The organism is Promicromonospora thailandica (genome assembly GCF_024171955.1).
In the GTDB taxonomy this organism is placed as follows: Bacteria; Actinomycetota; Actinomycetes; order Actinomycetales; family Cellulomonadaceae; genus Promicromonospora; species Promicromonospora thailandica.
This window is the reverse complement of sequence record NZ_JAMTCS010000013.1, coordinates 111,259-168,306: the sequence shown is the minus strand read 5'-3', so window position 1 is coordinate 168,306 and position 57,048 is coordinate 111,259. Positions and strand designations below refer to the sequence as shown.

At 74.6% G+C, this 57,048-nt stretch carries 51 protein-coding genes (2 of these 51 cut by a window edge); 22 read left to right on the top strand and 29 right to left on the bottom strand.

Translation table 11 applies throughout. The annotated features are described in order from the left end of the window. The 3 genes from APR03_RS20365 to APR03_RS20355 form a co-directional block, all read left to right on the top strand. Positions 1-1,957: the 3' portion of a serine/threonine protein kinase gene (locus APR03_RS20365; RefSeq protein WP_253838781.1), read on the top strand. It extends 350 nt beyond the left edge of the window; only the last 1,957 of its 2,307 coding nucleotides appear in the window; its start codon lies off the left edge, out of view; the stop codon is at positions 1,955-1,957. Between the two features lie 191 nt (positions 1,958-2,148). Continuing rightward, positions 2,149-3,120 carry a hypothetical protein gene (locus tag APR03_RS20360; protein WP_253838779.1) on the top strand — a complete coding sequence of 324 codons (972 nt, stop codon included), beginning with the start codon at positions 2,149-2,151 and terminating at the stop codon, positions 3,118-3,120. A 367-nt stretch (positions 3,121-3,487) separates the two neighbouring features. Continuing rightward, positions 3,488-4,495 carry a serine protein kinase RIO gene (locus tag APR03_RS20355; protein WP_253838777.1) on the top strand — a complete coding sequence of 336 codons (1,008 nt, stop codon included), beginning with the start codon at positions 3,488-3,490 and terminating at the stop codon, positions 4,493-4,495. A gap of 8 nt (positions 4,496-4,503) precedes the next feature. Here APR03_RS20355 and APR03_RS20350 read toward each other — a convergent pair whose 3' ends face one another. Next, positions 4,504-4,974, bottom strand: coding sequence for an Lrp/AsnC family transcriptional regulator (locus tag APR03_RS20350; RefSeq protein ID WP_253838773.1), 471 nt, complete (start codon positions 4,972-4,974; stop codon positions 4,504-4,506). 59 nt (positions 4,975-5,033) lie between these two features. On the opposite strand from APR03_RS20350, the gene APR03_RS20345 reads away from it, so the two are divergent. Both APR03_RS20345 and APR03_RS20340 read left to right on the top strand, forming a co-directional pair. After that, positions 5,034-6,161, top strand: coding sequence for a trans-sulfuration enzyme family protein (locus APR03_RS20345; protein ID WP_253838771.1), 1,128 nt, complete (start codon positions 5,034-5,036; stop codon positions 6,159-6,161). A gap of 9 nt (positions 6,162-6,170) precedes the next feature. After that, positions 6,171-6,572, top strand: a complete 402-nt coding sequence (locus tag APR03_RS20340; protein ID WP_253838769.1) for a DUF6841 family protein — start codon at positions 6,171-6,173, stop codon at positions 6,570-6,572. 6 nt (positions 6,573-6,578) lie between these two features. Here the strand turns inward: APR03_RS20340 and APR03_RS20335 are convergent, their stop codons facing one another. Next, entirely contained in the window at positions 6,579-7,178 is a 600-nt protein-coding gene (locus APR03_RS20335) for a GNAT family N-acetyltransferase (protein WP_253838767.1), read from the bottom strand. 142 nt (positions 7,179-7,320) lie between these two features. Between APR03_RS20335 and APR03_RS20330 the strand changes: the two genes are divergently transcribed. Both APR03_RS20330 and APR03_RS20325 read left to right on the top strand, forming a co-directional pair. Then, positions 7,321-7,977, top strand: coding sequence for an SRPBCC family protein (locus APR03_RS20330; RefSeq protein WP_253838766.1), 657 nt, complete (start codon positions 7,321-7,323; stop codon positions 7,975-7,977). Further along, the gene (locus APR03_RS20325; RefSeq protein ID WP_253838765.1) at positions 7,978-8,403 is read left to right on the top strand and encodes an ArsR/SmtB family transcription factor; all 426 of its coding nucleotides are present in this window, start codon (positions 7,978-7,980) and stop codon (positions 8,401-8,403) included. A gap of 46 nt (positions 8,404-8,449) precedes the next feature. Here the strand turns inward: APR03_RS20325 and APR03_RS20320 are convergent, their stop codons facing one another. Further along, positions 8,450-9,595 carry a glycerophosphodiester phosphodiesterase family protein gene (locus tag APR03_RS20320; protein WP_253838763.1) on the bottom strand — a complete coding sequence of 382 codons (1,146 nt, stop codon included), beginning with the start codon at positions 9,593-9,595 and terminating at the stop codon, positions 8,450-8,452. Between the two features lie 102 nt (positions 9,596-9,697). Between APR03_RS20320 and APR03_RS20315 the strand changes: the two genes are divergently transcribed. Together APR03_RS20315 and APR03_RS20310 are read left to right on the top strand one after the other, a co-directional pair. Further along, entirely contained in the window at positions 9,698-10,156 is a 459-nt protein-coding gene (locus APR03_RS20315; RefSeq protein WP_253838754.1) for an HtaA domain-containing protein, read from the top strand. Between the two features lie 105 nt (positions 10,157-10,261). Beyond that, complete coding sequence (locus APR03_RS20310) at positions 10,262-12,796, top strand: serine/threonine-protein kinase (RefSeq protein ID WP_253838752.1); 2,535 nt, start codon at positions 10,262-10,264, stop codon at positions 12,794-12,796. Between the two features lie 18 nt (positions 12,797-12,814). Here APR03_RS20310 and APR03_RS20305 read toward each other — a convergent pair whose 3' ends face one another. From APR03_RS20305 to APR03_RS20285, 5 genes are all read right to left on the bottom strand, one after another. After that, entirely contained in the window at positions 12,815-16,204 is a 3,390-nt protein-coding gene (locus APR03_RS20305) for an error-prone DNA polymerase (protein ID WP_253838749.1), read from the bottom strand. A gap of 7 nt (positions 16,205-16,211) precedes the next feature. Continuing rightward, a complete protein-coding gene (locus tag APR03_RS20300) occupies positions 16,212-17,873 on the bottom strand; it encodes a Y-family DNA polymerase (RefSeq protein WP_253838747.1) in 1,662 nt (553 codons plus the stop codon). Next, positions 17,870-18,841 (bottom strand): DnaE2-dependent mutagenesis accessory factor ImuA', encoded by a 972-nt coding sequence (imuA', locus tag APR03_RS20295; RefSeq protein ID WP_253838745.1) that lies wholly within the window; start codon positions 18,839-18,841, stop codon positions 17,870-17,872. The genes APR03_RS20300 and imuA' overlap by 4 nt, the downstream gene beginning before the upstream one ends. Positions 18,842-19,079: 238 nt before the next feature. Further along, positions 19,080-19,829, bottom strand: coding sequence for a 3-oxoacyl-ACP reductase FabG (fabG, locus tag APR03_RS20290; protein WP_253838743.1), 750 nt, complete (start codon positions 19,827-19,829; stop codon positions 19,080-19,082). Between the two features lie 54 nt (positions 19,830-19,883). Beyond that, entirely contained in the window at positions 19,884-20,771 is an 888-nt protein-coding gene (locus APR03_RS20285) for an alpha/beta fold hydrolase (RefSeq protein ID WP_253838741.1), read from the bottom strand. A gap of 132 nt (positions 20,772-20,903) precedes the next feature. On the opposite strand from APR03_RS20285, the gene APR03_RS20280 reads away from it, so the two are divergent. The 3 genes from APR03_RS20280 to APR03_RS20270 are packed head-to-tail and all read left to right on the top strand — an operon-like array spanning position 20,904 to position 22,684. Next, positions 20,904-21,530 carry a TetR/AcrR family transcriptional regulator gene (locus tag APR03_RS20280; RefSeq protein ID WP_253838739.1) on the top strand — a complete coding sequence of 209 codons (627 nt, stop codon included), beginning with the start codon at positions 20,904-20,906 and terminating at the stop codon, positions 21,528-21,530. 42 nt (positions 21,531-21,572) lie between these two features. Continuing rightward, complete coding sequence (locus APR03_RS20275) at positions 21,573-22,109, top strand: YbhB/YbcL family Raf kinase inhibitor-like protein (RefSeq protein WP_253838737.1); 537 nt, start codon at positions 21,573-21,575, stop codon at positions 22,107-22,109. After that, entirely contained in the window at positions 22,106-22,684 is a 579-nt protein-coding gene (locus tag APR03_RS20270) for a YbaK/EbsC family protein (protein ID WP_253838730.1), read from the top strand. The genes APR03_RS20275 and APR03_RS20270 overlap by 4 nt, the downstream gene beginning before the upstream one ends. Positions 22,685-22,693: 9 nt before the next feature. On the opposite strand, the gene APR03_RS20265 is transcribed toward APR03_RS20270, so the two are convergent. The 3 genes from APR03_RS20265 to APR03_RS20255 all read right to left on the bottom strand — a co-directional run bounded on the left by APR03_RS20265 (position 22,694) and on the right by APR03_RS20255 (position 27,133). Next, positions 22,694-24,193, bottom strand: a complete 1,500-nt coding sequence (locus APR03_RS20265) for an extracellular solute-binding protein (RefSeq protein ID WP_253838728.1) — start codon at positions 24,191-24,193, stop codon at positions 22,694-22,696. A gap of 1 nt (position 24,194) precedes the next feature. Then, on the bottom strand, positions 24,195-26,177 hold the full coding sequence (locus APR03_RS20260) for a vWA domain-containing protein (RefSeq protein ID WP_253838726.1): 1,983 nt from the start codon (positions 26,175-26,177) through the stop codon (positions 24,195-24,197). 134 nt (positions 26,178-26,311) lie between these two features. Continuing rightward, positions 26,312-27,133 (bottom strand): MHYT domain-containing protein, encoded by an 822-nt coding sequence (locus APR03_RS20255; protein ID WP_253838725.1) that lies wholly within the window; start codon positions 27,131-27,133, stop codon positions 26,312-26,314. Positions 27,134-27,411: 278 nt separating this feature from the next. Here APR03_RS20255 and APR03_RS20250 point away from each other — a divergent pair, with 278 nt between their 5' ends. Beyond that, positions 27,412-28,392, top strand: coding sequence for a siderophore-interacting protein (locus tag APR03_RS20250; RefSeq protein ID WP_253838724.1), 981 nt, complete (start codon positions 27,412-27,414; stop codon positions 28,390-28,392). A 4-nt stretch (positions 28,393-28,396) separates the two neighbouring features. On the opposite strand, the gene APR03_RS20245 is transcribed toward APR03_RS20250, so the two are convergent. Beyond that, the gene (locus APR03_RS20245) at positions 28,397-29,218 is read right to left on the bottom strand and encodes a TrmH family RNA methyltransferase (RefSeq protein ID WP_253838723.1); all 822 of its coding nucleotides are present in this window, start codon (positions 29,216-29,218) and stop codon (positions 28,397-28,399) included. Between the two features lie 270 nt (positions 29,219-29,488). Between APR03_RS20245 and APR03_RS20240 the strand changes: the two genes are divergently transcribed. Further along, the gene (locus APR03_RS20240) at positions 29,489-30,115 is read left to right on the top strand and encodes a sigma-70 family RNA polymerase sigma factor (RefSeq protein WP_253838722.1); all 627 of its coding nucleotides are present in this window, start codon (positions 29,489-29,491) and stop codon (positions 30,113-30,115) included. Here the strand turns inward: APR03_RS20240 and APR03_RS20235 are convergent. The 3 genes from APR03_RS20235 to APR03_RS20225 all read right to left on the bottom strand — a co-directional run bounded on the left by APR03_RS20235 (position 30,090) and on the right by APR03_RS20225 (position 34,592). Beyond that, positions 30,090-33,059, bottom strand: coding sequence for a hypothetical protein (locus tag APR03_RS20235; RefSeq protein WP_253838721.1), 2,970 nt, complete (start codon positions 33,057-33,059; stop codon positions 30,090-30,092). The genes APR03_RS20240 and APR03_RS20235 overlap by 26 nt on opposite strands. A 263-nt stretch (positions 33,060-33,322) precedes the next feature. Then, positions 33,323-33,718 carry a YchJ family protein gene (locus tag APR03_RS20230; RefSeq protein WP_253838719.1) on the bottom strand — a complete coding sequence of 132 codons (396 nt, stop codon included), beginning with the start codon at positions 33,716-33,718 and terminating at the stop codon, positions 33,323-33,325. 40 nt (positions 33,719-33,758) lie between these two features. Then, positions 33,759-34,592: a helix-turn-helix transcriptional regulator gene (locus APR03_RS20225; RefSeq protein WP_253838717.1), complete on the bottom strand. Its 834-nt coding sequence runs from the start codon at positions 34,590-34,592 to the stop codon at positions 33,759-33,761. 101 nt (positions 34,593-34,693) lie between these two features. On the opposite strand from APR03_RS20225, the gene APR03_RS20220 reads away from it, so the two are divergent. Further along, complete coding sequence (locus APR03_RS20220; protein ID WP_253838715.1) at positions 34,694-35,455, top strand: SDR family oxidoreductase; 762 nt, start codon at positions 34,694-34,696, stop codon at positions 35,453-35,455. 23 nt (positions 35,456-35,478) lie between these two features. Here the strand turns inward: APR03_RS20220 and APR03_RS20215 are convergent, their stop codons facing one another. From APR03_RS20215 to APR03_RS20175, 9 genes are all read right to left on the bottom strand, one after another. Beyond that, positions 35,479-36,762 carry an endo-1,4-beta-xylanase gene (locus APR03_RS20215; RefSeq protein ID WP_253838713.1) on the bottom strand — a complete coding sequence of 428 codons (1,284 nt, stop codon included), beginning with the start codon at positions 36,760-36,762 and terminating at the stop codon, positions 35,479-35,481. A gap of 22 nt (positions 36,763-36,784) precedes the next feature. After that, complete coding sequence (locus APR03_RS20210; protein ID WP_253838711.1) at positions 36,785-37,012, bottom strand: helix-turn-helix domain-containing protein; 228 nt, start codon at positions 37,010-37,012, stop codon at positions 36,785-36,787. A 49-nt stretch (positions 37,013-37,061) separates the two neighbouring features. Continuing rightward, complete coding sequence (locus APR03_RS20205; RefSeq protein ID WP_253838709.1) at positions 37,062-37,655, bottom strand: hypothetical protein; 594 nt, start codon at positions 37,653-37,655, stop codon at positions 37,062-37,064. A gap of 138 nt (positions 37,656-37,793) precedes the next feature. After that, positions 37,794-39,725, bottom strand: a complete 1,932-nt coding sequence (locus APR03_RS20200; RefSeq protein WP_372494966.1) for an ABC transporter ATP-binding protein — start codon at positions 39,723-39,725, stop codon at positions 37,794-37,796. Between the two features lie 154 nt (positions 39,726-39,879). Continuing rightward, complete coding sequence (locus tag APR03_RS20195; protein ID WP_253838706.1) at positions 39,880-41,640, bottom strand: ABC transporter ATP-binding protein; 1,761 nt, start codon at positions 41,638-41,640, stop codon at positions 39,880-39,882. Then, positions 41,640-42,389, bottom strand: coding sequence for a TetR/AcrR family transcriptional regulator (locus tag APR03_RS20190; RefSeq protein ID WP_253838704.1), 750 nt, complete (start codon positions 42,387-42,389; stop codon positions 41,640-41,642). The genes APR03_RS20195 and APR03_RS20190 overlap by 1 nt, the downstream gene beginning before the upstream one ends. Positions 42,390-42,515: 126 nt before the next feature. Next, positions 42,516-43,682, bottom strand: coding sequence for an SPFH domain-containing protein (locus APR03_RS20185; protein ID WP_253838702.1), 1,167 nt, complete (start codon positions 43,680-43,682; stop codon positions 42,516-42,518). Positions 43,683-43,811: 129 nt separating this feature from the next. After that, positions 43,812-44,243, bottom strand: coding sequence for an NfeD family protein (locus tag APR03_RS20180; protein WP_253838700.1), 432 nt, complete (start codon positions 44,241-44,243; stop codon positions 43,812-43,814). 190 nt (positions 44,244-44,433) lie between these two features. Next, complete coding sequence (locus tag APR03_RS20175; protein WP_253838698.1) at positions 44,434-45,219, bottom strand: ABC transporter ATP-binding protein; 786 nt, start codon at positions 45,217-45,219, stop codon at positions 44,434-44,436. 43 nt (positions 45,220-45,262) lie between these two features. Here APR03_RS20175 and APR03_RS20170 point away from each other — a divergent pair, with 43 nt between their 5' ends. Next, entirely contained in the window at positions 45,263-46,024 is a 762-nt protein-coding gene (locus APR03_RS20170) for an Rv1486c family protein (RefSeq protein WP_253838696.1), read from the top strand. Positions 46,025-46,031: 7 nt separating this feature from the next. On the opposite strand, the gene glgA is transcribed toward APR03_RS20170, so the two are convergent. Next, positions 46,032-47,297 carry a glycogen synthase gene (gene glgA, locus APR03_RS20165; RefSeq protein WP_253838695.1) on the bottom strand — a complete coding sequence of 422 codons (1,266 nt, stop codon included), beginning with the start codon at positions 47,295-47,297 and terminating at the stop codon, positions 46,032-46,034. 75 nt (positions 47,298-47,372) lie between these two features. Between glgA and glgC the strand changes: the two genes are divergently transcribed. Beyond that, positions 47,373-48,614, top strand: a complete 1,242-nt coding sequence (gene glgC, locus APR03_RS20160) for a glucose-1-phosphate adenylyltransferase (protein WP_253838693.1) — start codon at positions 47,373-47,375, stop codon at positions 48,612-48,614. 55 nt (positions 48,615-48,669) lie between these two features. Further along, positions 48,670-49,290 (top strand): phosphoserine phosphatase SerB, encoded by a 621-nt coding sequence (gene serB, locus APR03_RS20155; protein ID WP_253838691.1) that lies wholly within the window; start codon positions 48,670-48,672, stop codon positions 49,288-49,290. A gap of 73 nt (positions 49,291-49,363) precedes the next feature. Here serB and APR03_RS20150 read toward each other — a convergent pair whose 3' ends face one another. From APR03_RS20150 to fabG (APR03_RS20140), 3 genes are all read right to left on the bottom strand, one after another. Then, positions 49,364-49,906 carry a SixA phosphatase family protein gene (locus APR03_RS20150; RefSeq protein ID WP_253838689.1) on the bottom strand — a complete coding sequence of 181 codons (543 nt, stop codon included), beginning with the start codon at positions 49,904-49,906 and terminating at the stop codon, positions 49,364-49,366. A 22-nt stretch (positions 49,907-49,928) separates the two neighbouring features. Continuing rightward, a complete protein-coding gene (gene fabI, locus APR03_RS20145) occupies positions 49,929-50,699 on the bottom strand; it encodes an enoyl-ACP reductase FabI (RefSeq protein ID WP_253838687.1) in 771 nt (256 codons plus the stop codon). 127 nt (positions 50,700-50,826) lie between these two features. Next, complete coding sequence (gene fabG, locus APR03_RS20140) at positions 50,827-51,573, bottom strand: 3-oxoacyl-ACP reductase FabG (protein ID WP_253838685.1); 747 nt, start codon at positions 51,571-51,573, stop codon at positions 50,827-50,829. Positions 51,574-51,844: 271 nt separating this feature from the next. On the opposite strand from fabG (APR03_RS20140), the gene APR03_RS20135 reads away from it, so the two are divergent. From APR03_RS20135 to APR03_RS20125, 3 genes are read left to right on the top strand one after another with little or no spacing between them, the layout of a single operon-like run. After that, positions 51,845-52,174, top strand: coding sequence for a DUF3099 domain-containing protein (locus APR03_RS20135; protein WP_253838683.1), 330 nt, complete (start codon positions 51,845-51,847; stop codon positions 52,172-52,174). Positions 52,175-52,185: 11 nt separating this feature from the next. Then, the gene (locus APR03_RS20130; protein ID WP_253838681.1) at positions 52,186-52,428 is read left to right on the top strand and encodes a hypothetical protein; all 243 of its coding nucleotides are present in this window, start codon (positions 52,186-52,188) and stop codon (positions 52,426-52,428) included. Further along, positions 52,425-53,360 (top strand): SURF1 family cytochrome oxidase biogenesis protein, encoded by a 936-nt coding sequence (locus tag APR03_RS20125; protein ID WP_253838679.1) that lies wholly within the window; start codon positions 52,425-52,427, stop codon positions 53,358-53,360. The genes APR03_RS20130 and APR03_RS20125 overlap by 4 nt, the downstream gene beginning before the upstream one ends. Before the next feature lie 10 nt (positions 53,361-53,370). On the opposite strand, the gene APR03_RS20120 is transcribed toward APR03_RS20125, so the two are convergent. Further along, on the bottom strand, positions 53,371-54,969 hold the full coding sequence (locus APR03_RS20120) for an ABC-F family ATP-binding cassette domain-containing protein (protein ID WP_253838678.1): 1,599 nt from the start codon (positions 54,967-54,969) through the stop codon (positions 53,371-53,373). A 229-nt stretch (positions 54,970-55,198) separates the two neighbouring features. Between APR03_RS20120 and APR03_RS20115 the strand changes: the two genes are divergently transcribed. Then, positions 55,199-57,048, top strand: partial view of a family 43 glycosylhydrolase gene (locus APR03_RS20115; protein WP_253838676.1) — the 5' portion only. It continues 484 nt past the right edge of the window; only the first 1,850 of its 2,334 coding nucleotides appear in the window; its start codon is at positions 55,199-55,201; its stop codon lies off the right edge, out of view.

Sequence of the window (57,048 nt, the reverse complement as noted above, 5' to 3'; positions counted from 1 at the left end):
GTTCGCGCACGTGTACCGCGCCCTCGGACAGGGCGGCGAGGTGGCGCTCAAGGTGCTGACGAACGCCGAGCACGGCTCGCTGGACCGGTTCGTGGGTGAGGCCGCGCTGCTGGACCGGCTGGCCGGGCGGGGCTTCCCGCGGCTGGTGTCCGCCGACCTGCGCTCGGCGACGCCCTGGTTCGCCATGGAGCTGGTGCCCGGGCCGACGCTCGCCCAGCGGGTGTCCGCCGAGGGTCCCCTGCCGCCGCACGAGGTGCTGCGCGTCGCCGACGACGTGCTCGACGCCCTCGCCGTGCTCCAGGAGGAGCACTTCCTGCACCGCGACGTGAAGCCGGCGAACATCATCGCGGCGCCCGACCGGTACGTGCTGATCGACCTCGGCATCGCCAAGGGGCACGGCACCAGCACGTCGACGCACGCGGCCGGCACCATCTCCTACATGGCGCCCGAGCTGTTCGTGCGCAAGCCCCACGCCCGCTCGGACGTGTTCAGCCTGGGTCTGCTGCTGATCTTCCTCGCCACGGGACAGCTGCCGAACGACCTCAACTTCGCGGGGCGCGACCTCACGCCGGCCGACGTCGGACCGCTCGACCAGCGGCTGCTGCCGCTCGTGCTGGCCATGACGCGGCACCGGCCCGAGGACCGGCCACCGCTGCACAACCTGTCGCGGACGGTCGCGGAGCTCTCCGCCGGCGGAGCGGGCCTCGACCCGTCGCTGCTGGCCGCCGCCGACGCCACGACCGTCGAGCGCGGGCTGGTCACCGAGGTGCTGACCGGCAGCGGTGCGCCCACGGGCGCCGTCGCGCCCACCAGCCCCCTCGCGAGCAACCCGGTGCAGCAGGGCGAGCCCATGACCAACCTGGTCTACGACCAGCAGCTCATGGGCCGGCTGCACCAGGTGCACGGCGACGGGTTCGACGGCGCCGCGACGGAGGTCATCTCGGTGTACCTGTCCGCCGTCGGGCCGCAGCGGGCCGGCGGGCGCGCCCCCGCCGAGATCAAGGACTACCTCTGGGCCGCGATGCGCTGGGCCCCGGCGTTCACGCCCGAGGGCTACGCCGACACCTACGACGGCTGGGTCGCCTACCGGCAGCGCCACGGCCTGCCGCTGCCCGGCGTGCCGACGACGCCCGCTCCCCCGCGCCCGGCGGCCGACCCGACCCGGCGCACGGCCCCGGTCACCCACCAGCAGGCCACGCAGGTGGCGCCGGCGTTCCGGCCGGGGCCGCCGCCGGGTCGGATGATGCAGGGCCAGACGTCCGGGACCCGGCCGGTCCCGGCGTCCGCCACGGCGCCCGGCCCGATGCCCGGCCCCGCGACCGCACCGCAGCCCGCCGCACGACCCCAGCCACCCGCCCCGGCACCCACCCGTCGCGACGACGACCTGCGCGAGGACTCCCGCGGCGCGCGCGACCCCGCGCGCTCCCGCGACGACCAGCGCCGCGACACCGGCGGCGGGTTCGGTGTGGTGGCGACACTGGCCGGCTGGATCCCGCGCATCCTGCTCGCGCTGGCCGTCTACCAGCTCGTGCGCCTGCTGCCGGGGTTCGACGTGATGCCGAACGCCGCCGCGCTGCCGCTGTTCGCCGCGCTCGGCGACCTCGGAGTGGTGCTGCTGAACCTCGACCCGGTGTGGGCGCCGCGCCTGGCGGAGCTGTCGATCCCGCTGCTGGGCATCGTGACCTCGGCGATCGTCAACCTGTTCCGTGCGGTGCGGACCCGGCGCGGCGGCCGGACCTGGCCGTTCTGGCTGGTCGTGGTGGTCTGGGTGATCGTGATCGCCGTGCAGGGCGTGGTGGGCTACGCCCAGCAGGTCACGCAGGACGCGCGCGACTCCCTGCAGGAGCAGCGCGAGCAGCTCCAGGAGGACTTCGAGCAGGGCGTCCAGGACACCACCGACGACGTGCGCGACTCCCTGTGGAAGTCCCTGGAGGACGCCCTCCCCTGGAACAACTGAGCCTCTGGGCTGGTTGCTGCGCCGAGGTCGGCTCGTTGTGGCGAGGTCGGCACAGGCCTGGACCGATCTCGCCACAACGAGCCGACCTCGACGGCGCCACGGCTGGGCCGGAGAGGAACCACAGGGTGATGCCTGTCCACAGGGTTCGCCTGACGACCCCCGCGCGGGGCCGGTGCTGATGCACTCAGGGGATGAGCCCAGAGCTTCCGCCCGTCGTCATCCCCTCCGTCGTGCTCTCCGCCGAGCGTGACCGGAACCAGCTCGTCAGGGACCGCCGCAGCGGCGACATCGTCCGGGTGCGCCGGGGTGCCTACTGCGCGGTCGGGAGCATCCGGACCGACGGTCCCGCCGCAGGTCCACGCGAGCGACGGAACCGGGCGCTGGCGTGCGCCCGCGCCCTGCACGCGCAGCTGCGTGCCGACCATGTGTTCAGCCATGCGACCGCAGCCCTGCTCCTGGGCTGCCGCGTCTGGACGGTGCCGGACCGCACACACCTCTACCAGGGCTACCGGGCCTCCGCCCGCGCGGCGGACGACGTCGTCCGGCACCGCGGTGATCTGCCCCCCACGGATCGCACCACCGCCGCCGGGCTGCCGGTGACGTCGCTGCTCCGCACGGTCGTCGACTGCGCGCTCACCCTGCACCCGCTCGAGGCGCTCGTCGTCGTCGACTCGGCGCTGCGGCTCGGTGCCGACCGTGACGACCTGCTCGCGATGCTCCAGGCCCGCACCGGCCGGCGGGGCGTCCGGCGAGCGGTGCGGGTCGTCACGCTGGGCGACGCCGGCGCCCAGTCCGCCTGGGAGACGTGGGTCCGGTACGAGATGCTGCGGGCCGGTCTGCCCCGGCCCGTGACACAGATGGCGGTCCGGACCGACCACGGCATCTTCCACACCGACCTCGGATACCCCCGGTGGGCGCTCGGGATCGAGTTCGACGGCCAGGTGAAGTACCGGCCCGACGGCGTGCGGCCGGGTCACGACCCCGCCCAGGAGTACATGCGCGAGAAGGCGCGCGACGCCGCGATCCGCCGGGCGGGCGTGACGCTCGAGCACGTCAGCGCGAAGGACCGACGCGACGCCCAGGCCCTCGTGGCCCGCCTCGGACGCCACCTCCCCCCGGAGGCCCGCACGAGCCCTGACCCCCTCCTCCCACCCCTGGTCTGACCCCTCCCCCTTGCCCGCCGTCGAGGTCGGCCTGTTGTGGCGAGGTCGGCACAGGCCTGGACCGATCTCGCCACAACGAGCCGACCTCGACGGCGTCACGACAGACCAGGCGGAAAAACATGTGCGGGCCGCCGGGCGGGCATGTCATGCTCGGCGCACGGTCATCGAGACAGCCCTGCAGGCGGCGCTCGCTGACCGGCCAGCTCTCGGGGCCTCGCCCCGCACGGTGCGCTCGGTGAGCGCGGACAGGAAGGAGGCAGTCATGGACGACGTCGTTCGCGCGGCTGCCCTCTCGGCAGCAGACGCCACTGTCACCAGGAGCACCCGGCGCTGATCCGGTCGTGCTCCGGCATCAAGGAGCACCGTCTTGCCCCGTTTTCCCGAAGCACCGAAGTCCCTCCTGATCCAGTCCGCGAGCAGGAAGGGCCGCGCCGGCACCACCGTCAGTCGTGCGGACCTGGAGGGTCCGCACCCGAGCACGTTCGCCCCGGACGCGCACGACGAGCCCGACGCGCGCGGCACCTCCGCGGACGACGCACCCACCGAGCCCGGACCCGGCCAGCGGTGGTCCACCTGGCGTTCCGTCGCCAAGGGTCAGCGCGGTCCCGAGCCGGTCCCGGACTGGCTCGTGACGCGGGACGCCGCGTTCGACACCGAGCTCGGCATCCTCAAGACCGGCAAGGAGGCGGACGCGTTCCTCGTGGAGCGTGCCCTCTCCCCGGACGCCGCCCCGGGTCCGGCCGGGGAGCCCGCGCGCTGCCTGCTGGTGGCCAAGCGGTACCGCAGCCTGGACCACGGTCAGTTCCACCGCGGCACCGAGTACACCGAGGGCCGGCGCGTGCGTCGCACACGCGACCAGCGCGCCATGGAGGACCGGAAGTCGGCGTGGGGCCGCGCCGTGTCCGCCACGCAGTGGGCCGACGCCGAGTTCGTCGCCCTGCGCGACGCGTGGTCGGCGGGTGCCCCGGTGCCGTACCCGGTCCAGATCGACGGCACCGAGGTGCTCATGGAGTTCGTGGGCACCGAGGAGGTGGACGACGACGGCCGCACGCAGGTCGTCGCAGCGCCCCGCCTGACCCGCGAGCGCCCGTCGGACGACCTGCTGGAGTCGTACTGGGAGCAGCTCACGCACGGCATGTCCGTGCTGGCGCGGCTCGGCTTCGCGCACGGCGACCTGTCGCCGTACAACATCCTGGCGCACGGCGAGCGGCTGGTCGTCATCGACCTGCCGCAGGTCGTGGACCTGGTGGCGAACCCGTTCGCGAGCGAGGTGCTGCTGCGCGACTGCCGCACGGTCTGCGCCTGGTTCACCGCGCGGGGCCTGGACGTCGACCCGGACGCCCTGTTCGCCGACCTCCTGGCGCAGGCCCTCTGACCCCCGTGTCAGTCCGCGGGGGTCACCGGGCCGCAGGTCCAGGAGGAGAACACCAGGTCGGTCTGCACCCGGCCCACCTCGCCGCGCGCGGTCAGGTCCAGCACCAGGCGCTGCAGCTCGTCGGTACCCGTGCAGGCCACGTGCACCAGGAAGTCGTCCGGCCCGGACACGTGGTGCACGGCCCGGGTCTGCGGCAGTGCGCGCACCCAGTCCACGAACGGCCCGAGCAGCGGCCGGGAGTGCGTGGCGAGCCGCACCATGAGCATGGCCTGCAGCCCGCGCCCGACGGCGCCCGGGTCGATCTCGGCCCGGTACCCCCGGATGACCCCCGCGGTCTGCAGCCGCTGGACGCGGGCCAGGCAGGTCGACGGCGCGACGCCGACCCGCTGCGCCAGCGTCTTGTTGGACAGCCGCCCGTCGTTCTGCAGCTCGGCCAGCAGCGCCCGGTCCACCGAATCGAGGATCACGTTCTGGGTCATGGCCCGAATTTCTAGCACGTCCCGGCACCGCCGGGCGTCCAGGCTTCGATAGTCCGGGCATGAGCATGCACACCTGGACCACGCGCGCCGTCCACGCCGGCAAGGACGACCTGGCCGCCCTGGGCCTGCACGCCCCGCCGATCGACCTGTCCACCACCTACCCGTCGCACGACGTGGTCGCCGAGGCGGAGCGCCTCGACGCGTTCGCCGAGGGGCACGACGACGGCGGTCCGCCGGTGTACGGCCGCGTCGCCAACCCGACGGTGCGCCGGTTCGAGACCGCGCTGGCCGAGCTGGAGGGGGCCGACGCCGCCGTCGCCTTCGCCAGCGGCATGGCGGCGCTCTCGGCCTGCCTGCTGGCGCAGGTCGCGGCGGGGCGGCCGCACGTCGTCGGCGTGCGGCCGCTGTACGGCACCACCGACCACCTGCTGTCCTCGGGCCTGCTCGGCACGAGCGTCACGTGGGCGGAGCCCGACGAGGTCGCCTCCGCGATCACGGACCGGACCGGGCTGGTCGTCGTCGAGAGCCCGGCGAACCCCACGCTCGGTGAGGTGGACCTGCGGGCCCTGGCCGAGGCCTGCGGGCCCGTGCCCCTCCTGGCGGACAACACGTTCGCCACCCCGGTGCTGCAGCGCCCGATCACCCTCGGGGCGGGCATGGTGCTGCACAGCGCCACCAAGTACCTGGGCGGGCACGGCGACGTCATGGGCGGCGTGGTCGCGTGCGACGAGCCGACCGCGCGGGCGCTGCGCCAGGTGCGGTTCATGACGGGCGGCATGCTGCACCCGATCGCGGGCTACGAGCTGCTGCGCGGCCTGGCGACGCTTCCGGTGCGGGTCCGTGCGGCGTCGGCGACGGCGGCGGAGCTGGCCCGGCGGCTGGCCGACCACCCCCGGGTGACCCGCGTGCACTACCCCCGCGTCGGTGGCGCCATGGTGTCGTTCGAGACGTCGGCCGACCCGGTGGCGCTGGTCGCCGCCGTGCGGCTGATCACCCCGGCGGTGAGCCTGGGCAGCGTGGACAGCCTGATCCAGCACCCGGCCTCGCTGACCCACCGGATCATGGACGAGGTCTCCCGCAAGGACGCGGGCATCTCCCCCGACCTGGTGCGCCTGTCGGTGGGCCTGGAGGACGTCGACGACCTCTGGGCCGACCTCACCCGAGCGCTCGACGGGGCGGGCCGCTAGCGTGGACGGATGACCAGCCGACACCCCGGGTACGACTCCGACGACCTGCTCGACTTCCTCGTCGGCTACGGCGTCGCGCTCGGGTCGGGCGACCTCGAGGTCGTGACCGACAGCCTCGCCTACCCGTCGGTGGTGGTCGAGGCCGACCGTTCGCTCGTGGTGCCCGACGCCGGGTCCGCGCGCGAGAGCCTGGCCGGCATGCTCACCGCCTACCGGGAGCAGGGGCTGGTCGCGGCGGTGCCCGAGGTGCGCGCCGTGGAACAGGTCGGCGACGCGCTGCTGTGGGTCGACGTGCGCTGGAGCTACAGGGACGAGAACGCGTCGGAGGCCGCGGCGGACCGGGTGCGCTACCTGCTCCGCCGCGGCCGGGACACGTTCGAGCTGTGCGTGGTCGTGCCGGTCCCCGACTGACGCCCCTCAGGACGGCGTGAGCTCGCGGCGCATGTGCCACCGTGGCAGCCGCCCGCTCGTGGCGTCCGTGGGCGCCAGGCGGTCGAACCCGGCCCGCTCGAACATGCCGACCGTGCCGACGAACGCCGCGCTCACCGGGACGCGCCGCCCTGGCTCGGGCTCGACCGGGAACGCCTCGAGCGTCGCCGCCCCGTGCGCCGCGGCGTAGCCGACCCCGGCGTCGAGCAGCGCCTGGGCGATCCCCTGCCTGCGGAAGCCCGCGCGCACGGTGACGCACATGAAGACCCACGTGGTCGGCCAGGAGGCGGGCTCCCCCACGGGCAGCACCCGGGACCGCTGCAGCGACGCGGCGTCCGACCGGCGGGAGAAGCCGAGCCAGCCGGCGACCTCGCCGTCCTCCTCCGTACCGAGGTAGGCGAGCATGCCGGGCGCGGGCTCGCGCGCCGTGAGCTCACGCAGGCGGGCCTCGCGCGTCGTGACGTCCTCCTTGGCCGGCGCACGCCAGTGCAGGCACCAGCACGCCTGCTCGCGCCCGGTCGGGTTCAGGACCCGTGCGATGTCGCCGAACCGGTCGGTTGTCGCCGGGACCACGGTGGTCGGGGCCATGTCCGGAACCTACTCCGCCTCACCGACACCGGCTGGGCGCGGCGCGCTTGGCACACTTTTTTAGGGGATGACAGCGCCTGCCACTTGCCCCGCGGGCGCGACTGTGGCATAACATAAGTGTCTACTTATAGAAGGAGTCGCCATGACCACCACCATCGACCCCGTCACCACGGCCGGCCTCGTGACCCGTGAGGTCCGCGACGGGAACCGGGACGGCGCCCCGACCAAGATCGCCGTCGCCCGCCGCACCTACGCGACCGACCGGGACGACCTGTGGGACGCCCTCACCTCCGCCGAACGGCTCCCCCGCTGGTTCCTGCCGATCGACGGCGACCTCTCCGTCGGCGGCCGCTACCAGCTCGTGGGCAACGCGGGCGGCACCGTGGAACGCTGCGCGGCCCCTGAGGAGTTCGCCGTCACGTGGGAGTTCGGCGGCCAGGTCTCCTGGGTGCGGGTGGGGCTCAGCCCGGCCGACGACGGCACCACGCTCGAGCTGGTCCACGAGGCGCCGGTGGACCCCGACTTCTGGACGCAGTACGGCCCGGGCGCCGTCGGCGTCGGGTGGGACCTGGCGCTGCTCGGCCTGGGGCTGCACCTCGCCACGGGCTCCGACAACGACGCGCGCGAGTTCGAGCAGTGGACCCTGTCCCCCACGGGCGTCGAGTTCGTGCGGCTGGCGAGCACCGGCTGGGCCGACGCCGCGACCGCCTCGGGCGACGACGCCGAGCAGGCTCGCGCGGCCGGCGAACGCACCCTGGCCTTCTACACCGTGCCGCCCACGGCCGAGCCGGAGTCCTGAGTGCCCGACCCCGGCCTCGGTAGCGGCCTGGGCGCCGGCCCCGACACCGCGCCCCACGGCGTCTTCGAGGCCCTCGGCGACCCGGTGCGCCGCCGCCTGCTGGAGCTGCTGGTGCCCGGCGAGCAGCCCGCCGGCGCCCTGGTGACGGCCCTGCAGGCCCGGGTGCGCATCTCGCAGCCCGCCGTCTCGCAGCACCTGCGGGTGCTGCGCGAGGCGGGCCTGGTACGGGTCCGCGCCGAGGGCACCCGCCGGCTGTACGCCGTGGACGACACCGGCACCGCCGCCGCCCGCGCGTGGCTCGCCCGGTTCGAGGACACGTTCGCCCAGCCACTCGACGCCCTGGCGACGGAGCTGGCCCGCGGACGCCGCGAGCGCCGTCGGGCCGCGGGACCGGGACGCCCCGGCACGGGCGAGGCCGCGGGCTGAGGCGCGGCCCCGGCCGGCGCCCCGGACGCGCCGGCCGGGCGCTGTCTCAGTACCGCTTCGGCAGGCGCAGGTGCCGCTCGGCCATGACGGTGCGCAGCAGGTCGGGGCGGTCGGTGATGAGGCCGTCCACGCCGAGGTCCATGAGGGTCTCCATGGTGGCGCGGTCGTCGACGGTCCACGGGATCACCTCCAGGCCGCGGCGGTGCGCGGCGCGGACGAGCTCCGGCGTCGTGAAGGGCACGTAGCCCGGGTCGCCGACGGTGCCGCCCTGCGGGTCGCCGTGCACCGGCGAGACGGCGTCGGCGCCGAAGGAGGCGACGGCCGCGACGAGCTTGTGCTGGGTCGAGCCCGGGAAGTCGTCGATGTCGAGGCCGCCGAGCCACGGCGAGGCGCCCTCGACGCCGACCTGGAGGAACTGCTGCCCGTTGGTGAGGGCCACGAGCGGCAGCCGGGGCTCGACCTCGCGCATGCGCATCAGCGCGCCCCAGTCGAAGCTCTGGATCGTGACCTGGTCCACGAGCCGGGCGCGGCGCACCTCGCGGGCGACGACCTGCACGAACTGCTCGCGGGGCGCGGTCTGCTCGGGGGCGCCCGCCTCGACCTTGGTCTCGATGTTGAGCGTCACCTGGCGGGCCCGGTGGCGGTTGACCAGGTCGAGCACCTCGGTCAGGAGCGGCATGCGCTCGCCCGGGTGCAGCTCCTGGCCGGGGAACTGCGGCTGGCGCAGGGAGCCGCAGTCGATGGTGCGCACCTGCGCGAGCGTCAGGTCCTTGATGTAGGTGGTGCCGGGCACGTAGGGGAACTGCGGGTCGCCGGGGTACGCGGGGGTGGTGTCGACGCACTTGGCGGGGTTCGGGTCGCGGTCGTGGGTGACCACGGCGTAGCCGTCGCGCGTGATCTGCACGTCGAGCTCGAGCGTGCTGACGCCGAGGGCGAGGGCCTTGTCGAACGCGGGGAGCGTGTTCTCCACGGTGAGCGCGACGCCGCCGCGGTGGGCCTGCAGGTCGAAGGTGCGGTGCTGTCCAGGGTGCGCAGGCCCAGGGTGCGCAGGCCCAGGGTGCACGGGCCCGGTGTGCGCGGGCCCGGGCGGCAGCGCGGACGCGGGGGCGGCACCCAGGGCCAGGCCGCTCGCGAGGGTCACGGCAGTGCTCAGCGCGAGGGCTGTGCTGGTACGACGTCGGTAGGTCCTCATGCGCCCGAGCCTGGCGGGGCCGGGTTGCCGGGGCAAGGCGTGCCGCCGTCGTCCCGGCGAACGGAAGCCGTACGAACCAGCAGGTGGGAGTACGGTTCTCGGGTGGCTCATCTGGACTGGGAGATCAAGGCAAGCCTGCTGATGTACGTGATGGGGGCGCCGGGCGGCCGCATCGTGCAGGACGACGCCGTGGGCGGCAGCGGCGCCTCGTTCCACTTCCCGCTCGACCCGGAGCGCACCCCGGACGCGTCGGCGGCCTCGTCGTCGTTCGCGTTCACGGGGTCGGTCGTCTTCATCGGGCACTTCGGCTCGTTCGTCGGCGAGGTGGCCGACATCGAGGTGGTCGCGCCGGCCGACGGCGGTGCCGACTGGGCCATGTCGATCCGGGACCGCGAGTCGGACGTGCGCACGGCCGCGTTCCGCCTGGCGGGTGCGCCCGAGCGGGACGGCGACCGGCTCACGTGGCAGCACGTCGACCTCACGGAGGACGGCGCCAAGCTCTGGGGCGGCAACTACCCGGTGGGCACGCGGTTCGAGCCGATCACGATCGACCTGTCCTGACGCCCGCTGAGTCGTTGCCCGGGGCCGTGACCAGCACGCGGACGTCCGGACCGGGGCGTGGACTTTCCTCGGTCCGACGGCGTCCGCGCTGGTAGGTTTCCCGTCATGACGTCACCAGCGCCCGACGTCGGCGAGGTCACGCCTGCGGCCATCGGCCCGGTCCCGTCAGCCGATCCCGAGCCGGCAGCGACCCTGCTGGCCACCGCCCCCGTCGACGAGGCAGGGCACGAGCCCGCCCCGGTCCCCCCGCCGCCCCCGGAGACGGGGCCGGCCGGATCCGGGCGGACCGGCGCCTCCCCCGCGGAGCGCACGGCCGTCGTGCCCGCGCCACCCGAGTCGGTGCCACCGCTGCCGCCCGTACCCCCGGCGCCCGAGCCAGGGACCGCGACGGGCGGGGACGCGACAGACGGGGACGCGACGCCCGAGCCCGAGTCAGAGCCCGAATCCGAGCCCGGCCCCGCCGAGGACACCGAGGCCGCACCCGCCGCCCAGGGCGAGCCGGTCGCCGTCCTGCCGGACCCGGCACCCGTGCCGGACCCGCCCGTGCCCGCCCCGGACGCGTCTGTCGCGGACGCGCCCCTGCCTGTCGCCGACGCGCCCCTCGCCGTCGGCTCCGTCCCCGCCACGCCCGCGCCCGCCCCGGCGCCGCGGATCCCGGCCCTGCCCGTGCGCCCGGTGCGGCGCATCCCCGCGAGCGGGGAGCGGCTGGGCCGGTTCACGCTCGGCGAGGCGCTGGGGCACGGCGGGTTCGCGCACGTGTACCGCGCGGAGGCGGACGACGGCACGGAGGTCGCCCTCAAGGTCCTCACCGGTCTGCACGAGGACGCCCGCGAGCGCTTCGTGCAGGAGGCGGACCTGCTGGAGCGCCTGGACGGCCGGGGCTTCCCGCGCTTCGTCGAGGCGGGGCTGGACGCGACGCAGCCGTGGTTCGCCATGGAGCTGGTGCCCGGCACCACGCTGCGGGACCGGGTGCGCGAGGACGGTCCGCTGTCCGGCCCGGAGGCGCTCCACCTGGCGCGGCAGGTGGTCGACGCGCTGCTCGTGCTGCAGGAGCAGCGCTGCCTGCACCGCGACCTGAAGCCGGCGAACATCATGGTCGACGGCGACCGCGCGGTGCTCATCGACCTGGGCATCGCCAAGGTCTTCGACGCGGCGACCTCCACGCAGCCCGCCGGCACGATGGCCTACATGGCGCCGGAGCTGTTCGGCCGCCGGGTGCACCCGCGGTCGGACGTGTACAGCCTGGGCCTGCTGCTCGTGTACGCGAGCACGGGCGCGCTGCCGCTCGACCTGAACTTCATGGGGCGGGACCTGGAGGCCACGGACCTCGTCGAGGAGCCGCTGGACGGCGACGGGGACGGCGCCGAGCCGCCCGTCATCGACAAGCACCTGCAGTCGCTGGTGCTGGCGATGACCCGGTACCAGCCGAACCACCGCCCGCCGCTGGAGAACATCGCGCGCGTGGTCCGCGCGCGCCTCGAGCAGACCACGCCCGACCCGACGCTGCTGCTCACCTCCCAGCTCGTGAGCGACGGCGTGACGGCCGCCGAGGTGGCGGCCCTCCCTGCGACCGACGTGCTGCGCGGCAAGGGGCACACCAAGGTGTTCCAGCCGGGCGCACCCGCCGCCCGCACGCCCGAGCCGTGGCACGCCCTCGTGTACGACCGCGCGCTGATGAGCGTGCTGACCGAGGTGCACGCGGACGGTTTCGACGGCGCCGCGGAGCAGCTGGTCGCCGACCACATCGCGGAGATCGGCGCGGAGGTCGCCGCCGGGCGCACGCCGGCCGAGATCAAGGACTGGATCTGGCAGGCGATGCGCTGGGAGGTCACCTCCCCCGCGGGCGGCCACCCCGACACGCTGCGCGGCTGGCGCGCGTTCCGCAACCCCGAGCCCGCCCCGGCGAGCCGGCGCGCCCCGGTCCGCAGCCAGCCCGCCGCGGGGGCCACGCAGGTGGTGGCCGCGCAGGGGCCGCGGCCGCAGTCGTTCGAGCCGCGCAAGAGCCCGGTCAAGCACCTCGGCCCGGCCCCGCAGCCGCCCGGCGGCCGGGCGGCGGTGCGCGCCACCCGGCCCATGCCGGTCGTCCGGCAGCCCGGTGGGCAGCCCGCCGCCGTGCGGCCGGGCACGGTCCAGCCCACGACGGTCCGGCCCGGCGCCGACCGGCCGCTGGCGGGGCGGGCCCCGACCGTGGGGCAGCGGCCCGGCGCCGGGGGGCGCCCCGCGGCCGGCCCGGCACCCGCGGGCCGGACGGCGGACCGCCGGACCGCCGGGAAGCAGGCCGGTGCGCCAGGCGGCCGCGCACAGGCTCGACCACAGGGCGCGCAGCCGCAGGCCCCCGCCGACCCCCGGCGCAGGCCGTGGCCGCTGCGCCTGCTGGGTGCCCTGCTGCGCTGGGTGCCGCGGCTGCTGCTCCTGGGGTCGGTGTACGTGCTGCTCACGCAGACCACCACGGCCACGCCGTACCTGTCCGCTCCGGGGCTGGCCGTCGCGGCGTTCGGCGTCGCGGCCCTGCTGCGCGCCGCGGGGCACCGCATGCGGGTCTGGTTCTACGTGGTCGCGGCGCTCCTGGTGGGCGTGGTCTCGGCGGCGTTGTGGGCGGGCAGCACCGGCCTGCTGCCCCCGGGCTGGACGATCGCCTGACCTCGCCCCGCCACCGCGTCACCGGAAGTCCCGCGACCGCCCCACGGCCGACAGCGACAGCGGGGCGAGGTGCTCCGCCAGGAGGTTGACCGCGCCATCGGCCGACTCGATGCGGCCCCGGACCACCATCGCCTGGGCGGTGCGCGCCACCTTCCGGAACCGCTGCCAGAGCCCGACGGTGCAGATGACGTTGAGCAGCCCCGTCTCGTCCTCCAGGGACAGGAAGGTCACACCACCCGCCGTGCCCGGCCGCTGCCGGTGGGTCACCACGCCGCCGACGGCGACCCGCCGTCCCGCCTCGGTGGTCATCGCCTGCGCCACGGTGAGCACGCCCGCCGCCGTCAGCCCGGGCCGCACGTGCTGCGTCGGGTACGCGCCGGGCGTCACGCCGGTCGCCCACGCGTCGGCCTGCGTCAGCTCGACGTCGCTCATCCCGGGCAGCGTCGGGGCGTCGACGCCGACGCTGACGCCGGGCAGCGTCGTCGGCCCCTCCTGACCGAGCGCGCCCGCGGCCCACAGGCCCTCCCGGCGCTCGACGCCGAGCGGTTCCAGCGCACCGGCCGTGGCGAGCGCCTCGAGCTGTGCCGTCGACAGCTCGACCCGTCGCACGAGGTCCTGCAGCGAGACGAAGGGACGTTCGGCGCGGGCCGCGACGATCTCGGCGGCCTTGTCCTTGCCGATGCCCCGCACGCTCTCCAGCCCGAGCCGGACCGCGAGCGCCGGGTCGGCGCGGACGAGGCGGGCCGTGGCGGGGACGGTGCCGTCGGGCGGGCCGGCGTCGTCGGGCAGGCGTTCCACGGCCGCCAGCTCGCGGGAGGAGGCGACCGAGGGGCGCAGCACGTGGACGCCGTGGCGGCGGGCGTCGGCGGCCAGGGACTGGGGCGAGTAGAAGCCCATGGGCTGGGCGCCGAGCAGCCCGGCGTAGAAGGCGGCGGGGTGGTGCACCTTGAGCCACGTGCTGGCGTAGACGAGGTAGGCGAAGGAGTAGGCGTGCGACTCGGGGAAGCCGAAGTCGGCGAAGGCCTTGAGCTTGTCGAAGATCTCGCGCTGGACGTCGGGCGGGATGCCGTTGCGGGTCATCCCGGCGTAGAGGCGTTCGCGCAGCTCCTCCATGCGTTCCATCGACCGCTTGGAGCCCATGGCGCGGCGGAGCTGGTCGGCCTCCTTGCCGGTGAAGTCGGCGACGTCGATGGCCATCTGCATGAGCTGTTCCTGGAACAGCGGCACGCCGAGGGTGCGGCCGAGGGACTTCTCGAGCAGGGGGTGGAGGTACTCGACCGGCTGCCGGCCGCGGGCCCGTTCGACGTAGGGGTGCACGGACCCGCCCTGGATGGGTCCGGGGCGGATGAGCGCGACCTCGACGACGATGTCGTAGAAGCGCTGGGGTCGCAGGCGCGGCAGGGTGGCCATCTGGGCGCGGGACTCGACCTGGAAGACGCCGACGGTGTCGGCGGCGCACAGCAGCTCGTACACGGCGGGGTCCTCCTGCGGCAGGCCGTGCAGGGTGAGCTCGTCGCCGGTGTGCTCCTGGACGTGCTCGAAGGCGTAGCGCAGGGCGGTGAGCATGCCGAGGCCGAGCAGGTCGAACTTGACCAGGCCGGCGTCGGCGCAGTCCTCCTTGTCCCACTGCAGCACGGTGCGGCCCTCCATGCGGGCCCACTCGACGGGGACCACCTCGATGACGGGGCGGTCGCACATGACCATGCCGCCGGAGTGGATGCCGAGGTGGCGGGGCAGGCGCAGCATGCGGTCGGCGAGGTCGAGCACGTCGTCGGGGATCTCGCCCTCCTCGGCGGCGGACGGCGGCGTGCGGAACGGCACGACGTCGTGGGTGTCGTCGGCGCGGGTGCGCGGCTGCCCGGGGATGCGCTGGTCCTCGGCGAGCACGTCGACGACGGGCGGGGGCGAGGGCGGGGACGACGGCGCGGCCGCGCGTGGCTTGAGCGACCCCCACCGCTCGATGCTGCGCGACCAGGCGTCCTGCTGCCCGACGTCGTAGCCGAGCGCGCGGGCGGCGTCGCGCACCGCGGACCGGGGGCGGTAGGAGATGACGTTGGCGACCTGCGCGGCGTGCGTGCGGCCGAACGTCTCGTAGACGTGCTGGATGACCTCCTCGCGGCGCACGGACTCGATGTCGACGTCGATGTCGGGCGGCCCGTCGCGCTCGGGCGCGAGGAACCGCTCGAACAGCAGGCCGTGCGCGACGGCGTCCACCGCGGTGATGCCGAGCGCGTAGCAGACGGCGGAGTTGGCGGCGCTGCCCCGGCCCTGCGCGAGGATGCCGTGGGTGCGGCAGAACTCGACGATGTCGTAGACCACGAGGAAGTACCCGGGGAACTCGAGGTCGGTGATGACCTTCAGCTCGCGCTCGATCTGCTCCCACGCCGCGCGGTTGCCGCCGCGCGGGCCGTAGCGCCGTTCGGCGCCCCGGTAGGTGAGCTCGCGCAGCCAGGACGCCTCGTCGTGGCCGTCGGGCACGGGGTAGGGCGGCAGCTCGGGCGCGATGAGACCGAGGTCGAACGCGCACTCGGCACCGAGCGCCGCCGCCGTCGGCACGGCCTGCGGGTGGCGGTGGTGCAGGCGCGCCATCTCGGCGCCGCTGCGCAGGTGGGCGGTCGGGGCGCCGGGCAGCCAGCCGTCGAGGTCGTCGAGGCTGGACCGGGCGCGGACGGCGGCCAGCGCCCCCGCCAGGTCGGCGTCGCGGGGGCGGGCGTAGTGCGCGGCGGTCGTGGCGACCAGGGGCAGGTGCGCCTGGCCGGCCAGCAGGGCGAGCGCGTCGTGCAGGTCGGCGTCGCGCGGGTCGCCGGTGGCGGTGATCTCGACGGCCACGTTGTCCCGGCCGAACGTGCTCGTCAGTACGTCGAGCTCGTGCCGGGCGGCGGCGAGCCGGTCGGTGCGGTTCGTCTCCGCGGCCAGCGCACCGCGCACGGCGCCCTTGCGGCACCCGGTGAGCACGAGCCACTCGCCCGACGCCGCCTCGCCGAGCCCGTCGGTCGTGTACCGCGCGGCGCCCTTGACCCCCGCCTCCAGGTGCGCCGTCGCGATGGCGCTCGACAGGTTCCGGTACCCCTGCGCACTGCGGGCCAGCACGAGCAGGTGGGTGGCGCGCGGGTCGGGCACGCCGGTGGGCGGGTCGAGCACGGGTGCGCCCTGCGCCTGGGCGGGCAGGTGCAGCTCGGCCCCGAACGCCGTCCGCAGCGTGGCCCCGGCCTCCCGCAGGCGCTTGGCGGCCTCGGCGAACCGCACCACCCCGTACAGGCCGTCGTGGTCGGTGAGGGCGATCGTCTCCAGCCCCAGGCGCTCGGCCTCGGCGACGAGCTCCTCGGGGTGCGACGCACCGTCGAGGAAGCTGAACGCGGAGTGGGTGTGCAGCTCGGCGTAGGGGACGGCGGCGCGTGCGTCAGTCATCCGTGCGTCAGTCATAGACAGCCTCCAGCACCCACGCGCCCCCCGACGCCGACAGCAGCAGGCCCAGCGTGAGCCCCACGGGGCCGCCGGGCTGCTCCACCGTGGCCTGGAGGAACACGCGGCGCCTGCTGCGGGCCGTCCACCAGCGTTCGGCGACGGGCCACGGGCCGGCCCAGTCCACGACGGCGGCGTCGAGGCCCGTGCCGCCGTCGGCCCCCGCGACGCCGTCGGGCACCACCACGCGGGCCGGCGGGCCGCTGACCGCGAGCCGCACGTCGACGACCACCGGGCGCCCTGCCGCGTCGAGCACGTGCGCGGGCACGGGTTCGGGCAGCACCACCGACGGCGCCGGGGGCGGCAGCGCGCCGGGCCAGGGCCGGTCCGGCGCGCGCTCGGGCGGCACCTGCTCGCCGTAGGGCACGAGCTGGACCCGGTCGCGGGGGTCGCGCCCGCCCTGGAGCCGCACGGTGAGCACGGAGTCGCCACCGAGCAGCGCCTGCACGCGCTCGACCGCGCGGCGGGCCCGCAGGTCCTCGCCCGCGCCGGGACCCCACAGGCGCGGCTGCAGGGCTCCGGCGGGGGCCACCTCCTCGGCGGACAGGGTCAGGCCCGCGATCGGTGCGGGCGCCTCGCCCCGGCCGAGGGACGACTCCGTGAGCCAGCCCTCCAGCTGCCAGCGCACCCGGTCGGTGATCCGGGCGGCCGACAGCCCGCCCAGCGTGTCGTCCGTGCGCCACAGCCGCTCCAGGGTGCGGGCCTCGCCCGTGACCGGGTCGACGGCGCGGGCCGTGATCCGCAGCCGCCCGCACGCCAGGCCGTGGCGGGCGAGGTCCTCGTGCAGCCGTTCGGCCAGGCGCCGGGCGGCGAACGTGGCGACGTCGACCCGGTGCGCCGGCGGGTCCAGCTCCTCGGTGACGGCCAGGTCCTCGACGAGGCGGCGCCGGGCCGGGGGCCGCACGTCCTGCCCGCGCGCGAGGCGCTGCGCCCAGACGCCGAGGTCGCCGAACCGGGCGGCGACGGCGGCGTCGGGCAGCGCCGCGAGGTCCGCGAGCGTGCGGATGCCGAGGCGGCGCCACAGGTCGACCAGCTCCGTCAGGGCGCGGTCGGCGGGCCGGGCGTGCACGAGCACGGCGGCGGGGCGGGGCGCGAGGTAGCCGGCCGACGCACCCGGCGGCACGACGGCGTCGTCCCGGGCGGCCAGCACCGCGGCCAGGAAGCCGTCGGCCACCCCCACCTGGCACTCGTGCCCCGTGCGGACGGCGACCTGCTCGGTCAGCTCGCGCGCCAGCTCGTGCTCGGAGCCGTGGTAGCGGGCCGCGCCGTCCGACGGCAGCAGGAGCAGGCCCGGGCGGGCGATCTCCAGGCCGGGGACCACCGCCTCCGCCGCCACGGCCACGGGCTCGAACTCGCGGGCGTCGCGCGCGTCGTCGGCAGCCCAGAGCTGCAGGTCGGGGCAGCGTGCCTGGGCCTCGCGGCGGCGCATGCCGCGGCGCACCCCGGCGCTGCGGGCGGGCGCGGACACCGCGACGATCCGCCCGCCGGGGCCGCCGGTCACGGCCGCGGGCGTCTCGGGACCCAGCCCGGCGACCACCAGCGCCGCGACCACCGGCCAGTCCGGCACCCAGAGGCAGGCGGTGCGGGTCGTGCCGCCCGACGCGGCGGCCCTCATCCCACCAGCTCCAGCGGACGGCGCCCGGCGGGCGTCTGCTGCGTGGACGTCTCGGTGGGCGCTGCCGCACGGTACACGGGCACCTCGACGTCGAGGTCCAGCGGCCGGGCCGCGCTCCCCCGCCCGGTGCGCCGCACCCGCAGGGTCCGGCGCCGCAGCCAGCCCGCCCCGTGGTCGATCCCGTCCCACCCGCCGCCCACGGCCTCCAGCACCACCTGTGCCCCACCCCACCCCGCGTCCCGCTGAGTGCTGGGCATCCGCCCTGTCGAACCGTTCCGAGAAGGCGGATGCCCCGCACTCAGCGGGAGTGCCCGGGGGGCGGAGGGGAGCAGGACGGTGCCCCGGTCGCGGGCGCGGGCCGCCAGCCGGCGGCGGTCGTGGTCCAGCAGGGTGACCTCGGGGCCGATCACCACGACGTCCATGCCGTCGATCAGCGCGGCGAGCACGGCGGGGGCGTCCACCGCCGACCCGGCGGGCAGCGGCACCACGAGCGTGCGCTCCAGGTCGCACCCGGCGTCGGCCGCCGCGGCGATCCCCGCGGACGGGTACCCGACCAGCACGGTCCACGCCCCGTCGCAAGAGGCCTCGGCGAGCAGTGCCAGCAGCAGCGACGCCGACCCGCGGACCACCACGGTGGTGCCGGCCCGCAGGCCGCCGTCGGGCAGCAGGTGCGTGAGGTGCGGGTGCACGGGCAGGACGCGCCCGTCCTGGTCGGCGGCGAGACCCGCCCGGGCGGCGCGCCCGTCGTCGGCCCGGGTGCGTGCGGCGGCCCCGGGCGCGTCGTCCGCGAGCCCGCCCCGCAGCGCCCGGACCCGCGGCTGCACGGTCTGCGGGGTGGTCTGCTCGCGCACGCCGGTGCGCGCCTCGGCCGACCGCAGGGCCGCGAGCGCCCGCGCGTGCCGGGTGCGGGTGTCGGGCTGCGGGTCAGGTTCGGCATCGGCCTGGACGGAGACGGTTGCAGCGGTCATGTCCCTCCAGCGATGGTGCCTGCCGGCGGAGACCGGGTGAGCGGAGCATTCTACGAACACGTGTTCGATAGAACACCAGTACACCCGCTGGGCTGCGCCCTGTCAAACCATCCCCTCCCCCACACTGCGGTCCGATACGAGTTCGGTCCCTTGCCTCGAGATCGGTCCATCGATGGACCGATCTCGAGACAAGGGACCGAACTCGCGATCAGGGGCCGGCCAGAGGCCGGTCAGGAGCTCACGCCTTGGGGCCGCCCGCCACGTACAGCACCTGTCCCGACACGTACCCGGACTGCTCCGAGCAGAAGAACGACACGGCGTTCGCGATGTCCTCCGGCTGCCCCACGCGCCCGGCGGGCACGTCCTTGGCGGCCACGCTCAGGTAGTCGGACAGCGACACCCCGATGCGCTCCGCGGTCTCGCGGATCATGTCGGTCTCGATCACGCCGGGCGCGACGGCGTTCGCGGTGACCCCGAACTTGCCGAGCTCGATGGCCAGCGTCTTGGTGAAGCCCTGCATGCCGGCCTTGGCCGCGGAGTAGTTGACCTGGCCGCGGTTGCCGAGGGCCGACGTCGAGGACAGGTTCACGATGCGGCCGTACCCCGCCTCGACCATGTGCGCCTGCACGGCGCGGGTCATGAGGAACGCGCCCCGCAGGTGCACGCCCAGCACGGCGTCCCACTCGTCCACGGACATGCGGAACAGCAGGTTGTCGCGCAGGATCCCGGCGTTGTTCACCAGCACGGTGGGCGCGCCGAGCTCCTCGGCGACCCGCGCGACCGCCGCGGCGACCGACTCCTCGGAGGCGACGTCGACGCCCACGGCGAGCGCGCGGCCGCCGTCGGCCACGATCGCCTGCGCCGTCCGGGCCGCGTGGTCCTCCTGGAGGTCCAGGACGGCGACGGCGAAGCCGTCCTGGGCGAGCCGCCGGGCCGTCGCGGCTCCGATGCCGCGGGCCCCGCCGGTGACGATGGCGGTACGAGTCATCAGGGGTAGTCCTCTCGTCGCTGAGTACCGGGCGCGCCTCGTGGGCGCCCCGCCTCAGACCGTACCGCCCCCGCCGCGAACCTCCCCCGCGAACGCGAGCAGGGCGGCGGCCAGCTCGTCCGGCGCCTCCTCGGCCATGTGGTGGCCCGAGTCGATGCCGTGGCCGCGCAGGTCGGGTGCCCACGGCCGCCAGACGACCAGCGGGTCGCCGTACAGCTGCTCGAGGTCGTCGCGCAGCGACCACAGCACCTGGACCGGCATGCGCAGCCGCCGGCCGGCCGCCCGGTCCGCGCGCTCGTCGGCGGCGTCGACCGTGAGCCCGGCGCGGTAGTCCTCGAGCATCGCCCGCACCACCTCGGGCCGCCGCACGGCCGCACGCCACTCGGCGTGGTTCTCCTCCCCCATGGCGGCGGGGTCGCCGCGGTACCAGGCGTCGGGGTCCGCGGTGATGACGCGCTCCGGCGTCTCCGGCTGGGCGAAGAAGAACCAGTGCCACCACTGCGTCGCGAACCGCTCGTCGAGGCGGTCGAGGTGCTCGCTGATCGGGACGCCGTCCAGGAAGCTCACGCGCGCCACCGCCTCCGGGTGGTCGAGCGCGAGCCGGAGCGCCACATAGCTGCCCCGGTCGTGGCCCGCCACGGCGAAGCGCACGTACCCCAGCGCACGCATGACGGCGAGCATGTCACCCGCGACGGCACGCTTGGAGTGGGCGCCGTGGTCGGGACGGGGCGGCGGGCCCGCGGACCGGCCGTAGCCGCGCAGGTCGGCACACACCACCGGCAGCCCGGCGTCCACGAGCAGGGGCGCCACCCGGTGCCAGGTCGCCGACGTGCGCGGGTGGCCGTGCAGCAGCAGGACCGGCGGCCCGTCCCCGGTGTGGTGGCGCGTCAGGATCCGGGCGGGGCCGACGTCGATCAGCTCTTCCGTGAAGTCCTCGAACATCGGCTCATCGTGGGCCGGGCCGGGGTGACTCGCCAGGGCGGCACCGGAGCCGAGCGCGACCGGGCCGATGTCCCCTATACATCGTTCTGCATAGTGTTGCTCCGGACATCGCCAACCGGTTTGATAGCCGCCATGACAACGACGCCGAGCGTCGCCACCATCGGGCTGGACGCCGCCCCGAGCCGCCTCTCGACCCGGCTCGCCACACGTCCCGAGGCACAGCGCGTGCTCGACCTCGCGCGCGACACGTTCATCGAGGGCTACCGCATCGACATGGCGCCGCTGGCCGCCCGGCTCGGCGTGGACCGCACGTCGGTGTTCCGCTGGGTCGGCAACCGGGACGCGCTGCTCAGCGAGGTGCTGTGGTCGCTCGCGGTACCGACCCTGGTGCAGGCCGACCGCGCGACCGAGCACCAGGCCGGCGCGGAACGCCTCGCCGACCTGCTGACCACCTTCACGCGGGACCTCATCGTGGCCGACTACTTCCGCGCCTTCCTGCGCCGCGAGCCCGCCCGGTCCCTGCGCCTGCTCACCACCGCCGACAGCCCGATCCAGCGGCGCTTCGTCGCCACCGTCGAGTGGCTCGTGGTGCGCGACCTGGGACCCGAGCCGTTCGGCGGCACCATCACCCCCGGCGAGCTCGCCTACCTGCTGGTACGCGTGTCGGAGTCGCTCACCTACGCCGACCTCGTCACCGGCGACGAGCCGAGCCCCGCCCGTGCCCGCACGGCGTTCCGGCACCTCCTGCGCGTGGACTGACAGCCGCTGGCAACGCGCGGGCGGATTCGGCAGAGTGAGCGCATGGACTTCACGCGCCCCTATCCCCCGGACCCGTACACCCTGCTGCCCGCACCGGCCACCTTCACGCTCACGAGCGCGGACCTGACCGACGGCGAGCGCATGCCGGACGCCCACGCGGCGCACGACCAGGACGTCTCGCCGGCGCTGGAGTGGAACGGCTTCCCCGAGGGAACGCGCTCGTTCGTGGTCACGTGCTACGACCCGGACGCCCCGACCCCGATGGGCTACCACCACTGGACCGTCGCCGACCTGCCGGCGGACGTGACGTCGCTGCCCACGGGTGCCGGCGCGCCCGGCGGCGCGGGCCTGCCCGCCGGGGCGTTCCACACGGACAGCGACGGGCACACCCCCGGGTACGAGGGCGCCGCGCCGCCGCCCGGCGACCACCCGCACCGGTACATCTTCGCGGTGCACGCGCTCGACGCCGCCCCCGGCGAGCTGGGGCTCGGCCCGGACAGCACCAACGCGCAGGTGGCGTTCAACGTGTACTTCCACCTGCTGGGGCGCGCCACGCTGACGGCGACGTACAGCCGATGAACGAGAACGCCACCCTGCCCACGCTGGGCGACCTGGTCTGGGCCCCGGCCCTCGACCACCCCGAGCTGCTCGCCGAGCCGGTCCGCGCGGCGCTGACCGCCTGGGCCGCGGCCGAACCGCGGGTCGCGGGCCTGGTCGCCGTCACCGAGATCGACCCCGACCACGCCGACACCGCGACGCTCAACGAGCTGCACGGCCTGCCCCCGGAGGCGTCCGCCAACTGCGTGCTGGTGGCCGGGCGGCGCGGCGAGGAGGAGCGGATCGCGGCGTGCGTCGTGCCCGCCACCACGTTCGCCGACGTCAACAAGCGCGTGCGCAAGCTGCTGGACGTGCGCAAGGCGTCGTTCCTGCCCACCGACCGCGCGGTGGCCGACTCCGGCATGGAGTACGGCGGCATCACGCCCGTCGGCCTGCCCGCGGCCTACCGGGTGCTGGTCGACGCGCGGTTCGCGCAGGACGGCACCGTGGCGCTGATGGGCTCCGGCGTGCGCCGCTCCAAGCTGCTCATGCCCGGGCCGCTGCTGTGCGCCATGCCGGGCGCGGAGGTCACGGAGGACCTGGGCGTGCTGCGCTGAGCACCGCGCTCACCCGGGCGGGACCCGGCCGTCCAGGGCCGCGGCCATCCGCTCGGCGAGCCCGGCGGCGTCGAACCCCCGGGTGCCGGGGCGGTCGGTGCCGCCGGGTGCCAGCGCGGCCCGGACGTACCGCCGGAACTCCTCGCTGAGCCCCACGTAGTGCTGCAGGCGCGGGCGGGGCGCCGCCCCGTCCAGCGCCAGCCGCAACGCGTCGTTCGCCTTGCGCAGCGGGTCGTTGGTGCCCTGGGCGCCCTTCCCGGTCGCATAGTCCACGAGCGACGCGGCCAGCCCCTCGGTGTCGGCCTCGCGCGCCCACGGCGCCGCCGGGTCGCGGTAGGGCGCCTCCCGGCTGGCCGCGAACCCGCCGCGCTCGAAGATCATCTGGTGGCTGCGCTCGTCCGTGAGGAACTCGACCAGCCGGCGCGCCGCGACCGGGTAGCGGGACGCCGCCGCGACGGCGAGGCTCTGCCCGCCGAGCACGCCCCCGCCGGGCATCGGCATGAACCCCACCCGGAACGGCACCGAGTCCGCGCCGCGCAGCACCCGCAGCGCCCGCGGCCAGTGCCGCAGGAACACCGCACGCCCGGCCGCGAACGCCGCGAGCGCCCCCTGCTCGTCGAACGAGAGGGACGCGCCGCCGCCCGCCCCGTCCGGCCGCAGCCGGCCGGCGAGCGCGTCGACCGTGTCACGGATCGCGTCGACCCGGTCGAAGGTGGGCCGCCCGGTCTCGTCGAGCGTCAGCGCGTCCGCGCCGAGCAGGATCTCCCAGAGGTTGACGGTGCAGCCCTCGTAGTCGGCGAGCTGCAGGGCGATCGCGAGGTCCGCCGGCGGGCGGTCCAGCCCGCGCCGCTCGCCGCCCACCGCCGCGAGCACCTCGTGCGCGAACGCGTCCAGCCCGGCCCAGCCGCCGTCCAGCGGGATCGGGTCGGCGGCCGGCACGTCACCCCCGTAGTACTCGGCCACCAGGTCCAGGTTGCAGTACAGCAGGCCGACGTCGGAGTTGAACGGCAGCGCGTACACCGTGCCGTCCCAGGTGCCCGCCTGCCACGGCCCGTCGAGGAAGCCGTCCCCCGACGCGCCGTCGAGCGCCCGCAGGTAGCCGCCGCGCGCGAGCTGCGGCACCCACGGGATGTCCAGGTTGTAGACGTCGAACGCCGGGTCGCCCGCCTGCGCCGCGGACAGGACCGTGCTGTAGGCACGGTCCGCGTTGCTCGACACCTCGACGATCCGGGCGGGGTGCGCCTCGTGCACCCGGTTCCACAGGTCCACGAGCAGCCGCCGCTGCCCGCCGTCGGTCTCGTCCCGCCCGCTGAGGATCGTGAGCTGGTCGCCCGCGGCGAAGGTCTCCAGGTCCGCCGCGCCGCCCAGCAGCCGCTCGACGCCGAGCGGCAGCGCCGCGCCCGCGACCAGTCCCGCCGCACCGCCCACGAGGAAGCCACGGCGCGTGATCCCGTGCGAGCCGTCGCCCGCACCGGCACCGGTCGTGTCACCAGTCGTGTCACCAGTCATGTCACCGCCCTCCCAGCTGCGCGAACAGGCCGTCGAGCGTGTCCTCCAGCTCGCCGAAACCGCTGTCCCAGCACTCGCCGCCCCAGGCCGTCGTGACCTCCTGCAGCTCGCTCACCTGGCACGACGCCTCACCGACCGCGACCGCGTAGACCCGGACCCCGGCGGCGGAGGGCTCCTGCGCCGCACGCACCAGGCCCGCCGCGGACGCCGCACCCGCCGGCCCGCCCGGGTGGTCCTCGCCGTCGGTCAGGACGACGAGCGCGGTCAGGTGCTGCCGCGAGGCGCCGCCGGGGTCCAGCCCGGCCAGGTAGGACGTGCCCGCGTCGAGCGCGTCGTACAGCGGCGTGACGCCACCCGGCAGCACCGGGCGGAGGGCCTCCGGTGCCGCCTGCCGCGCCTGCGTGCTCCGGGTCAGGTCGAGCAGCGGCCGCGGGCTGTCGCCGGCCGCGCCGGAGAACGACCAGATGCCCACCTCGTCGGCCCCGCCCAGGTGGCCGAGCGCCGTGAGCACGCCGCGCCGGGCCACGTCCATGCGGTTGCGCTCGCCGTCGGCGGGCCGCCCCATGGAGGCCGAGGAGTCCACGAGCACCAGGACGCGCGCCGGGCGCCGGGCCGCGCGGTACAGGTTCTCGGCGCCCCGGACGCGGGTGTCCCCCACGCGGCCGCTGCTCGGCACCGCCACGACGGGCTCCCCCGCGAGCAGGCCGTCCAGGCCGGACAGCGGCTGCCCGTTCAGGTCGCGCACCCGCGCCCGGCTCTCCAGGACGGCCTGCCCGCGGGGCGTCGTCAGCCACCGGACGAAGGCCTCGGCACCCTGCTCCCCGCGCCCGCCGGGCGCCGGCGCCCAGTCGAGCCGCACCGCGGCGTACTCCAGCCCGGGACCTCCCTCGGGGTAGAACGGCACCAGCTCCGCGCCGGTGCCCGCCCCCGGCACCGCCGGGCAGTCGGCACCGCCCGTCACCGCGGCGCGCTCGGTGGTCAGCACCGCCACGCGGGGCGGCTCCGCCGTCGCGGCGGACAGCTCCGCGAGGCGGCACAGCAGCGCGCCGTCGCTGCCGAACGGCAGGCCGGCCCGCTCCAGCGCGTGCCCCAGGGAGAGCTCCAGCGCCTCGGCGTCGGCGACCGTGCCGTCGTACAGGCTCACGCTGTGCAGGGCCGCGGCGAAGGACGTGTCGGGGTTGGCCCGCACGACGTCGAGGCCCACGGCCTCCGCGGCGTCCACGAGCACCCGGACCGGGTCGTCGGACGTCGTCGTCGCCCGCAGGCCCTGCGCGTACGGCGCGGGGACGGCCAGGACGAGGGGCGACCCCGCCACCGGAACGGGCTCCGCGGCCGTGACGGCCGACCCGGCCTCCTGGGTGACGAGGGCTGCCTGCGCCGTCGACTCCGCGATCCACACGTCCGGCCGCGGGCCGAGCGCGAGCGAGGCGCCGGGCTCCTCGCTCGAGCCCTCGTCCCAGCCCGAGACCAGCGCGGCGCGCAGGGCGGGCCAGCCCATGCCGAAGGTGGTGACGTGGTAGCTCGGACAGGAGAACGTGTTGACCGAGTCGCGCTCGAACGCGTCGGCCACCGCCGAGAAGTCGGCTGCGCCGTCCTCGGGCACCACCACCGCGATCTCGGCCGCGTCGTCGCACGACCGTTCCCGCTGCAGCCACAGGAGCCCGAGGCCGGCGCCCGTCGTCACCACGAGGACGACCGGCAGCACGACGGTCCAGCGACGCACCGCCCACCGGCCCGCCGCCGCGAACCAGCGCGCGTAGGTCGGCACCCGCACGAGCGCCGCCAGGCCCAGCAGCACCAGAGCCACCGAGACCACCAGCAGCACGATCTGCGCCTCGCGGCCCACGACCCCCATCGCGGTGGTGCAGAGGCCGGCGACGGCGACGAGCACCGTCAGGACGGTGGTGCGGTAGTCCTCCCACCAGGGCCGGGGCCCACCACGCCCCCGGCGCCCGGAACTGTCCGGCTGCCCCGTCGCACCCATCCGTTCCTCCCCGAACGTCTGGGTCCGATATTTACCACATTGCCCCGGGATATCGCCCTGATAAGGGTGATTTCCGTGTCAGGGAGCGGGCTGCGCGGCCACCTCGGCGGGGTGGGTGAGCGGGCGGGTGGGGGTCAGCGCAGCACCGAGCGGCGCCGCGGGTCGGCCGCCTCCTGCCGGATCCGCTCCTGGCGCTCCTGCCAGTCCTTGAACTTCTCCTGCGCCTCCAGCTCCTTGGCGCTGGGCGCGACGCCGACCACGACGAGCAGCAGGATGGTGCTGAGGGTCACGCCGATGATGAGCGGGCCGAGCAGCGCGGAGGCGGTCACGCCGCCGTCGGGCACGACCAGGCCGCCCCGGACCACCTCGGCGCGCATGGCCGCCATGCCGGTGTAGTGCATGCCCGAGACGGCGACGCCCATGACGAGCGTGGCGCCGATGCCTCCGGCCAGGGTGCGCACCTTGGCGGACAGCCAGAGCCCCGCCGTGGCCGCGACGATGCCGACCAGCACCGACACCGCCACGGTGGGCAGGTCGTAGGTGACCTGGACGCCGACGTCCACGGCGCGCATACCCAGGTAGTGCATGGCGGCGATGCCCAGGCCGGTGACGACGCCGCCGCCGATCAGCGCGCCGAGGCCGACGCCCGCCGCGCGGACGATGAACAGGCCCAGCCCCACCACCGCGATGGCCAGCAGGCCGCTGGCGACCGTCAGGGCGACGTCGTACCGCGTCTCGGTGCCGCGGACGTGGAACCCGAGCATCGCGACGAAGTGCATGACCCAGATGCCGGTGCCGCCGATGGCCACGGCGCCGAGCGCCAGCCAGCCCGTGCTGGCCGCACCGCGGGAGACCCGGGCCCGGGCCGTGCAGGTCAGGCCGACGGCGCACCCGGCGCACGACAGCAGGAACGAGAGGACTGGTGTGACCCAGCCCAGCGCGAAGTGGTCGATCATGGGGAGCTCTCCAGCAAGCGGGGACGGCGTGGGCGCCGGACGGTCGGAGGGGCGTGGGATCGCTACCAGGGGGTCGCCCGGGCGGAGTCCATGCAAAGTAAATAGCCCGGATATGGCGAGATGCACCGTTTGCACGGGGTGAACTTGCCCCGGGGTGGGGTGATCTTTGACCGTCGCCCGCGCGCTTCTACCACACCCGGACGCGGCCGCCGGTGTGACCTGGGTCGCACCCTCGAACCGTTGCGAAGGGGTGGCGAACTTAGGTTAGGCTCACCACCGTGACCACCCAGACCGGCGGGCTCGATGTCCGGCCCTCGCGCATGTTCGACGTCGAGGTCGCGCGCGTGACGCGCCTGTGCCCCTCCTTCGTACGGTTCACCTTCCGGGGCCCGGACCTCGACAAGTTCGCGGACAACGGCCGCGACCAGCGCATCAAGCTGCTGCTCCCCTCGCCGCGCGGCGGCTGGGACGGGCTGCGCCGCGACGACCCCGACTGGTACGCCGCCTGGCGCACGACGCCCGACGAGGAGCGCAACCCCATGCGCACCTACACCGTCCGCACCGTGCGGCAGAACCTCCGTGAGGTCGACGTCGACGTCGTCATGCACGGCGACACCGGGCCGGCCTCGCGCTGGGCGCTGACCGCGGCGGCGGGCGACCCGATGGTCATCATGGGCCCCAACGCCGAGTACGACGGCGTGCACGGCGGCGTCGAGTTCGCCCCGCCGTCGACCAGCCACGCGCTGCTGCTGGCCGGTGACGAGACGGCCGCGCCCGCGATCGCCGCGATCTGCGAGTCGCTGCCGCGCGACGCCGTCGGCGAGGTCTTCCTCGAGGTGCCGCACCCCGAGGACGGCTGGGACGTCGGGGCACCCGAGGGCGTGCGCGTGCACTGGCTGGCCCGCGACGGGCGCGAGCACGGCGACGTGCTGGTCCCCGCGGTGCAGGACGCCGCGGACCGGCTGCTCGCGATGGGCGTGCGGCCGTCGTCGTCCGAGACGACGCCCGCCCTCACCGCGGCGGGCCTGGACCTCTCGGGCGAGGCCGACGACGTCGACATCGACGCGGGCATCCTCTGGGAGGTGCCGGTCGACCAGGCCGGGCAGCCCCTCGTGCAGGAGACCGTGCTGTACGCGTGGCTCGCGGGCGAGGCCAGCGTCATCAAGACGCTGCGCCGCTACCTGGTGAACGAGTGCCAGGTGGACCGCAAGTCGGTCGCGTTCATGGGTTACTGGCGCAAGGGCCGCGCCGAGAGCTGAGCACTCAGGCGCCGTCCGCCGGCACGCGGGTGGCCCAGGCGGCCACCGCGACGGCGGACGCCACGTTGAGCGAGTCGACACCGCCGGACATCGGGATGCGGACCGTCAGGTCGCACCCCGCGACGGTGCTCGCCTTGAGCCCGTCACCCTCGGTGCCGAGCACGAGCGCGAGCTTCTCGGGCGGGTCGGCCACGAGGTCGTCCAGCGAGACCGAGTCGTCCTCGAGAGCCAGGGCCGCGACCGTGAAGCCGTGCGCACGCAGGGTCTCGATGCCGGCCGGCCACGGGTCGATGCGCGTCCACGGCACCTGGAACACGGTGCCCATCGAGACGCGCACCGCCCGGCGGTAGAGGGGGTCCGCGCAGCTCGGGGTGAACAGCACCGTGTCCACCCCGAGCGCCGCGCACGCGCGCATGGCGGCACCGACGTTGGTGTGGTCCACGATGTCCTCCAGGACGACGACCCGCCGCGCGCCCTCGAGCAGCTCGCTCACCTCGCGCAGGGGCGGCCGGTGCATCGCGGCCAGCGCCCCGCGATGCAGGTGGAAGCCCGTGATCTCCTTCAGCACGGGCTCCTCGGCCACGTAGACGGGCACGCCGGGCGGGATGACGTCCGCCATCGAGTCCAGCCACTTCGGGGCCATGAGGAACGACCGGGGCCGGTGGCCCGCGGCCACCGCGCGCCGGATGACCGTGGAGCTCTCGGCGATGTAGAGGCCCTTGGCCGGCTCGTGCCGGGAGCGCAGGACCACGTCCGTGAGGCGGTTGAAGTCGGCGAGCCGGTCGTCGGCGGGGTCGTCGACGTGGACGACGTCGGGGAGGGTCACCGGCCCATTCTCCCTGCCCGGGCGCGTGCACCGGAACTCGGGTTTCAGGGCACGCCGGGCCGGGACGCCGTTATCCTCCCGTTATCTCTCACAGCGAAATCGTCTCGGCTTCCCCAGCGGCCCAAGATTCCATATGCTCCGGGGCAAGGAAAGTTCGTCTCACTGATGAGGAGAGTTGCGATGAGAACTGCCCGGACTCCCCGGTCGTCCCGCGCACGCCGCAGCAAGGACTCCGTTCCGCATCCCGCTCTACCCCCTTCCTACGCAGCGATGATCGAGCGCACGCCCTCGCTGGACGAGGCGCAGCTCGAGTCCCTCCTCGAGCGGGCGGTCGCAGGCGCCGACGCCGCACGCACCCTCGAGTCCACCGCGGTCTCCCCCAGCCTCCGCACCCAGCTCGAAGCGCGAGTCAAGGAAGGGCAATACGCAAAGGAGCGTCTCGTCCTCGCCCACCTCCGCCTCGTCCCCGCCGTCGCGAGCTCGTACGCGGGCCGCCTGCCGTTCATGGACCTCGTCCAGGAGGGCAACGTCGGCCTGGTCCGCGCCGCCGACTCCTACGACCCCGCGCACGGCACGTTCGCCGCCTACGCCCACCGCTGGGTGCGCCGCTCCATCGTCCGCGCGGTCGCCGCGGCGGAGCAGGCCTCCGCGGCCCAGAGCGGACCCACCCCCGAGCAGACCCTCATGCGCCGCCGCGTGCGGCAGGCCGTGGCCCGGCTCGACGCCGTCGAGGCCCGCGTCCTGGAGATGCGCTTCGGCCTCCTGGACGGCACCACGCACACGCTCGACGAGATCAGCCGCCGGCTCGGCGTGGCCAAGGAGCACGTGGCGCAGATCCTCGAGTCCGCGCTGGCCCGCCTGCGCGACGTCGTCAGCCCCGCCCCGCTCGCCGCGTGACCGCCGGCTGGGCTCCCGACGGCCCAGCCGGCGTCAGCCGAGAGATGACCTCGTCCAGGGCGACGTGGTACGCCCACGACGACTGGTAGCCCGAGTGGGCCGCCACCGCGAAGAGATAGGCCGACCGGTCCATCTCCTCCGCCCCGCGGTCCGTGTCGTTCTCCCCGTACCCCACCACCGGGAAGCCCAGGAAGTCGGTGCGCCGCCACAGGTTCACCCACGCGGGCTTCGCACCGCAGGTCAGCAGTGACATCAGCGTGACCTGTTCCCCCGAGCCGGGCTCGGGGCGTCCCGGCGTCAACGGCGCCGCCGGGTCGGCCCCGGGTCCGGGACCACCCGCGCGCGAGCCCCTCTCACGCAGGCCGGCCTCGCGCAGGCCGGCCGCCCGCACCTGACCGCCCCACGGGTCCGCCGACCAGGCCGGCCCGGTGCTCGGTGGCGTGCCGGTCGTCGTCGGGCCCAGGAGGTCCGGGAAGAAGCGGCCGAAGAACGGGCGCAGCTGCACGCCGTAGGTGAGCAGGCCGAGGCGGCCGTCGGCGGTGCCCACGGGCTGCGTGCCGCCGTCCGCCGCGCCGGGCACCGGGTTGCCCGCGCGGATCAGCACCACCGCCGCGGCGAGCACGCCGCCCATCGAGTGCGCCGACAGCACCACCCGCCGGTCGGGGGCCACCCGGGCGCGCTCGGCGTCGTCGGCCACGTCGGCGGCGGTGAGCCAGGCGTCGACGCGCGAGCGCACCTCCGGCACCACCCGCTCCGCGTAGCTCGGCGGGCCGAACGGGTGCGCGCTGCGCGGCAGGAAGCACAGCAGGTCCCACAGCAGCCCCCACGGGCGGGACGGGCCGCCGCCCGTGCCGCCCGCCAGCGCGCTCGCCACCAGCGTGGCCGCCAGCACGCCGAGGGCGGGCACCGCGAGGCTCGACAGCCAGGCCGGCACCTGGACGGTGCCCGTGTCGTCGTGCTGGGCCACGAGCGGGATGTGCGCGACGAGCGCCGCCACGTAGGCCGCCGCGGCCAGGGCGCCGACGGCGAGCTCGGCCCGGTGCGACATCGCCGCCACCTGCCGCCCCCGCAGCACGCGCTCGAGCACCGGGTTGGGGCCGCCGTCGAGGTCGGGGGCCTCCGCGACCGCACGCCACGCCGGGGCCGCCGGGCCGTACGGCGGGCCGAGCGTGCCGGGCGCCCCGGGGATCCACAGCGTCCGGGACCGCAGCACGTCCATGACGTACGGCCCGGCCAGCGCCACCACGAGCAGCGCCAGGAAGACCAGCGCGATCACCACCGACGCCGTGCCGAACTCGGTGTACACCGGCGGCACCCGCACGAGCTCCGGGTCGGGCAGGCCACGCACGATGCCCACGAGGCCGTCCCCCAGGGGCACCGGCGCCACGCGCTCGCCGTTGCGCAGGAACCACTGCACGCCCAGCACGAGCAGGCTCGAGTACACCGCCGCGGCGGCGGCCGAGACCAGGAGGAAGACGCCGGGACCCGCGCCGTTCCACCCCTCGGTCGCCCGGCGCCGCAGCACCATCGCCCCCAGCACCACCACGGCCGGGCTCAGGACGGCGAGCACCGCGAGCGCCACGAGCAGGTGCCGCCAGGGAGCGCCGGGCTCGGTCACGAGCACCGCCGCGACGCACGCGGTGGCCACGACGGGCACCGTCGACCAGGCGGCGACGCCGCGCAGGCTCCGTGCGGTGCGCCAGGCCAGCCCGGTGGCGGCGATCCCGAACAGACCGACGCCGAGCAGCGCGGGCACCAGGTCCAGGCCGACGAGCGCCGGCATGCGCTCGGGCTGCGGCCCGGTGGACGCGGCCCAGCAGGCCACGAGCCAGACGAGCAGTCCGGCGGCGAACAGGGCCAGGCCCGCGCGGCCCTTCCAGCGGGGCACGAGGGCCTGGACGCCGTCGTCGTCGGTGCGCAGGGCCACGAACGCGCAGGCGGCCAGGATGACCACGAGGGCGAACAGCGGCAGGCCGGGCACGGGCAGGCCGACGTCGGCGTACCGGGTCCAGGTCAGGTACTGGCCGGTCAGGGCCAGGGCCGCCCCGAGGTGCGCCCACAGCAGGCCGGAGCCGGTGCGCTGCGACCAGAAGCCCGCGCGGTGCAGCGGCGGGCCCGACGGCGACACGGTGCCGCCCGCGCGCATCACCGAGAACGTGGACTCGAACCGCACCTGGCCGCTGTGCGCGACGGCCACCAGCACCGCGACCACGAGCACCGGGGCGACGGACAGGAGGGCGAGACGGTCGCCGACGTCGAGCCGGGCCAGGCCGTACAGCCAGCTCGGGACGCGCGCGCAGACCGGCACCAGGGAGTCGGGGCCCACGGTGGCCAGCCCCATGCAGCGGGTGCCGACGATCGACAGCGCGACGGTGGCCACCGCCGACACGAACAGGAGCGTCAGGCCGAGGGAGAAGACACGGGTCAGCGCGGCGGTGGCCTCGGGCCGCAGGCTGCCCGTCCCGTGCGCGCCGTCACGGTCACCGTGCGCCGTGGGGTCGGGAGCCGGGATGCGGCGGGCCCAGTACGCGGCGTTGGCGAGGCCGAACGGCACCATCGCGGCCCACAGCAACCGCACGGCGAACCTGCCCACCATGCCCAGCACGCCGCCGAACGGGAGGCCGCCGAGGCGCGCCATCGCACCCCAGGAGTAGGCCTCGCGGCGTACGTCGGGCCGGATGGCGTGGACGTGGCCCGGCGGCAGCGCCCGGTCCCGCGCCGCGACGTCGGGCCGCGGGGTCCAGAAGCTGCCCAGGCCGTCGCCGTCGGACTGGGTCACCTCCTCGCGCGGCAGGTCGAGCGACCCGTACGGGAGGGTGTTCGCGATGCCGTGGATGCGCAGCTCGAGGACGTTGACGCCGGCGGCGGGCACGTCCCGGGGCCGGGTGCTGCTCTGCGGGCTGGTCTGCGGGCTGGTCGGAGTGCCGGGTGGGGCGCTGTCCATAGCGCCCCAAGGTAGGGCCGGCGCCGCGTGGGGCGCACGGCGCCACGCGCTGTCCCACCAGGAAAGAGGTGAAACTACGCAGGCTCAGCCACATCCGGCGTGCGTCTTCGGTCCCCTGCACCCGGTTGGCGCGGTTGTTCGGTCCGTTGCTCCGAGATCGGTCCTTCGTCGGACCGATCTCGGAGCAACGGACCGAACTCGCCAGGTGGGGCCAGACAGGGGACCGAAGTCAGCGGGGCACAGAGGTCAGGGGGGCGCAGAGGTCAGCGGGCCTCGCGGTCGCCGTCGACGTAGTACCAGCGGCCGTCGGTGCGCACGAACCGGCTGGTCTCGTGCAGGCTGGCCCGCGTGCCCGTCGCCGGGGAGCGGTAGAACGCGGTGAACTCGACCACGCCGGACGTGTCGAACGGCCCGCCCCGCTCCGTGCGGTGGATGTCGAGGCGGCGCCACTGCTCGTCGCCGACCCCGGCGGTGTCGGGCCGGGTCTGCGGGGCCCACGTGGCCAGCAGGTAGGCCTCGTCGCCCACCGCGAACGCCGAGTACCGCGAGCGCATCAGCGCCTCGGCGGTCGGGGCGGTCGCGGCGCCGGAGTGGTAGCGCCCGCAGCAGGCGCCGTAGGTGTCACCGGAGAGGCAGGGGCAGCGGTCGTCGTCGTGCACGGGACGATCCTGCCACCGCCGTACCGCCACCGCCGTACCGCTACGCGAACGCCTCGTGCCCGAGCACGGCGAGCAGGCGGATCTTCTCCTCGGCCTCGCTGCCGGGCGCGGGGGTGAGCACCACGAGGGCCTGGGACTGGTCCTCGGTGAAGAGCGCCTGGCAGTCGACGTCGATGCGGCCCAGCTCGGGGTGCACCAGGGTCTTGTGCTGCTCGAACCGGCGGGAGACCTCGTGCAGCTCCCAGACGCGGACGAACTCCTCGCTCTCACGCAGCAGGGCCTGCAGCAGCTCGTCCGCGAACGAGCCCGGCCCGGCGGCGGCGAGCGCGGCGCGCAGGTTGGCGACCTGGGTGCGGCCCTGCCGCTCGTGGTCCTCGGGCGGGTAGACGTCGCGGGTGCGCGGGTCGGTGAACCACCGGTAGACGGTGCTGCGGGCCAGGCCCGTCGCGGGCGGCGTGCCGAAGACGGCCTCGGCGAGCCGGTTCTGCACGAGCACCTCGCCCAGGCCGGACAGGATGAAGGCGGGGGCGTCCTCGAGGCGGTCGAGCACGCGCAGGAGGGCGGGGGCGACGTGGGTGTCCAGGGGTGTGCGCCGGGGGACGCCGTGGCCGGCGAGGCGAAACAGGTAGTCGCGCTCCTCGACGGTCAGGCGCAGGGCGCGGGTGAGCGCGGCGAGCATCTGCTCGGAGGGCTGCGGCCCGCGCTGCTGCTCCAGCCGCGCGTAGTAGTCCACGGACATGCCGGTGAGGGCGGCGACCTCCTCGCGGCGCAGCCCGGGTGCGCGACGGCGGGGGCCGGGCACGAGCCCGACGTCGGACGGGCGCAGGGCCTCCCGGCGGCGGCGCAGGAAGTCGGCGAGGGCAGGTCGGTTCATGTGCCTATCGTGCGCCGCGCCGGGAGCGGGAACCAGGGACCGCCGGTCCCTGGTTCGCCGGGTCTCTCCCGCCCGGCCGGGCCGCGGCGCACGGTGGAGGCATGAACATCACCGGAAACACCATCTTCATCCCCGGCGGGACCCGCGGCATCGGTCTCGCGCTCGCCCTGCGGCTGCAGGCCAGGGGCAACACCGTGGTCGTGGGCGGGCGCAGCGCGGCCGCGCTGGATGCGGTCGCCGCGGAGCACGGCCTGGCGACCGTCCGCGTCGACACCACCGACGCCGACTCGATCCGGGCCGCGTCGGCCGAGGTGATCGAGCGGTTCCCCGAGGTGAACGTGCTCGTCGCCATGGCGGGCATCATGCGCGCCGAGGACTGGCGTACCCCGGACTTCCTGGCCGACGCCGAGGCGACCGTCGTCACCAACGTGCTGGGCCCGATCCGCCTGGTCGCGGCGTTCACGGAGCACCTGCAGACGCGGCCCGACGCGACGATCGTGACGGTGTCCTCGGGCCTGGCGCACGCGCCGCTGCGGGTCACGCCGACGTACAACGCGACCAAGGCCGCGATCCACATGCTGTCGGAGTCGCTGCGGCTGCAGCTCGCGGGCACGAGCGTGTCGGTGCTCGAGCTGGTGCCGCCGTCGGTGCGCACGGAGCTCATGCCCGGGCAGGAGTCGAACGAGCACGCCGTGCCGCTGGACGAGTACATCGAGGAGACGATGAGCCTCCTGGAGTCCCAGCCGGACGCGCACGAGATCCAGGTCGAGCGGGTCAAGTTCCTCCGCTACGGCGAGGTGCGCGGCGACTACGACCAGGTGGTGGCGGCGCTCAACGCCACCGACCCGCACGCGGCCTCCTGACATCGGGCGCCCCGGCAGCGGCGTCACGCGGCGTGCGGGAGCTTCCCCTCCAGCGTGACGGCCCCCGGGGTGTCCAGCGTGACCGTCCCCGCACCGCCGCCGTCGAGGCGCTCGATCGTGTAGTCACCGAGGAACCCGCCGAACCGCACCCGGCCCTCGGCGTCGGTGCGCAGGGTGGTCGGCGCCAGCCACCACTCGTCCTTGACCAGGCCGCGCAGCCGGTCGTAGGCAGGCTTGGGCGACCCGTCGGCCCGCAGCAGGCCGCCGGGCGCGTTGAGCCACATGCCACGGTCGGACAGCCCCCAGTACGTCGACGCCTCGACGGACGGGTGGGACAGCAGGGTGCGGTAGTGCCGCTCGACCTCGTCGGCCTGCCGCTCCTCCCCCTCGGGGGTCGACGGCCACGACTCGACCTGCCAGTCGTTGAGGTCCTCGATGTGGCCGGGCATGAGGTCGCCCGAGAGCAGTGTCGTCTCGGTGAAGTGGATCGGGATGCCGTACCGGGAGAACCGGTCGAGGATCTCCAGGGTCCGCTCCTCCCCGAGGTAGCCCTGGTGCATGTGGCTCTGCAGGCCGAGCCGGTCGATGCGGATCCCGGCCCCCAGGACCGCCTCGACCAGGCACTCGTACGCCGTGGACAGGTCGAAGTCGTTGAGCAGCAGCGTCGCGCCCGGGTTCTCGGCGCGGGCCTCCTCGAACGCCATCCGGATCATCTCCACGCGCCCCTTCTGCCGCGCCAGGGGCGTGATCGCGTTCTCCTGCGCGGTGAACACCGGCATGATGACGACCTCGTTGATCGCGTCCCACGTGTCGACCACCCCGCGGAACGCCGCGACGTCGCGGCGGACCCGTTCGCGCTGCAGGCGCTCCACCTCGGCGTCGGGCAGGCCGAGCAGCCAGTCCGGCTGCACCGTGTGCCACACGAGCGGGTGGCCCTTGACGACCACGCCGCGGTCGGCGAACCAGCGGGCGGCACGCAGCAGGCGGTCGGTCTGCGGCGCGCCCCGCTCGGGCTCGAACGTGCCCCAGTAGAACGGCAGCGTGGTCTGGTTGAAGACGTCGAACCAGGCGTCGGCCAGGCGCCCGTCGTACGCCGGGTCCTGCGACGTGCCGCCCGCGAGGTCCACGAGGTCGAACCCGATGCAGCCGAACAGGAACGCGTGGCGCGTCTGCCGCACGACGACGTCCTGGTCGGCCAGCGGGGCGCCGTCCGGTCCGCGCAGGGTCACGGTGGCGTCGGCGCGCCGGTGCGCCAGGGACGGGTCAGGCGTGCGCCCGCCGGTGGGCGCGGTGAAGAGAGAGGTCACGCGCCGACCCTAACGGCAGCCGTCACGAGCGCGGGCGGACGACCAGGAGCTCGCCCACCTCGCAGTCGAGCACGTCGCAGATCGCGGTGAGGGTGGAGAACCGGATCGCCCGGGCGCGGTCGTTCTTCAGCACGGAGAGGTTCACCACCGTCACGCCCACGAGCTCGGCGAGCCGGGCCAGGGTCATGCCGCGCTCGGCGAGCAGCTCGTCGAGACGGCAGTGCACCCGGCCGTCGTCGTCCACGGGCATCAGAGCGGCCCCCGAGGACGGCCCATCAGACGAGGCCCAGCGAGGCCCATCAGACAAGACCCTCGGTGTCCCGGACCAGGCGCGCACCCCGCTGGAAGGCGTAGCCCACGCCGGCGAGGAGGAACCCGGCCAGGAGCAGGAGGCCGTCGAGGCCGAGCACGACCGCCTGGCCGGTGCCGGCCCCGGCGCTCGAGAGCGCGCTGCTCGCCGCGGTGTCCCGCAGCGACGGCACGGCCACGGACGCGACCAGCAGCGTGGCGGCCGCGACGTTCACCGCCACCCGGTTCACCCGGCCGAAGAACTCGCCGCGGAAGAACGCCCCGCCCAGCAGCGCGAAGCAGGCGGACACCACGACGGTCGCGACCGGCGGGACGAGCGCGGCCGCCAGCACCAGCGCGAACGCGGCGGGTCCGAGGCCGGACACGCGGACGACGGCCTCGGTCGCCTCCGCCGCGGTGCCTCCCGCCACGAGCAGCTCGTGCGGCACCCCGGCGAGGTCCACCCGCACGGGCACGTCCCGGTTGGGCAGGATCCGCACGAGCTCCCGGACCACCGCCACCCCGCCCGCGAGGACGGCGGCGCCGCCCACGACCGCCAGCGCCACGAGGTCCGGCCCCGGGTCGTTCCACCATCGCCTCGTCATCGTCCTCACCTCTCGGTCGGCCCGCTCCACATCGCGTTCCATATCGATTGTCGATGGTATCGAAATACGATATGCCCGTCAACGACGCGAGGGCGGCGGGAGCACCTGCCGCTCCCGCCGCCCTCGCCTGCCGTCAGGTCACGTCGCCGCCGGCTCCTCCTGGGCCACCGGGGCCGCGAACTGGCTCGCGTACAGCCGCGCGTACGCGCCGCCCGCCGCGAGCAGCTCCTCGTGCGAGCCCTGCTCCACGATGTCGCCGTGCTCCATCACGAGGATCACGTCGGCGTCGCGGATCGTGGACAGACGGTGCGCGATGACGAACGACGTGCGGTCCTTGCGCAGCCGGTTCATCGCCTCCTGCACCAGCACCTCGGTGCGGGTGTCCACCGAGGACGTCGCCTCGTCGAGCACGAGGATCGCCGGGTCGGCCAGGAACGCCCGTGCGAGCGTGAGGAGCTGCTTCTCCCCGGCCGAGACCGACGAGCCCTCCTCGTCCACGACGGTGTCGTAGCCGTCCGGGAGGGTCCGCACGAACGGGTCCACGTGGGTGGCCCGCGTGGCCGCGAGGAACTCCTCCTCGCCGACGTCCGCGCCGTCCGCCACGCCGTAGCGCAGGTTCTCCTCGATGGTGCCCTTGAACAGCCAGGTGTCCTGGAGCACCATGCCGACCGACGAGCGCAGGTCGTCGCGCGACATGTCCCGCGTGTCGACGCCGTCGAGCGCGATGCGGCCGCCATCCACCTCGTAGAACCGCATGAGGAGGTTGACCAGCGTCGTCTTGCCGGCGCCCGTGGGGCCCACGATAGCGATGGTCTGCCCCGGCTCCGCGACCAGGTTGAGCCCTGTGATGAGCGGCTGGTCGGGCGTGTACGAGAACTGGACGTCCTCGAACGCGACCCGGCCGCGCACCGGCTCCACCTTCTGCGACTCGGCCGGGTCAGCCGTCTGCTCGGGTGCGTCCAGGAGGTCGAACACCCGCTCCGCGGAGGCGACGCCGGACTGCAGCAGGTTCATCATCGAGGCGACCTGCGTGAGCGGCTGCGTGAACTGGCGCGAGTACTGGATGAACGCCTGCACGTCGCCCAGCGACAGCGTGCCCGAGGCGACCCGGAGCCCGCCGATCACCGCCACGATCACGTAGTTCAGGTTCGCGAGGAACCCCATCGCGGGCTGGATGGTGCCCGAGATGAACTGCGCCTTGAAGCTGGAGGAGTACAGCGCGCCGTTCTCCTTGGCGAACGCCTCGGCGGTGCTCTCCTGGTGCCCGTAGACCTTGACCAGCGCGTGGCCCGTGAACGACTCCTCGATGTGCGCGTTGAGCCGCCCGGTGGCCGCCCACTGCTCCACGAACTGCGGCTGGCTGCGCTTGGCGATCTGCGCCGTGAGGATCACGGACAGCGGCACCGTCACCAGCGCCACCAGGGCGAGGATCGGCGAGATCCAGAACATCATGAACAGCACGCCGATCACCGTCAGCACGGCGGTCACGAGCTGCGCGAGGGTCTGCGTGGTGGTCTGGGCCACGTTGTCGATGTCGTTGGTGACGCGGGACAGGATCTCGCCGCGCTGCTGGGCGTCCACGTACGACAGCGGGATGCGGTGCAGCTTCTCCTCGACCTGGTCGCGCAGGGTGCGCATGGTCCGCTGCACGACGCCGGTGGTGATCCGCGCCTGGAGCCAGCCGAACAGGAACGCCCCGAGGTACGCCGCCACGACCCAGCCGAGGGTCTGCATGAGCAGCGTGAAGTCGATGCCCTGGCCGGGGACGACGCCGGGCACACCGGACAGCAGGTCGGCCATCTGGTCCTGCCCCTGCGCCCGCAGGCCCTGTTCGGCCTGCTCCACGGTGACCCCGGACGGCAGCTGCGCACCCACCACGCCCGCGAAGATCACGTTCGTCGCGTTGCCCAGCAGCTTGGGCCCCAGCACGGTCAGCGCCACCGACCCGATGCCCAGCACCATGATCACCACGACGTTCAGCCGCTCGGGGCGCAGCGCACCGGCGAACCGGCGCAGCGACCCCTTGAAGTCCAGCGGCTTCTGCACGGGCATCCCCATGCCCATCCCCATGGGGCCGCCCCCTCCGGGCCCCCGCCCGCCGGGACCGCGCCCGGGCGCCGCGGGCGCCTTGTCCTTCGTCTCCTCGCTCACGCGGCCTCCTCCTGTGTCTTGCGGGACACCCGCACCCGGTCGGCCCGCACGATCAGGGCTTCGCCATCGTTGATCATGCGGCCTCCTCCAGGCTCATCTGGGACGTCACGATCTCCTGGTACGTCGGGTTGTCGGCCAGCAGCTCGGCGTGCGTGCCGCGGCCGACGATGCGGCCGTGGTCGAGCACCAGGATCTGCTCGGCGTCCCGGATGGTCGCCACGCGCTGCGCGACGACGATGACCGTCGCGTCGCGGGTCTGCGGCTTCAGCGCGGCCCGCAGCCGCGCGTCGGTCGCGTAGTCGAGGGCGGAGAAGCTGTCGTCGAACAGGTAGATCCGCGGACGGCGGATCACCGCCCGCGCGATCGCCAGCCGCTGGCGCTGACCGCCCGAGAACGTGGTGCCGCCCTGCGCCACGACCGCCTCCAGACCGTCCGGCAGCGCCTCGACGAAGTCGCGCGCCTGCGCCACCTCCAGGGCCGCCCACATCTCCTCCTCGGTGGCGTCGGGCTTGCCGTACCGCAGGTTGTCGGCCACCGTGCCGCTGAACAGGTAGGCCTTCTGGGGCACCAGGCCCATGAGGGAACCGAGGTCGTGCTGGGTCACGTCGCGCACGTCGACGCCGTCCACCCGGACGGTGCCGCCCGTCGCGTCGAACAGGCGCGGCACCAGGTTGAGCAGCGTCGACTTGCCGGAGCCCGTCGAGCCGATGATCGCCGTCGTGCGGCCCGGCTCCGCCGTGAACGACAGGTCGTGCAGCACGGGCGCCTCGGCGCCGGGGTACCGGAACTCGACACCCTCGAAGCTGACCTCGCCGCGCGGTGCGGGCGCGTCCGGGTCGTCGGGAGCGGGGACGAGCGCGACCGGGGACCGCGGGTCCACGACGGACGACTCGGTCTCCAGCACCTCCCCGATCCGCTCCGCCGCGACCGCGGCGCGCGGGATCATCATGAAGATCATCGTCGACATCATCACGGCCATGAGGATGTACATGAGGTAGCTGAGGAACGCCGTCAGCGAGCCGATCTGCATGCCGCCGGCCTCGATCTCGTGCGCGCCGAACCACAGCACCGCCACCGACGACATGTTCATGATGAGCATGACCACCGGGAACGTGAGCGCCATCAGCCGCCCGGCGCGCAGCGAGGTGTCGAACAGCTCCTCGTTCACGACGCCGAACCGCTCCTTCTCGCGGCCCTCGCGCACGAAGGCCCGCACCACCCGCAGGCCCGTGATCTGCTCGCGCAGCACGCTGTTGATCGCGTCGATGCGCTTCTGCATGCGGCGGAAGTGCGGCACCATGCGCCACACGATGACGCCGGCCGTGGCGGCCAGCACGGGCACGACGACCAGCAGCAGGGCGGACATCGTCACGTCCTCGGCGAGCGCGAGGATCACGCCGCCCACCAGCATGATCGGCGCCATCACCATGATGGTGAACGTCATCAGCACGGTCATCTGCACCTGCTGCACGTCGTTGGTGCTGCGCGTGATGAGCGTGGGGGCGCCGAACCGGGCCATCTCGCGGGCCGAGTAGGTCTGCACGGTGTGGAACAGGTCGCGCCGCAGGTCCCGGCCGAACGACGTCGCGACCTGGGCACCGAAGTAGACCGCGACCACGGACGCCACCACCTGGCCGAGCGAGACGACGAGCATCCAGCCGCCGGTGCTCCAGATGCGGCCGATGTCGCCGACGACGACGCCGTGGTCGATGATGTCCGCGTTGAGGCTGGGCAGGTACAGCGCCGCGAGCGTCTGCACCAGCTGCAGCACGAGCACGGCGACCACCGCCCAGCGGTAGGGGCCCAGGTACTTCCGGGCGAGCGTGACGAGCATCAAGAGTTCCCTTCGGGGCTGGGGGTGGGAGAGCCGGGGCGCGTGCCCGGGCCGGGCTCCGCGGTGGAGGTTGCCTCGCCCGGAGCGCCGGGGCCAGGTTTTTTCGCTCCGGGCGTCGCGGGAGCGGCGAGCCCGTTGACGAGCGCGTCCGCCAGGACGTCGGCCGGCACGGCGGGCGCCAGGTGGTCGATCCGCAGGTGCGCGCCCGCGACGGCGGACTCGATGAGCGAGACCGCGACCTCGGCCGGGACACGCAGCCGGTGCGCGTCCGGAGCGAGGACGGCGGTGATCCCCTCGACCGTGGCCGCCCGCTGCCGGGCCCGCTGGTCGAGGAGCGCCGCCCGGTGTGCGTGCAGCCGCGCGTGGGGGTCGGCGCCGGGCGGCGGCGCCATGGCCCGCAGCACGGTCATCCACCGCACGACCTCGGCCACCCGGTGCCGGCCGAGCTCGATCACGAGCTCCAGCCGCCGCTCGAGCGGCAGCGCCGGGTCGATGCCGGTGAGCTCGGCGAGGGTCTCCTCCGGCCGGCCCGCGCGGTTCAGGCCTTCCATCGCAACCGCGCCCACGAGCGCCGTCTTGTCGCCGAACGCCCGGAACAGCGTGCCCTCGGCGACGCCGGCGGCCTGCGCCAGCTCGCGGGAGGTGACCTCGTGCCCCCGTTCGGCGACGAGCGGGAGCACCGCGTCGACGATGGCGGCCTGCCGGTCCTCCGGAGACATGCGGGAGGCCCGGGATCGCGCGTTCTGCATGCCCCGACACTAAATGAGTGAGCACTCACTCCGCAACTCGGTCCGCCCTGGGCCGGACCCGGGCACGACAAAGCCCTCCGGCACGAGGCGCGGAGGGCTGGTCCGGTCAGCGACCGGGACCGTGTGTCAGCCTGCCGGAGGTGCCGGCGGGGCCGGGGGCACCGGCGGGGGCGTCGCCGAGCCACCGCCCGGGCGCTGCCCGCGCTCGTGGCTCGGGTCGAACGGGTCGCCCGAGCGCGTACCGGCGCTCGTCGCGTCGGCCGTGGCGGCCTCCGCCTGGCGCTGGGCCTCCGCGAGGGCCTCCGCCGGGTCCGGCAGCAGGGGCTCGTCGAGCACGGAGTCCGCGGGCTCGCGCGGGCCCGAGGGGGTGCTCGGCGGCACCGGCGGCACGCCGGGACCCGCCGGACCCGCACCCCCGCCGAAGCCCTGGGCGATGTTGCCCAGCGCCGCGGTGAACTCGGTGGGGATGACCCAGGTGGTGTTGGAGGTGCCGTTGGCGATCTGCGGCAGCGTCTGCAGGTACTGGTAGGCCAGCAGCTTGGGGTCGGCGTCGCCGCGGTGGATGGCCTCGAAGACCTGCATGATGGCGCGGGACTCACCCTCGGCACGCAGGATCTGCGCCTGGGCGTCACCCTCGGCCTTGAGGATCTCCGACTGCTTCTGGCCCTCGGCCGTGAGGATCGCGGACTGCTTGACACCCTCGGCCGTGAGGATCGCGGCACGGCGGTCACGTTCGGCGCGCATCTGCTGCTCCATCGAGCCCTGCACCGACGGCGGCGGGTCGATCGACTTGAGCTCGACGCGGTTGACGCGGATGCCCCAGCGTCCCGTCGCCTCGTCGAGCACGCCGCGGAGCTGGCCGTTGATCTGGTCGCGGCTGGTGAGCGTCTGCTCCAGGTCCATCGAGCCGATCACGTTACGCAGCGTGGTCACGGTGAGCTGCTCGATGGCCGTGATGTAGTTCGCGATCTCGTAGACCGCGGACTTGGCGTCCGTCACCTGGAAGTAGATGACGGTGTCGATCTCGACCACCAGGTTGTCGCTGGTGATCACCGGCTGGGGCGGGAACGACACGACCTGCTCGCGCAGGTCCACGCCGGCCCGGACGCGGTCGACGAACGGCACCAGGACGTGCAGGCCCGGGTCGAGCGTCTTCGAGTAGCGACCCAGGCGCTCGACGACGAGCGCGACGGACTGCGGCACGATCCGGACCGCACGGATCACCGCGACGATGCCGACGATCACGACCAGGGCGATGATCAGGTAGAGCAGGACTTGCCCGAATGACTCCACGACGTCTCCTCACGCGGGCACCTAGGCCCGCACGGACGGTTTCAAGCTTCTGACTTGGACTGCCTGGGACTTGCTTGCTGGGACGTGCTTGCTGGGACTGCACCGTGGCCGCGCCCAGGCGGCGGGCGGCTACGCCTCCGGCTCGACGACAGCGGTCGCGCCGTCGATCTGGACCACACGAACGCTAGTGCCGGCGGCGAGCGGAGGCGACCCGGGCACGGCCCGCGCGCTCCACACCTCGCCGCTGAGCTTGATGAGGCCCGAGGCCGTGCTGACCTCCTGGACCACCGAGGCGGTGCGACCCACGTTCGCCTCCGCGTTGGTGGGCGCCTTCGGCGTGTTGTTGCGCAGGTGACGGATCAGCGTGGGCCGCAGCGTCACGAGCAGGACGACCGTGGCGACCACGAAGACGACCGCCTGCACCCACAGCTCCGCTCCCGACGCGTTCGCCACGGACGCGGCCAGCGCGCCGCCCGCGAACATGATGAAGACGAAGTCCAGCGACAGCAGCTCGATCAACGCGAAGATCAGTGCCGCGCCTACCCACCACAACCAGGCCATGATCGCTCCCTCCGAGCGTCCCCTCCGGCTGGCGACCGGTCGCCGGCGGAACTTCTCCGCCGGCGGGCCCTCGCGGGGAATCTCCCGCTACCTCGGACCTTTGCCCGGACTTTACCAAGGTCCACCGACACAGCGGTAGCAAAGGCAGGGTGTGGTGCCAGATCGTGACGCGAGGCCCGCGCCGCGGCGTTCAGCGCGCGGAGCGCGCGAGCCAGCGGCCCCCGCCGTGGGCGACCACGAGAGGCACCCCGAAGGCCGCGGAGAGGTTGTCCGCGGTGAGGACCTCCTCGAGCGGGCCGGCGGCCTGGATGCCGCCCTTCTTCATCAGCAGCAGGTGCGTGAAGCCCGGCGGGATCTCCTCGACGTGGTGGGTCACGTGCACCAGCACGGGCGAGGCGGGGTCGCTCGCGAGCTCGGACAGGGCGGCCACCAGCTCCTCGCGGCCGCCGAGGTCGAGGCCGGCGCCCGGCTCGTCGAGCAGCAGCAGCTCGGGGTCGGTCATGAGCGCGCGGGCGATCTGCACGCGCTTGCGCTCGCCCTCCGAGAGGGTGCCGTACGTGCGGTCGGCGAGGTGGTCGACGTCGAACGCCGAGAGCAGGTCCTTCGCGCGCTGCTCGTCGAGCTCGTCGTAGCTCTCGGTCCAGCGCCCCGTCACGCCGTAGGCCGCGGTGAGCACGACGTCGCGCACCGTCTCCGCCGTCGGCAGCCGCTCCGCGAGCGCCGCGCTGGACAGGCCGATGCGGGGGCGCAGCTCGAACACGTCGACCCGGCCGAGCGTCGAGTCGAGCACGGTGGCCGTGCCGGACGTCGGGTGCAGGCGTGCGGCGACGATCTGCAGGAGGGTCGTCTTGCCCGCGCCGTTGGGGCCGAGCACGATCCACCGTTCGCCCTCGTTCACCTGCCAGTCCACGGAGTCGAGGATGGTCGAGGTGCCGCGCCGGACGGTGACGCCCGCAAGGTGGAGAACCGAGCTCATGGGCAACGACCCTACCTGGTCGTCCGTCATTTACAGTGCTGCGGTGGACAGTGACCAGGACCTCCCCCGGAGCGTGCTGCTCGCCCTGTGGCTGCAGGGCGTGGGCGACACGTCGGACGCCGTGAAGTCGGTGGTGGGCGACGACGAGCCGCACACCGTGGAGGGGCTGCCGGGATTCGCCGACGGCACCGACCTCGGCACCCTCTTCACGGCCTGGACGACGGGCCCGCGGGAGGTGTGCGCGCTCCTGCCCGCGCCGGGCGACCCCGCGGGCGTGCCGGCCGCGGCCAACCACGACGCGACCGAGGCGGGCGAGTGCGTGGTGGTCACGACGCCCGCGGGCAGCTGGGCCGCGGTGCCGCGCGTGCAGGCGTTCGGCAGCCACATCGAGCCGGGCCACCTGGTGGCCTGGCGCGTGGTGCCGGTTCCGGAGTGGACCACGCTGGTGCTCGGCACGATCGGCTCGGTGGCCGACGCCGAGCGCGAGCTGCGCACGAGCCTGATGACCGCGACCGACGCCCTGGACCAGCTCGACGTGGCGCGCTGGCGCGACGACGCGGCGGACGCGATCGAGCGCATCCGGTCGGCGAGCACGGCGTCGTGGCCGGTGCCGCACCTGGACGGCCGGCGGGCGCGCGTGCTGGACCTCGCGACGCGCCTGCGCGCGATCGTCGCGCTGGGCACGGTGGACGACGGCGGCGCCGTGAACGTCTTCCAGGTGGACCAGCGGTCGACGGCGCTGCGTGAGGTGGACCGTACGGCCCGGCACGCGCTGAGCGCGGCCACCTACGGCCGGGTGGCCTGAGCCCGCGTCAGCCGGCCAGCACCTGCCGGTAGACGTCGACGGTGCGCTCGGCGATCGCCGTCCAGGCGAAGTGCTCCTCCGCCCGGCGGCGGCCGGCCGCGCCCATCGCCGCGGCGCGGGCCGGGTCGGTGGCGACCCGGGTCAGCGCGGCGGCGAGGTCGGCCACGAAGCGGTCGGGGTCCAGCGGGGTGCCGGTGCCGTCGTCGGCCTGCTCGAGGGGGACCAGGAGGCCGGTGACGCCGTCGTCGACCACCTCGGGGATGCCGCCCGTGGCCGTGCCGACCACGGGCAGGCCCACGGCCATGGCCTCGAGGTTCACGATGCCGAGCGGCTCGTAGACGCTCGGGCAGACGAAGACCGTGCAGGCGGCGAGCACCGCGGTCAGGTCGGGCCGCGGCAGCATCTGCTCGATCCAGACGACGCCGGTGCGGGTCTCGCGCAGCGTCTCGACCAGGGCGCGCACCTCGGCCATGATCTCCGGGGTGTCGGGCGCCCCCGCGCACAGCACGAGCTGCACCTCGGGCGGCAGCTGCGCGGCCGCGCGCAGCAGGTAGGGCAGGCCCTTCTGCCGGGTGATCCGGCCGACGAAGACGACGGCGGGGCGGTCCGGGTCGATGCCGTGGCGGTGCACGGTGGCGCGGGCGTCGGCGTCGTCGGGCGCGGGGCGCTGCCAGCCCGTCAGGTCGATGCCGTTGTGCACCACGTGCACCCGCTCGGGGTCGAGCTCGGGGTAGACGCGCAGGATGTCGGCGCGCATGCCCGCCGAGACGGCGATGACGCCCGCCGCACCCAGGTAGGCGGTGCGCTCGGCCCACGAGGACAGCGCGTAGCCGCCGCCCAGCTGCTCGGCCTTCCAGGGGCGCAGCGGCTCCAGGGAGTGCGCGGTGACGACGTGCGGCACGCCGTGCAGCAGGCCGCCCAGGTGCCCGGCCATGTTGGCGTACCAGGTGTGGGAGTGGACCAGGTCGGCGCCGGCGACGTCGTCGGCCATCAGGAGGTCCGTGCCCAGGGTGGCCAGCGCGGGGTTGGCGGCGGCCAGTGCCGCCGGGGTGTCGTAGCCGGTGACGCCCGCGGCCTCCGTGGGGGCGTCGCGCGGGCCGTCGAAGCAACGCACCCGCACGTCGGCGTGCTGGGCGAGGACGACGGCGAGCTCCGCGACGTGCACGCCGGCGCCGCCGTACACGTGCGGCGGGTACTCCCGGGTGAGGAGGTCGACCCGAAGGTCGGCACTGCGGGCGGTCTCGGGGGCCGGGCTGGCGGCGAGGTCGGGCACGTGCCCCAACCTAGCGCGCGGGCCGTCCGGGCGCGTCACCTGACGTACCCGGCCGAAAAGCCCTAATCTCGACGTATGGCTTCCTCCCCTCGCGTGCTCGCGATCGTCCTCGCCGGTGGTGAGGGGAAGCGGCTGATGCCGCTGACCGCCGCCCGCGCCAAGCCGGCCGTGCCCTTCGGCGGCATCTACCGGCTGGTGGACTTCGCCCTGTCCAACATCGTCAACTCGCGCTACCTGCACGTCGTGGTGCTGACGCAGTACAAGTCGCACTCCCTGGACCGGCACATCTCCAAGACCTGGCGCATGTCGCCGCTGCTGGGCAACTTCGTGGCGCCGGTGCCGGCGCAGCAGCGCGTGGGCAAGCACTGGTACCTGGGCAGCGCGGACGCGATCTACCAGTGCCTCAACATCATCGACGACGAGCGGCCCGACATCGTGGTCGTGGTGGGCGCGGACCACGTGTACCGCATGGACTTCTCGCAGATGGTGGACGCGCACATCGACTCGGGCGCACGCGCCACGGTCGCGGCGATCCGGCAGCCGATCGGCATGGCCGACCAGTTCGGTGTCATCGACGTGGACCCGTCCGACCCGACGAAGATCCGCGAGTTCCTGGAGAAGCCGACCGAGCCCGTGGGCCTGCCGGACTCCCCCGGCGAGATCCTCGCGTCGATGGGCAACTACGTGTTCGACGCCGACGCGCTGGTCGAGGCCGTCACCAAGGACGCGGCCAACCCCGACTCCCGGCACGACATGGGCGGCGACATCATCCCGGCGTTCGTGGCGCAGGGGGAGGCGGGCGTCTACGACTTCATCCGCAACGACGTGCCCGGGTCCACGGAGCGCGACCGCGGCTACTGGCGCGACGTGGGCACCATCGACTCGTTCTACGACGCCAACATCGACCTGATCTCGGTGACCCCGGTGTTCAACCTCTACAACAACGAGTGGCCCCTGTACACGGGCTACACCGGGCTGCCGCCGGCCAAGTTCGTGCACGTGGGGCCGGGTCGGATGGGGCACGCCGTCGAGTCGATCGTGTCCCCCGGTGTGCTCATCTCGGGCGCGCAGGCGGCCGGGTCGGTGCTCTCCCCCGGGGTGCACCTGCACTCGTGGTCGAACGTGTCCAACTCGGTGCTCATGGACGACGTCCAGGTGCACCGGTACGCGCACGTGCACCGGGCGATCGTGGACAAGAACGTGGTGGTCAACGAGCGGGCGCGCATCGGCGTCGACCACGACGAGGACCGTGCGCGCGGCTTCACCGTCACGGAGAGCGGCCTGGTGGTGGTCCCGAAGGGCACGGTCGTCGACTGACCGTCGCACGTGGACGGCTCGGCGCGCGGACTGCGGGGTCCGGCACACTGGGGGCGTGAAGCGACTCATCGTGACCGACGCCGACTCGACGTTCTTCCGGCAGGAGGTCATCGAGCTCCTCGCCGAGCATGCGGGCACGCGCGACGAGGTCGCGGCCGTGACCGAGCGCGCGATGCGGGGCGAGCTGGACTTCGCCGCCTCGCTGCGGGAGCGCGTGGCGACGCTGGCGGGCGTACCCGTCGCGGCGCTGGAGAAGGTGCGCGCGGCCGTCGAGCTGACGCCGGGCGCCCGGGAGCTCGTGGCCGAGTGCCACGCGCGGGGCTGGGTGTTCGGGCTGGTGTCGGGCGGGTTCGAGGAGATCGCGCGCCCGGTCGTGGCGGAGCTCGGCGTCGAGCTCGTGCGGGCGAACCGCCTCGAGGTGGCCGACGGCGTGCTGACCGGCCGCACGGTGGGCCCCGTCGTCGACCGCGAGGCGAAGGCCGCGACGCTGCGCGAGTGGGCCGCCGCGGCGGGTGTGCCGCTGGAGCACACCGTCGCCGTGGGCGACGGCGCGAACGACCTCGGCATGATCGCCGTCGCGGGCGTGGGCGTGGCGTTCAACGCCAAGCCGGTGGTCCGCGCCCAGGCCCCCCACGCGATCGACGGCCGCCTCGACGCGGTCCTGAACCTCCTCTGAAACCGCTGAGTGCGGGATCTTCGCCCTCCTGGCACACAGAGTAGGGCGAAGATCCCGCACTCAGCGGGTGGGGTCAGGAGGTCGGGCGGGTGACCGTGAGGAGGCGGGCCTGACGGCGGTCCCACTCCGGCCAGGCCAGGTCGGACTCCAGCACCGAGTAGGTCGCCGTGGGGACGCCGACGCGGACCTGGGCGATCGCGTCGTCCGCCGAGCCGGGGCCGGCCAGCAGCTCGGCGGTGCCCGCCATCGCGGGCTCGTGCCCGACGACGAGCACGGTCCGCGCCTCCGGGTCGACCTCGCGCACGATCGCGAGGACCCCGCGCGGCATCGCACCGAGCAGGTCGTCGGTGTAGACCACCGGCGGCTCGCCCAGGTGCTTGCGCGCGAGGTCCCACGTCTGCCGCGTGCGGACCGCTCCGGAGACGACGACGGCGTCGGGCAGCAGGCCCGCCTCGGCCAGCGCCGCGCCGACCTTCACCGCCTGGTCCCGCCCGCGCAGCGCCAACGGACGCTGCTCGTCGGGCAGCTCCGACGGCGGCTCCGCCTTCGCGTGCCGGAGCAGCACCAGCCGCCGCACCGGCGACGTGGCGGGCTGGGTGCCCGGAGCTGTGCCCATCAGTGCCTCCCGAGAAAGCTGGTTACTGACCCATCGCGTGCACGCCGCCGTCGACGTGCACGATCTCCCCCGTGGTCGCCGGGAACCAGTCGGACAGCAGCGCGCACACGGCGCGTGCCGCGGGCTCCGCGGTGGTCTGGTCCCAGCCGAGCGGCGCACGCTTCGGCCACGCGTCCTCCATCGTCGCGAAGCCCGGGATGGACTTGGCGGCGGTGGTGCGGATCGGGCCGGCCGAGACGAGGTTGCAGCGGATGCCCTCGGGGCCGAGGTCGCGCGCCAGGTAGCGGTTCGCGGACTCGAGGCCCGCCTTCGCCACGCCCATCCAGTCGTACACCGGCCAGGCGAACTGCGCGTCGAACGTGAGGCCGACGACGGCGCCGCCGTCCGTCATCAGCGGCTGGGCCGCGACGGCGATCGACTTGTACGAGAACGTCGACACGTGCAGCGCGGTCGCGACGTCCTCCCAGGTGCCGGAGAGGAAGTTGCCGCCCATGACGGACTGCGGCGCGAACCCGATCGAGTGCACCAGGCCGTCGATGCGGTCGAAGCCCGCACCGCGCACGGCGTCGGCCAGCCCGTCGAGGTTCTCCTGGCTGGTCGCGTCGAGCTCGACCACCGGCGCCTCCACGGGCAGCCGCTTGGCGAACGCCTGCGTGAGCTTCATCTGCCGCCCGAAGGACGAGAGAACGACCTCGGCGCCCTCCTCCTGCGCGAGGCGGGCGGCGTGGAACGCGATCGACGAATCGGTCAGCACGCCCGTGACGAGCAGCTTCTTACCTTCGAGGAGACCCATGATGTCCTTCCGTTCGAGCGCAGGCGTGCCGAGGCGAACCCCTGTGCTGGGTGCGAGCGTAATGCGGATCACGGCCCGGGACGAAACTCCGCGCCGTGCGTGATGTCACGAATGGTGGATATGTACCTCAGTGCCCCATGCCGAGGCCGCCGTCGACGGGGATGACGGCGCCGCTCACGTAGCCCGCGGCGTCGGACGCGACGAACGACACGACGTGCGCCACCTCGTCCGTCGTGGCGAAGCGCGCGGCCGGGATGGACTTGAGGTAGCCGTTGCGGACGTCCTCGGGCAGCGCGGCCGTCATGTCGGTCTCGACGTAGCCCGGCGCCACGACGTTCGCCGTGATGCCGCGCGCGCCGAGCTCGCGGGTGATGGAGCGCGCCATGCCCACGAGCGCCGCCTTCGACGAGGCGTAGTTGACCTGACCCGGACCGCCGGACTGCCCGACGACCGAGCCGACCAGCACGATGCGGCCCTTGCGCGCCCGGATCATGCCCTTCGACGCGCGGCGGACGCAGCGGAAGGTGCCCTTGAGGTTGACGTCGACGACCGACTCGAAGTCCTCGTCGCTCATGCGCATGAGGAGCTGGTCCTTGGTCACGCCCGCGTTGGCGACGAGCACCTCGACGGGGCCCAGGTCCTTCTCGATCGCGGCGAAGGCGGCGTCGACGGCCTCGGTGTCGGTCACGTCCGCCACGTAGGGCGCGACGCCCTTGGGCAGGTCTCCGCCGCGGTAGATCGTCGCGACCCGGTCGCCGTCGGCCACGAACCGCTCGGCGATGGCGCGCCCGATGCCGCGCGCGGCTCCCGTCACGACGACTACGCGGCCGGTCGGACCTGCGGCGATGCTCTGGGTGGCGGACGTGGTGGTCACCTTGTGCTCCTCGGTGGTGGGGGGCTCTCGCACGAGGCCGCGCGAAGCTGGGGGGCCGCGGCCGCGACCCGGCTCGAACCGGGTCCGCTGCGACGCTACCCCGCGCGTCGCACGTGCGCCGCGCGCGCCGGGCCACAGGGATCCTGCGGTTCTTGTCGGTTTCCTCCAATTCTCCGGCCGCCCCGACGGAGCAGCGGCGGCGTTCGTGACGTCGCATATCGCACACCCGCCGCCGTGCCGGCCGGACCCGACCCGGACGTAGACTGGCTGGATGACCGAGCCGGTACCGTCCATCACCTCGGCCCCCGAGCCGCTGGCGGTGGACCAGGCACGCCGTACGCGCAGCTACCTCATCCAGATGTCGATCCGCGTGGTCTGCATCATCGGCGCCGTGCTCGTCGACGGATGGCTCCGGTGGGCGCTCGTCGCGGCGGCCGTGGTGCTCCCGTACTCGGCGGTGCTGGTGGCCAACGCGGGCCGGGAGCGGACCACGCACGACACCTCCCCCGTGACGCCGCCCGCCGCACCGGCCCTGACCGAGCTGCCGCAGCCCGCCGAGACCCCCGGTACCGGCCGCGTCATCGACCACGTCGACGACTGAGGGGACGAACGATGGACCTCCTCGGAGCCGTGCCGGACGCCGTGCCCGCCGGCGAGCTGATCTGCAGCGCGAAGGGCTGCCGTGCGCCCGCGGCGTGGGGCCTGCTCTGGAACAACCCGAAGCTGCACACACCCGACCGCCGCAAGGTGTGGCTCGCGTGCGACGACCACCGGGAGCACCTGGAGCAGTTCCTCGCGACGCGGTCGTTCTGGAAGCAGACCGTCGCCGTGTCCGAGCTGGACCGGGTGCCGTGAGCGACGCCCCGGCGCAGCACGGTGAGGAGTCCCGCGGGCCCCGCACCACCCGGCAGTGGGTGGTCCTCGCGGTGGCCGCGGTGGTGCTGGCCGCCCTGTGCCTGGTGGCGGGCCGCTGGCAGTGGAACCGGGCCCAGGCGCGCGACGCCGAGATCGCGCTGGTCGAGGCGAACTGGTCGGCCCCCGTGGTGCGGGTCGAGGAGATCCTGCCCGGGCCCGGCGCCGTCGTCCCGGAGGCCGAGGTGTGGCAGCGCGTCGAGCTGACCGGCGAGTACGTCGCCGACGCGACCGTGCTGCTGCGCAACCGTCCGGTCGGCGGGCGCGGCGGGTACCACGTGCTGGTCCCCTTCGAGGCGCGCCTGGCGGACGGGCAGGAGGTCGTGGTCGTCGTCGACCGCGGGTTCGTCCCCCTGGGTTCGGACGCCTCGGAGCCCGACGCCGTGCCCGCCCCGCCGTCCGGCGAGGTGACGGTGGTCGCGTCGCTGCGCGCGGACGAGCCGCCGTCCGACCGCGGCGCGCCGCCCGGCCAGGTGCAGGCGATCTCGACCGCCCAGGTGCTCGCGGCCGGGCCGGACGGTGGCCAGTGGGCGCAGGGCCGGACCGTCGGCGCGTACGGCGCGCTGCGCGCGGAGGACCCGGCGCCCGCGACCGGCCTCACGCCCCTGCCCAAGCCCGACACCGACCCGGGCTCGCACCTGTCCTACGCGTTCCAGTGGTGCATCTTCGCGATCGGCGCGATCGGGGGCTACGTGCTGCTGTGGCGGCGCGAGCGCGGCGCGCTGCGCGGCGAGACCGTCTCGGCGGGCGACCTGCTGCTGGCCTCGGGCGAGGTGGGCGACGGCGAGGGCGTCCGCGCACGCAGGGCCCCCCGCGACCGGCGCCGCACCGCGGAGGACGAGGAGGACGCCCTGATCGAGGCCCAGCTCCGCTGAGCGACCGACGTCAGGCCAGCGAGACCAGCTCCTGGTAGCTGTCGTTCCAGAGGTCCTCGTCGCCGTCGGGCAGCAGCAGCACGCGCTCGGGCTCCAGGGCCTCGACGGCGCCGTCGTCGTGGGTCACCATCACGACCGCGCCCTCGTAGGTCTTGAGCGCCCCCAGGATCTCGGCACGCGAGGCCGGGTCCAGGTTGTTGGTCGGCTCGTCCAGGAGCAGCACGTTCGCGCCGGAGACGACGATCGTGGCCAGCGCCAGGCGGGTCTTCTCGCCGCCGGACAGCACGTGGGCGGGCTTCTCGGCGTCGTCCCCGCTGAACAGGAACGAGCCGAGCACGGAGCGCACCTGGGTGTCGGTGAGCTCGGGGGCCGCGTGCCGCAGGTTCTCCACGACGGTCGCGTCCATGTCGAGCGTGTCGTGCTCCTGGGCGTAGTAGCCGAGCTTGAGGCCGTGGCCCGGCACGACCTCGCCGGTGTCGGGGTTCTCGACACCGGCCAGGATGCGCAGCAGCGTCGTCTTGCCCGCACCGTTGAAGCCGAGCACCACGACGCGGGAGCCGCGGTCGATCGCCAGGTCCACCCCGGCGAACACCTCCTGGGACCCGTACGCCTTGGACAGCCCGGCGGCGGTGAGCGGCGTGCGGCCGCAGGGCGCCGGCGTCGGGAAGCGGAGCTTGGCCACGCGGTCCGAGGCGCGCTCGGCCTCCAGCCCGCCGAGCATCTTCTCGGCGCGCTTGATCATGTTCTGCGCGGCCGTGGCCTTGGTCGCCTTGGCGCGCATCTTCTCGGCCTGGGCCAGCAGCGTGCCGGCCTTCTTCTCGGCGTTGGCGCGCTCGCGCCGGCGGCGGCGCTCGTCGGTCTCGCGCTGCTCGAGGTAGGCGTCCCAGCCCATGTTGTACTGGTCCAGCTCGCCCCGGTTGGCGTCCAGGTGGAACACCTTGTTCACGGTGGCGCGCAGCAGCTCCACGTCGTGGCTGATCACGATGAACCCGCCGTTGTAGGCCTTGAGGTAGTCGCGCAGCCAGAGGATCGAGTCCGCGTCGAGGTGGTTGGTGGGCTCGTCGAGCAGCAGCGTCTCGACGCCGCTGAACAGGATGCGCGCCAGCTCGATGCGGCGGCGCTGGCCGCCGGACAGGGTGCTCAAAGGCTGGCCCAGCACACGCTCGTCCAGGCCCAGGTTCGCGGTGATGATCTGCGCCTCGGACTCGGCGGCGTACCCGCCGGCGGCCAGGAAGCGCGCCTCCAGCCTGGGGTAGCGGTCCATCGCGGCGGCCTGGGTGGCCGGGTCGTCGGACGCCATGCCGGCCTCGGTCTCGCGCATCTGCGTGATGACGTGGTCGAGGCCCCGGGCCGAGAGCACGCGGTCCATCGCGAGCACCTCGAGGTCCCCCGTGCGCGGGTCCTGCGGCAGGTACCCGATGTCGGTGCCGCGCACGATCTGCCCGCCCGTGGGCTGGGTCTCCCCCGCCAGGGTCTTGGTGAGCGTGGTCTTGCCGGCGCCGTTGCGACCCACCAGGCCGATCCGGTCACCCGAGGCGACACGGAACGTCGCCTCGCTCAGCAGCACGCGCGCGCCGACGCGCAGCTCGACGCCATGGGCAGTGATCACGCAGGTGTTCCTCACGGTCAGGGTGGGTGGTACGGCAGGTCGGCCCACGGCGGCGGGGGCCGGACCAGTCTAGTGGGTACGGCGCCCGGTCAGCCGTGGTGTGCCTCACCGCACGGTATGCTTCCGACTGGTACTACGTTGTACCACTCGGCTGCACCACTGGCCGGCAGCACTGTCACAAGGACGCGACAGGCGGCGCCCGCACGGCGCCGCACGAAGGGACACGCCCATGCGAACACGGTTCGTCGCCGCCCTCGCCACGCTCACGCTCGGCGTGGGGACGGCCCTCCTGTCCGACGGCGGGGGCGCCGCACCCGCCGCCGCCGCTCCCCCGCCGGCTCCGCCCGTCACGGCCCCCGCGGCACCCGGGACCCCCGCCACCACGTACACCAACCCGGTCACCGAACCGTTCGCCGACACCTACGCGGACCCGGCGGTCGTCCGCGGCAAGGACGGCTGGTGGTACCTGTACGCGACGAGCGACCCGCTGGTCTCGGGCGGCCCGTTCGGGAACATGCACGTGGCCCGTTCGCGGGACCTGGCGTCGTGGGACTACGTGGGCACGATCTTCGACGAGGAGAACCGGCCGGAGTGGGCCGCGGACGCGTCGTTCTTCTGGGCGCCGGACATCCGCTACGTCGACGGCCGGTACGTCATGTACTACACGGTCACGGACACCGCGGCCAACCCCGACCCGTGGGACTACACGGTCGGCGTCGCGACGGCGCCGACCCCGACCGGGCCGTGGACCGACTCGGGCGGCCCCGTGCTCGACCCGCGGCCCGCGCCGGGCGGCGGCTACCTCAACACGATCGACCCCGCGCTCTTCGCCGACCGGGACGGCACGCAGTACCTCTACTTCGGCGGCTTCAACGGCGGCATCTGGGTGACCGAGCTGGACGCGACCGGCACCCGCGCCGTGGGCACGCCGACCCGGGTCACCGTGGGCGACCGGTACGAGGGCGCCTTCGTCGTCGAGCGGGACGGCTGGTACTACCTCATGGGGTCGTCGGCCAACTGCTGCGCCGGACCCGTCACGGGGTACAGCGTGTACACCGGCCGGTCGCGCTCGCCGCTGGGCCCGTTCGTCGACCACGAGGGCGTGGGCCTGAACGAGTCGCGCGTGGGCGGCACACAGGTGGTCGTGCAGAACGGCAACCGCTGGATCGGCGTCGGGCACCACGCGGTGCTCACCGACGCCTCCGGGCAGGACTGGATGCTCTACCACGCCATCGACAAGGACGACGCGTGGCTCGACCGGCCCGGGGGCGTCAACCGCCGGCCCACCCTGCTGGACCGCATGGACTGGATCGACGGCTGGCCCGTGGTCAACGCGGGCGCCGGCCCCAGCGAGGGTCCGCGGACCGCGCCCGTCGCCGCGAGCGACCTGCGCATCACCAGCGCCGACCCGGCCTCCGGGCACGGCCTGCGACGCGTGTCGGGCACGCTCGCCCGGGGCACGGACTCCGCGGGCGACGCCGGTGCGCTCGCCCGGCTGGTGCCCACCCGGCGCGACGCGGCCGTGGTCCGCACGGCGCCCGCGCCCCGCGACGTGCGGGTCGAGACGGACGTCCGGCTGCCCGACGACGCCGGGTCGTTCACGGCGACCCTCGGCGGTTCCGGCCGGCCGGCCGTGTCGGTGGAGCTCGACGCCGGGGCCCGGGAGCTCGTCGTCGCGCAGGGCCACCGGGTGCGGCGCGCCGCGCTGCCCGCGAGCACGGACCTGACGTCCTGGCACGTGCTGACCGTGACGGCCGCCGACGGCGGGGTCGTCGCCCGGCTGTCCTCCAGCGGGCTGGGTGACCTCGACGCCGAGGTGCGCCTCGAGCCGCGGGCCGCGCTGCCGCGCCGGGCGCCCGTGCACCTCGCCGCCGCGGGGGCCGAGGTGCAGGTCGACAACCTGACCGTGGTGGCCGCGCACGAGCCGGTGACACGGCGAGCCGCCGAGCCGCGGGCCGGTGCCGTCACGTTCGCGGAGGACTTCTCCGGTGCGCTCGACCCGGGCTGGGAATGGCTGCACGGCCCTGCCGACGTCACGGTCGGCGACGGCGCGCTGTCCTGGCCGCTGACGGGGCACGA

Coding starts and splice junctions, on each gene's coding strand:
- APR03_RS20210 (WP_253838711.1), bottom strand. CDS start 37,012: ATGCCCGTGGACGACGACGGCCGGGTGCACTGCCGTCTCGACGAGCTG.
- APR03_RS20260 (WP_253838726.1), bottom strand. CDS start 26,177: ATGGGTGCGACGGGGCAGCCGGACAGTTCCGGGCGCCGGGGGCGTGGT.
- imuA' (WP_253838745.1), bottom strand. CDS start 18,841: ATGACCGCTGCAACCGTCTCCGTCCAGGCCGATGCCGAACCTGACCCG.
- APR03_RS20130 (WP_253838681.1), top strand. CDS start 52,186: ATGGACCTCCTCGGAGCCGTGCCGGACGCCGTGCCCGCCGGCGAGCTG.
- APR03_RS20190 (WP_253838704.1), bottom strand. CDS start 42,389: ATGCAGAACGCGCGATCCCGGGCCTCCCGCATGTCTCCGGAGGACCGG.
- fabG (WP_253838743.1), bottom strand. CDS start 19,829: ATGACTCGTACCGCCATCGTCACCGGCGGGGCCCGCGGCATCGGAGCC.
- APR03_RS20340 (WP_253838769.1), top strand. CDS start 6,171: ATGACCAGCCGACACCCCGGGTACGACTCCGACGACCTGCTCGACTTC.
- APR03_RS20300 (WP_253838747.1), bottom strand. CDS start 17,873: ATGAGGGCCGCCGCGTCGGGCGGCACGACCCGCACCGCCTGCCTCTGG.
- APR03_RS20330 (WP_253838766.1), top strand. CDS start 7,321: ATGACCACCACCATCGACCCCGTCACCACGGCCGGCCTCGTGACCCGT.
- APR03_RS20220 (WP_253838715.1), top strand. CDS start 34,694: ATGAACATCACCGGAAACACCATCTTCATCCCCGGCGGGACCCGCGGC.
- APR03_RS20360 (WP_253838779.1), top strand. CDS start 2,149: ATGAGCCCAGAGCTTCCGCCCGTCGTCATCCCCTCCGTCGTGCTCTCC.
- APR03_RS20135 (WP_253838683.1), top strand. CDS start 51,845: ATGACCGAGCCGGTACCGTCCATCACCTCGGCCCCCGAGCCGCTGGCG.
- APR03_RS20225 (WP_253838717.1), bottom strand. CDS start 34,592: ATGAACCGACCTGCCCTCGCCGACTTCCTGCGCCGCCGCCGGGAGGCC.
- APR03_RS20345 (WP_253838771.1), top strand. CDS start 5,034: ATGAGCATGCACACCTGGACCACGCGCGCCGTCCACGCCGGCAAGGAC.
- APR03_RS20310 (WP_253838752.1), top strand. CDS start 10,262: ATGACGTCACCAGCGCCCGACGTCGGCGAGGTCACGCCTGCGGCCATC.
- APR03_RS20280 (WP_253838739.1), top strand. CDS start 20,904: ATGACAACGACGCCGAGCGTCGCCACCATCGGGCTGGACGCCGCCCCG.
- APR03_RS20175 (WP_253838698.1), bottom strand. CDS start 45,219: ATGAGCTCGGTTCTCCACCTTGCGGGCGTCACCGTCCGGCGCGGCACC.
- APR03_RS20150 (WP_253838689.1), bottom strand. CDS start 49,906: ATGGGCACAGCTCCGGGCACCCAGCCCGCCACGTCGCCGGTGCGGCGG.
- APR03_RS20180 (WP_253838700.1), bottom strand. CDS start 44,243: ATGGCCTGGTTGTGGTGGGTAGGCGCGGCACTGATCTTCGCGTTGATC.
- APR03_RS20195 (WP_253838706.1), bottom strand. CDS start 41,640: ATGCTCGTCACGCTCGCCCGGAAGTACCTGGGCCCCTACCGCTGGGCG.
- APR03_RS20305 (WP_253838749.1), bottom strand. CDS start 16,204: ATGACTGACGCACGCGCCGCCGTCCCCTACGCCGAGCTGCACACCCAC.
- APR03_RS20200 (WP_372494966.1), bottom strand. CDS start 39,725: ATGGGGATGGGCATGGGGATGCCCGTGCAGAAGCCGCTGGACTTCAAG.
- APR03_RS20265 (WP_253838728.1), bottom strand. CDS start 24,193: ATGACTGGTGACACGACTGGTGACACGACCGGTGCCGGTGCGGGCGAC.
- fabI (WP_253838687.1), bottom strand. CDS start 50,699: ATGGGTCTCCTCGAAGGTAAGAAGCTGCTCGTCACGGGCGTGCTGACC.
- APR03_RS20235 (WP_253838721.1), bottom strand. CDS start 33,059: ATGGACAGCGCCCCACCCGGCACTCCGACCAGCCCGCAGACCAGCCCG.
- APR03_RS20240 (WP_253838722.1), top strand. CDS start 29,489: ATGATCGAGCGCACGCCCTCGCTGGACGAGGCGCAGCTCGAGTCCCTC.
- APR03_RS20335 (WP_253838767.1), bottom strand. CDS start 7,178: ATGGCCCCGACCACCGTGGTCCCGGCGACAACCGACCGGTTCGGCGAC.
- APR03_RS20255 (WP_253838725.1), bottom strand. CDS start 27,133: ATGATCGACCACTTCGCGCTGGGCTGGGTCACACCAGTCCTCTCGTTC.
- APR03_RS20350 (WP_253838773.1), bottom strand. CDS start 4,974: ATGACCCAGAACGTGATCCTCGATTCGGTGGACCGGGCGCTGCTGGCC.
- APR03_RS20275 (WP_253838737.1), top strand. CDS start 21,573: ATGGACTTCACGCGCCCCTATCCCCCGGACCCGTACACCCTGCTGCCC.
- APR03_RS20205 (WP_253838709.1), bottom strand. CDS start 37,655: ATGACGAGGCGATGGTGGAACGACCCGGGGCCGGACCTCGTGGCGCTG.
- APR03_RS20285 (WP_253838741.1), bottom strand. CDS start 20,771: ATGTTCGAGGACTTCACGGAAGAGCTGATCGACGTCGGCCCCGCCCGG.
- glgC (WP_253838693.1), top strand. CDS start 47,373: ATGGCTTCCTCCCCTCGCGTGCTCGCGATCGTCCTCGCCGGTGGTGAG.
- APR03_RS20320 (WP_253838763.1), bottom strand. CDS start 9,595: ATGAGGACCTACCGACGTCGTACCAGCACAGCCCTCGCGCTGAGCACT.
- APR03_RS20270 (WP_253838730.1), top strand. CDS start 22,106: ATGAACGAGAACGCCACCCTGCCCACGCTGGGCGACCTGGTCTGGGCC.